The sequence below is a fragment of the Dactylosporangium maewongense genome (genome assembly GCF_039531485.1).
GTDB lineage: Bacteria > Actinomycetota > Actinomycetes > Mycobacteriales > Micromonosporaceae > Dactylosporangium > Dactylosporangium maewongense.
Window position 1 is genome coordinate 1 of the sequence record NZ_BAAAQD010000038.1, and the last position, 57,671, is coordinate 57,671.

General features: G+C 70.3%; 52 protein-coding genes and 1 pseudogene (1 of these 53 running past the window's edge). 16 read left to right on the forward strand and 37 right to left on the reverse strand.

Annotated elements, in window-relative coordinates:
* Positions 1 to 848: 848 nt before the first annotated feature.
* The 16 genes from ABD332_RS52430 to ABD332_RS52505 form a co-directional block, all read right to left on the reverse strand.
* Complete coding sequence (locus tag ABD332_RS52430) at positions 849 to 1,679, reverse strand: carbon-nitrogen hydrolase family protein (protein ID WP_344513332.1); 831 nt, start codon at positions 1,677 to 1,679, stop codon at positions 849 to 851.
* Positions 1,676 to 2,392, reverse strand: a complete 717-nt coding sequence (gene npdG, locus ABD332_RS52435) for an NADPH-dependent F420 reductase (RefSeq protein ID WP_344513334.1) — start codon at positions 2,390 to 2,392, stop codon at positions 1,676 to 1,678. Before npdG ends, ABD332_RS52430 begins: the two co-directional genes overlap by 4 nt.
* Positions 2,389 to 3,396 carry an LLM class flavin-dependent oxidoreductase gene (locus ABD332_RS52440; protein ID WP_344513336.1) on the reverse strand — a complete coding sequence of 336 codons (1,008 nt, stop codon included), beginning with the start codon at positions 3,394 to 3,396 and terminating at the stop codon, positions 2,389 to 2,391. Before ABD332_RS52440 ends, npdG begins: the two co-directional genes overlap by 4 nt.
* A gap of 17 nt (positions 3,397 to 3,413) precedes the next feature.
* Positions 3,414 to 4,832 (reverse strand): dihydropyrimidinase, encoded by a 1,419-nt coding sequence (gene hydA / locus ABD332_RS52445; RefSeq protein ID WP_344513338.1) that lies wholly within the window; start codon positions 4,830 to 4,832, stop codon positions 3,414 to 3,416.
* A 15-nt stretch (positions 4,833 to 4,847) separates the two neighbouring features.
* A complete protein-coding gene (locus ABD332_RS52450) occupies positions 4,848 to 6,215 on the reverse strand; it encodes an aminotransferase class III-fold pyridoxal phosphate-dependent enzyme (protein ID WP_344513340.1) in 1,368 nt (455 codons plus the stop codon).
* Positions 6,212 to 6,775 (reverse strand): amino acid synthesis family protein, encoded by a 564-nt coding sequence (locus ABD332_RS52455; RefSeq protein WP_344513343.1) that lies wholly within the window; start codon positions 6,773 to 6,775, stop codon positions 6,212 to 6,214. The genes ABD332_RS52450 and ABD332_RS52455 overlap by 4 nt, the downstream gene beginning before the upstream one ends.
* Before the next feature lie 90 nt (positions 6,776 to 6,865).
* Positions 6,866 to 7,693 carry a nitrilase family protein gene (locus ABD332_RS52460; RefSeq protein ID WP_344513345.1) on the reverse strand — a complete coding sequence of 276 codons (828 nt, stop codon included), beginning with the start codon at positions 7,691 to 7,693 and terminating at the stop codon, positions 6,866 to 6,868.
* Positions 7,690 to 9,174 (reverse strand): NAD-dependent succinate-semialdehyde dehydrogenase, encoded by a 1,485-nt coding sequence (locus ABD332_RS52465; protein ID WP_344513347.1) that lies wholly within the window; start codon positions 9,172 to 9,174, stop codon positions 7,690 to 7,692. Before ABD332_RS52465 ends, ABD332_RS52460 begins: the two co-directional genes overlap by 4 nt.
* A gap of 50 nt (positions 9,175 to 9,224) precedes the next feature.
* A complete protein-coding gene (locus ABD332_RS52470) occupies positions 9,225 to 10,016 on the reverse strand; it encodes an IclR family transcriptional regulator (protein ID WP_344513349.1) in 792 nt (263 codons plus the stop codon).
* A 123-nt stretch (positions 10,017 to 10,139) separates the two neighbouring features.
* Positions 10,140 to 11,291 (reverse strand): ABC transporter substrate-binding protein, encoded by a 1,152-nt coding sequence (locus ABD332_RS52475; RefSeq protein ID WP_344513351.1) that lies wholly within the window; start codon positions 11,289 to 11,291, stop codon positions 10,140 to 10,142.
* A gap of 51 nt (positions 11,292 to 11,342) precedes the next feature.
* On the reverse strand, positions 11,343 to 12,152 hold the full coding sequence (locus ABD332_RS52480) for an ABC transporter permease (protein WP_344513353.1): 810 nt from the start codon (positions 12,150 to 12,152) through the stop codon (positions 11,343 to 11,345).
* Positions 12,152 to 12,943, reverse strand: coding sequence for an ABC transporter ATP-binding protein (locus ABD332_RS52485; RefSeq protein WP_344513355.1), 792 nt, complete (start codon positions 12,941 to 12,943; stop codon positions 12,152 to 12,154). Before ABD332_RS52485 ends, ABD332_RS52480 begins: the two co-directional genes overlap by 1 nt.
* Before the next feature lie 117 nt (positions 12,944 to 13,060).
* A complete protein-coding gene (locus ABD332_RS52490; protein WP_344513357.1) occupies positions 13,061 to 14,011 on the reverse strand; it encodes an ABC transporter permease in 951 nt (316 codons plus the stop codon).
* 1,710 nt (positions 14,012 to 15,721) lie between these two features.
* On the reverse strand, positions 15,722 to 17,932 hold the full coding sequence (locus ABD332_RS52495; protein WP_344513358.1) for an outer membrane protein assembly factor BamB family protein: 2,211 nt from the start codon (positions 17,930 to 17,932) through the stop codon (positions 15,722 to 15,724).
* 16 nt (positions 17,933 to 17,948) lie between these two features.
* Positions 17,949 to 19,298, reverse strand: a complete 1,350-nt coding sequence (locus tag ABD332_RS52500) for an alkaline phosphatase family protein (protein WP_344513360.1) — start codon at positions 19,296 to 19,298, stop codon at positions 17,949 to 17,951.
* Positions 19,299 to 19,492: 194 nt separating this feature from the next.
* Positions 19,493 to 20,512 (reverse strand): Lrp/AsnC family transcriptional regulator, encoded by a 1,020-nt coding sequence (locus ABD332_RS52505; RefSeq protein WP_344513362.1) that lies wholly within the window; start codon positions 20,510 to 20,512, stop codon positions 19,493 to 19,495.
* A 133-nt stretch (positions 20,513 to 20,645) separates the two neighbouring features.
* Between ABD332_RS52505 and ABD332_RS52510 the strand changes: the two genes are divergently transcribed.
* The 6 genes from ABD332_RS52510 to ABD332_RS52535 are packed head-to-tail and all read left to right on the forward strand — an operon-like array spanning position 20,646 to position 27,582.
* Complete coding sequence (locus ABD332_RS52510) at positions 20,646 to 20,864, forward strand: hypothetical protein (RefSeq protein ID WP_344513364.1); 219 nt, start codon at positions 20,646 to 20,648, stop codon at positions 20,862 to 20,864.
* A 28-nt stretch (positions 20,865 to 20,892) separates the two neighbouring features.
* Positions 20,893 to 22,269, forward strand: coding sequence for an ABC transporter substrate-binding protein (locus ABD332_RS52515; protein WP_344513366.1), 1,377 nt, complete (start codon positions 20,893 to 20,895; stop codon positions 22,267 to 22,269).
* Complete coding sequence (locus ABD332_RS52520; protein WP_344513368.1) at positions 22,266 to 23,222, forward strand: carbohydrate ABC transporter permease; 957 nt, start codon at positions 22,266 to 22,268, stop codon at positions 23,220 to 23,222. The genes ABD332_RS52515 and ABD332_RS52520 overlap by 4 nt, the downstream gene beginning before the upstream one ends.
* Entirely contained in the window at positions 23,219 to 24,079 is an 861-nt protein-coding gene (locus ABD332_RS52525; protein WP_344513370.1) for a carbohydrate ABC transporter permease, read from the forward strand. Before ABD332_RS52520 ends, ABD332_RS52525 begins: the two co-directional genes overlap by 4 nt.
* Before the next feature lie 56 nt (positions 24,080 to 24,135).
* Complete coding sequence (locus ABD332_RS52530) at positions 24,136 to 25,437, forward strand: Gfo/Idh/MocA family protein (RefSeq protein WP_344513372.1); 1,302 nt, start codon at positions 24,136 to 24,138, stop codon at positions 25,435 to 25,437.
* 3 nt (positions 25,438 to 25,440) lie between these two features.
* Entirely contained in the window at positions 25,441 to 27,582 is a 2,142-nt protein-coding gene (locus ABD332_RS52535; protein WP_344513373.1) for an alpha-N-acetylglucosaminidase, read from the forward strand.
* A gap of 108 nt (positions 27,583 to 27,690) precedes the next feature.
* Here ABD332_RS52535 and ABD332_RS52540 read toward each other — a convergent pair whose 3' ends face one another.
* The 4 genes from ABD332_RS52540 to ABD332_RS52555 are packed head-to-tail and all read right to left on the reverse strand — an operon-like array spanning position 27,691 to position 29,813.
* Complete coding sequence (locus ABD332_RS52540; protein WP_344513374.1) at positions 27,691 to 28,110, reverse strand: MFS transporter; 420 nt, start codon at positions 28,108 to 28,110, stop codon at positions 27,691 to 27,693.
* Between the two features lie 6 nt (positions 28,111 to 28,116).
* Positions 28,117 to 28,242, reverse strand: coding sequence for a hypothetical protein (locus tag ABD332_RS52545; RefSeq protein WP_344513375.1), 126 nt, complete (start codon positions 28,240 to 28,242; stop codon positions 28,117 to 28,119).
* Between the two features lie 60 nt (positions 28,243 to 28,302).
* Positions 28,303 to 29,328: a hypothetical protein gene (locus ABD332_RS52550; RefSeq protein ID WP_344513376.1), complete on the reverse strand. Its 1,026-nt coding sequence runs from the start codon at positions 29,326 to 29,328 to the stop codon at positions 28,303 to 28,305.
* Complete coding sequence (locus ABD332_RS52555) at positions 29,325 to 29,813, reverse strand: SigE family RNA polymerase sigma factor (RefSeq protein ID WP_344513377.1); 489 nt, start codon at positions 29,811 to 29,813, stop codon at positions 29,325 to 29,327. Before ABD332_RS52555 ends, ABD332_RS52550 begins: the two co-directional genes overlap by 4 nt.
* 219 nt (positions 29,814 to 30,032) lie before the next feature.
* On the opposite strand from ABD332_RS52555, the pseudogene ABD332_RS52560 reads away from it, so the two are divergent.
* Positions 30,033 to 30,227 (forward strand): annotated as a pseudogene (locus ABD332_RS52560) (glycosyltransferase family 2 protein); the annotation flags it as partial.
* A 399-nt stretch (positions 30,228 to 30,626) separates the two neighbouring features.
* On the opposite strand, the gene ABD332_RS52565 reads toward ABD332_RS52560, so the two are convergent.
* Positions 30,627 to 31,223: a TetR/AcrR family transcriptional regulator gene (locus ABD332_RS52565; RefSeq protein ID WP_344513378.1), complete on the reverse strand. Its 597-nt coding sequence runs from the start codon at positions 31,221 to 31,223 to the stop codon at positions 30,627 to 30,629.
* 56 nt (positions 31,224 to 31,279) lie between these two features.
* Between ABD332_RS52565 and ABD332_RS52570 the strand changes: the two genes are divergently transcribed.
* The 3 genes from ABD332_RS52570 to ABD332_RS60320 all read left to right on the forward strand — a co-directional run bounded on the left by ABD332_RS52570 (position 31,280) and on the right by ABD332_RS60320 (position 33,752).
* Positions 31,280 to 32,887 (forward strand): MFS transporter, encoded by a 1,608-nt coding sequence (locus ABD332_RS52570; RefSeq protein ID WP_344513380.1) that lies wholly within the window; start codon positions 31,280 to 31,282, stop codon positions 32,885 to 32,887.
* A gap of 106 nt (positions 32,888 to 32,993) precedes the next feature.
* The gene (locus ABD332_RS52575; RefSeq protein WP_344513382.1) at positions 32,994 to 33,296 is read left to right on the forward strand and encodes a transposase; all 303 of its coding nucleotides are present in this window, start codon (positions 32,994 to 32,996) and stop codon (positions 33,294 to 33,296) included.
* Between the two features lie 69 nt (positions 33,297 to 33,365).
* Positions 33,366 to 33,752, forward strand: coding sequence for an IS3 family transposase (locus ABD332_RS60320; RefSeq protein ID WP_425552437.1), 387 nt, complete (start codon positions 33,366 to 33,368; stop codon positions 33,750 to 33,752).
* Positions 33,753 to 33,782: 30 nt separating this feature from the next.
* Here ABD332_RS60320 and ABD332_RS52580 read toward each other — a convergent pair whose 3' ends face one another.
* The gene (locus ABD332_RS52580; RefSeq protein WP_344513384.1) at positions 33,783 to 34,319 is read right to left on the reverse strand and encodes a dihydrofolate reductase family protein; all 537 of its coding nucleotides are present in this window, start codon (positions 34,317 to 34,319) and stop codon (positions 33,783 to 33,785) included.
* 107 nt (positions 34,320 to 34,426) lie between these two features.
* Positions 34,427 to 35,194: an alpha/beta fold hydrolase gene (locus ABD332_RS52585; RefSeq protein WP_344513473.1), complete on the reverse strand. Its 768-nt coding sequence runs from the start codon at positions 35,192 to 35,194 to the stop codon at positions 34,427 to 34,429.
* A 126-nt stretch (positions 35,195 to 35,320) separates the two neighbouring features.
* Between ABD332_RS52585 and ABD332_RS52590 the strand changes: the two genes are divergently transcribed.
* From ABD332_RS52590 to ABD332_RS52610, 5 genes are all read left to right on the forward strand, one after another.
* Positions 35,321 to 38,104 (forward strand): ATP-binding protein, encoded by a 2,784-nt coding sequence (locus ABD332_RS52590; RefSeq protein ID WP_344513385.1) that lies wholly within the window; start codon positions 35,321 to 35,323, stop codon positions 38,102 to 38,104.
* Positions 38,105 to 38,131: 27 nt separating this feature from the next.
* Positions 38,132 to 38,743, forward strand: coding sequence for a hypothetical protein (locus ABD332_RS52595; protein WP_344513387.1), 612 nt, complete (start codon positions 38,132 to 38,134; stop codon positions 38,741 to 38,743).
* Positions 38,744 to 39,073: 330 nt separating this feature from the next.
* The gene (locus tag ABD332_RS52600; RefSeq protein ID WP_344513475.1) at positions 39,074 to 39,553 is read left to right on the forward strand and encodes a site-specific integrase; all 480 of its coding nucleotides are present in this window, start codon (positions 39,074 to 39,076) and stop codon (positions 39,551 to 39,553) included.
* 248 nt (positions 39,554 to 39,801) lie between these two features.
* Positions 39,802 to 40,017, forward strand: coding sequence for a hypothetical protein (locus tag ABD332_RS52605; RefSeq protein ID WP_344513388.1), 216 nt, complete (start codon positions 39,802 to 39,804; stop codon positions 40,015 to 40,017).
* A gap of 91 nt (positions 40,018 to 40,108) precedes the next feature.
* A complete protein-coding gene (locus tag ABD332_RS52610) occupies positions 40,109 to 41,050 on the forward strand; it encodes an AraC family transcriptional regulator (RefSeq protein WP_344513389.1) in 942 nt (313 codons plus the stop codon).
* A 41-nt stretch (positions 41,051 to 41,091) separates the two neighbouring features.
* Here ABD332_RS52610 and clpB read toward each other — a convergent pair whose 3' ends face one another.
* The 14 genes from clpB to ABD332_RS52680 form a co-directional block, all read right to left on the reverse strand.
* A complete protein-coding gene (gene clpB / locus ABD332_RS52615; protein WP_344513390.1) occupies positions 41,092 to 43,728 on the reverse strand; it encodes an ATP-dependent chaperone ClpB in 2,637 nt (878 codons plus the stop codon).
* On the reverse strand, positions 43,719 to 44,009 hold the full coding sequence (locus ABD332_RS52620) for a chaperone modulator CbpM (protein WP_344513391.1): 291 nt from the start codon (positions 44,007 to 44,009) through the stop codon (positions 43,719 to 43,721). Before ABD332_RS52620 ends, clpB begins: the two co-directional genes overlap by 10 nt.
* Entirely contained in the window at positions 44,006 to 44,968 is a 963-nt protein-coding gene (locus ABD332_RS52625) for a DnaJ C-terminal domain-containing protein (RefSeq protein WP_344513392.1), read from the reverse strand. Before ABD332_RS52625 ends, ABD332_RS52620 begins: the two co-directional genes overlap by 4 nt.
* Entirely contained in the window at positions 44,958 to 45,530 is a 573-nt protein-coding gene (locus ABD332_RS52630; protein ID WP_344513394.1) for a nucleotide exchange factor GrpE, read from the reverse strand. The genes ABD332_RS52625 and ABD332_RS52630 overlap by 11 nt, the downstream gene beginning before the upstream one ends.
* A 3-nt stretch (positions 45,531 to 45,533) precedes the next feature.
* Positions 45,534 to 47,441, reverse strand: a complete 1,908-nt coding sequence (gene dnaK, locus ABD332_RS52635; RefSeq protein ID WP_344513396.1) for a molecular chaperone DnaK — start codon at positions 47,439 to 47,441, stop codon at positions 45,534 to 45,536.
* A gap of 269 nt (positions 47,442 to 47,710) precedes the next feature.
* On the reverse strand, positions 47,711 to 48,355 hold the full coding sequence (locus ABD332_RS52640) for an Hsp20/alpha crystallin family protein (protein ID WP_344513398.1): 645 nt from the start codon (positions 48,353 to 48,355) through the stop codon (positions 47,711 to 47,713).
* A 198-nt stretch (positions 48,356 to 48,553) separates the two neighbouring features.
* Positions 48,554 to 49,237 (reverse strand): BON domain-containing protein, encoded by a 684-nt coding sequence (locus tag ABD332_RS52645; protein ID WP_344513477.1) that lies wholly within the window; start codon positions 49,235 to 49,237, stop codon positions 48,554 to 48,556.
* A gap of 185 nt (positions 49,238 to 49,422) precedes the next feature.
* A complete protein-coding gene (locus ABD332_RS52650; protein ID WP_344513479.1) occupies positions 49,423 to 51,087 on the reverse strand; it encodes an FAD-dependent oxidoreductase in 1,665 nt (554 codons plus the stop codon).
* Positions 51,088 to 51,245: 158 nt separating this feature from the next.
* Positions 51,246 to 51,689: a DUF1931 family protein gene (locus ABD332_RS52655; protein ID WP_344513400.1), complete on the reverse strand. Its 444-nt coding sequence runs from the start codon at positions 51,687 to 51,689 to the stop codon at positions 51,246 to 51,248.
* A gap of 191 nt (positions 51,690 to 51,880) precedes the next feature.
* Positions 51,881 to 53,284, reverse strand: a complete 1,404-nt coding sequence (gene gad, locus ABD332_RS52660; RefSeq protein ID WP_344513402.1) for a glutamate decarboxylase — start codon at positions 53,282 to 53,284, stop codon at positions 51,881 to 51,883.
* 227 nt (positions 53,285 to 53,511) lie between these two features.
* Entirely contained in the window at positions 53,512 to 54,549 is a 1,038-nt protein-coding gene (locus tag ABD332_RS52665) for a hypothetical protein (protein WP_344513404.1), read from the reverse strand.
* 145 nt (positions 54,550 to 54,694) lie between these two features.
* Positions 54,695 to 55,255, reverse strand: coding sequence for a DsbA family protein (locus tag ABD332_RS52670; RefSeq protein ID WP_344513405.1), 561 nt, complete (start codon positions 55,253 to 55,255; stop codon positions 54,695 to 54,697).
* Between the two features lie 354 nt (positions 55,256 to 55,609).
* Positions 55,610 to 56,044: a thioredoxin gene (gene trxA, locus ABD332_RS52675; RefSeq protein WP_344513407.1), complete on the reverse strand. Its 435-nt coding sequence runs from the start codon at positions 56,042 to 56,044 to the stop codon at positions 55,610 to 55,612.
* Between the two features lie 175 nt (positions 56,045 to 56,219).
* Complete coding sequence (locus ABD332_RS52680) at positions 56,220 to 57,071, reverse strand: aldo/keto reductase (RefSeq protein WP_344513409.1); 852 nt, start codon at positions 57,069 to 57,071, stop codon at positions 56,220 to 56,222.
* Between the two features lie 107 nt (positions 57,072 to 57,178).
* Here ABD332_RS52680 and ABD332_RS52685 point away from each other — a divergent pair, with 107 nt between their 5' ends.
* Positions 57,179 to 57,671, forward strand: partial view of an NAD-dependent succinate-semialdehyde dehydrogenase gene (locus tag ABD332_RS52685; RefSeq protein WP_344513411.1) — the start only. It continues 932 nt past the right edge of the window; only the first 493 of its 1,425 coding nucleotides appear in the window; the start codon lies at positions 57,179 to 57,181; the stop codon falls past the right edge of the window.

Consider the following 57,671-nt stretch of genomic DNA (forward strand, 5'->3'; position numbering starts at 1 on the left):
GAATCAGCGGTTGCGCGACCTGCCACAGGTCGTCCGGCGCCCAGGTATGGATCATGTCCTCGACAACATCCGCCACAAACAGAAGATCATGCCCGAGGCAAGGACCTCACCAAGTGAGACACCCCCTTAGCCGACCTGCCCAAGCCAACCAAACCAACAGGTCAGCGCCACACGAAGGCAGCCACGGCGGCCCGCGCGGCCTGGCATGCTCGGCCACCTCGGCGCGCAGCGCGTCGGGCAGCGCGTCGGGCAGGGAGCGCCTCCCTGGCGGACGCTGCCAGGAGACCGAACCTTTCGCCAGACGCACGAACCAGATGCATGAAGTTAGGTCGAACACCGCGCACCCAGAATTTGGGTCGTCGACCTGGTCAACGACTTCAACCACCACTACCTCACCCCGCGGGGGGAGCGTCTCATCAACGGCCCTGACGGCGTCCGCGCCGCCTCAACTGAAGCCACCACGCTCAGCGACGCCCGCGGGTGTCGACCAGCGATGACCGTCGCGTCGACAGCTGCGTTGAACGAGCACATGCCCGGCTCCTGTCTGGCTCCTGCCGGGCATGACCCCACCGACCGCGTTCAGGGCAGGGGAACGGCCAACGGCCGGGCGCTGGCCACTGGCGGCGGGCCGCTGATCCGCGTGAAACAGCCCACCGCCATCCGGCACCGACATGCACCGATCCGTTGGAGGTTCCGCCCACACCCCAGACGAAGCGAATAATGGCTGATTCCGAGCCAGGCCGCTGCGGTGTCCTGGCGGATCGGTCGGCCGTGGTCGGGGGTGGGTGGGTGGAACGGCACGGCGCATGCAATGAGCACGACATCGCATGCGCCGCACCGGCTTGGGGTCAGGCTGTCGGGCCCATCTTCGTCAGGCGCGAGTACAGCTCGGGCCGCCGATCCCGCAGGAACGGCCGCTTGCGCCGGGTGCGGTCGATCAGGCTCAGGTCCACCTCCGCGACCGCCAGCCCGTCGGCGCCGTCCGCCGCCTCGGCCAGCACGTCGCCGTCCGGGCCGTAGACGGCGCTGAGGCCGAAGTAGTCCTTGACGCCCTCCTTGCCGACCCGGTTCGAGCAGATCACGAACAGGCCGTTGAACACCGCGTGCGCGCGCAGTTCCAGCTGGAAGACCTCACGCATGGGGGCGCTGGCCGAGGCGACCGGCACGCACAGCACCGAGCCACCGCGCAGGGCCACGATTCGGCTGAGCTCCGGGAAGTGGCGCTCGTAGCAGATGATGGTGCCGACGCCGGTTTCGCCGGTGTCGACGACCTCGGGCTCCGAGCCGCCGGGCTGGAAGTAGAACTTCTCCGGGAAACCGTTGGAGAACGGCAGGTGCGACTTGCGGTACACCGACTTGAGCTCGCCGGCCACGTAGGTGCAGGCCGTGTTGTAGTACACGCCCGGCACCTCGGCGGCCTCGAAGATCGACGAGACGATCGTCATGCCGTGCTGCCGCGAGCGCTCGGCGGCCATCTGGTTCGAGGGGCCGTCGAGGCGCTCGGCCAGCTCGAAGTAGTCGAGGTCCGGCTCCGGCTGGACGAACGGCACGGCGAAGAGCTCCGGCAGCAGCAGGATCCGGGCGCCCTGGCCGGCGGCGTCGTCGATCAGGTCGGCGGCGCGGCCGATCGTCTCCGTGCGGTCGTTGGAGGCCTGCAGTTGCAGTGCGGCGAGTTTCACGCGGGGACCCTCTCGTGGGAGGCCTGGGTCAGGCCGGTGATGGACACCCCGGAGCGGGTCTTGTACCGCTTGTTCACCGAGATGAGCACGGCGGTCAGCGGTTCCAGCTGACGGGCCAGCCGCAGCCGGCCCGCGTCGACGCCCCGGCCGCCGGTCACGTCCGCGGCCAGGCCCATGACGAGCTCCTTGGCCTCGCGGTCGTCGCCGCAGACCAGGACGTCCTCGTGGCTCAGGTCCGCGTCCTGGTCGAGCAGCAGCGGGGCCGAGAGGTGATGGAACGCGCCCACCACCGTGGCGCCGCCGGCCAGGGACGCGGCCTCCTCGGCGGCGCTGCCCGCGGGGACGTCGAGGCCGAACGGGCCCTGCTTGTCGAAGCCCAGCGGGTTGACACAACTGATGACGATTTTCCCGGCCAGGGCAGCGGCCAGCGACGACACCAGCTCGGTGTGTCCGTCGTAGGGCACGGCGAGCAGCACGACGGGGGCGGAGGCGGCCGCGTCGAGGTTGGACGCACCGGTGACGTTCCCGGCCACCCGACGCAACTCCACGGAGCCGATCTCGAGCTCATGCCCCAGCTCCACCGCGGCCGCCGAGGCACGCGAAGCGTCTCGGGAGCCGAGCACGATGGAGTGTCCGGCGCGAGCCAGGCGGTAGGCAAGGCCGCGGCCCTGGGGACCGGTCCCGCCGATGACGGCGATCGTGGTGACGCTCATGCCTTGGCCGCCTGGGCGAGCCGGGTGAGGGTCTGCTCCTTGTCGCCCAGCGTCGAGATGATCGGGCTGCGAACGCCGGCCTCGTGGTACGACATGAGCTTCTCGAACGCGTCGTCCGTCGAGCCACAGGCGGTCACGTTCTGGACCAGACTGTTGGGGACGAGCTGCATCGCGCGCTTGATGTCCTCGGGGGTCGCGGGCCAGCCGGCGATCTCCTGGAGCCGGTCGACCAGCTCGCGCTCGACGCCGCAGTGCTCGGCGATGTGGGGCTGCTGGCACAGGTACAGCGTCAGGAAGGCCTTGCAGGCGTCGATGGCCTCCTGCGGGTCGTCGTCGTTGATGCTGCACGAGACGATCTGAGTGAGGTCGATCGACGTCTTGCCGTCGGTGCGCTTGGCCAGGCCGCGCTCGATGGCGGCGTTCGCACCGACGAGGTACGACGGCGGCAGCAGGAAGTCCATGTGCACGCCGTCGCTGATCTCCCCGGCCAGCTCGAGCATCTTCGGGCCCACGGCGCCGATGTAGATGGGGATGTCGACGGGCTTGTTCTCGCGGTACATGCTGTCGAAGCGCACGCCGCGCATCTGCACGAAGTCGCCCTCGAAGTCGACGAGCTCGTTGCGGAAGAACGACTGCAGGACGGTGATGTACTCGCGCATCGACGCGATCGGCTTGACGAGGGGCTGCCCGACCTTGGTCGCGAGGGGCTCCCACCAGGCGCCGATGCCGAGGATCGCGCGGCCGGGCGCGACCTCGTCGAGGGTCTTGAAGGTGACTGCCATGAGCGCGGCGTTGCGGCTCTTGTTGTTGACGACGCCGGTGCCGATCTTCACGTGGCGGGTCCGGCTCGCGATGATCGCGGCGGGCACGATGCCGTCGCGGGCGAGGCGCCCCTCGGCGACCCAGACGGACTCGAAGCCGTTCTGGTCGGCGAACTCGGCCTGCCAGTAGGTCTGCTCGAGGCTGAGCCGCTCGCCGACATGGATGCCAAGAGGAATTTTCATTGCGAAGAACGCTCCGTTCAGAAGAGGTGCGGCGCGCCGCGCTCGGCGAAGACTCCGCGGCCCGCGGCGCCGGAGAAGGAGCCGGCGGCGTCGACCAGGTGCTCGCCGCGGGACAGGACGTGGACCGGCTTGCCGGTCACCCGCATCCCGTCGTAGAGGTTGTAGTCGGTGCGCATGTGGGTGTTCTCGGTGGTGATGACGTGGTCGGCGGCGGGGTCCCACACGACCAGGTCGGCGTCGGCCCCGACGGCGACGATCCCCTTGCGGGGGAACAGGCCGAAGAGCTTGGCCGGCCGGGTCGACACCAGGTCGACGAAGCGGCAGGCGTCGAAGCGCCCGCTCGCCACGCCGCCTTCCCAGAGCACCATGAGCCGGTCCTCGATGCCGGGCACCCCGTTGGGCACCTTGGGGAAGTAGCCGGGGCTGCGCAGCTTCTGCGGGGGCAGGTCGTCGGGCTGGTGCAGGCAGAAGCCTGCGTGGTCGGTCGCGACCGTCGCCATCGCGCCGGTGACGAGCGCCTTCCACAGGCCTTCCTGGTTGCTGCGCTCGCGGATCGGCGGCGAGCACAGGTAGGCGGCGGCTTTCTCGCCGAGGCCCTCGTAGTCCTCGTAGGCGACCTGCAGGTACTGCGGGCAGGTCTCCGCCCACACCCGGCGGCCGTCGGCCCGTGCCCGGCTGATCTCGTCGGCCGCGGCGGCGCTGGAGACGTGCACGACGTACAGCGGCGCCCCGACCGACTCGGCGAGCACGATCGCGCGGTGCACGGCCTCGGCCTCGGAGTCGTGGCCGTGGGCGGTCGCGTGGAAGTGCTCGGCCGTGTCCCCGCGGTCGATGAGCAGCTGAGTCTCGCGGGCCACCATGTGCCCGTTCTCGGCGTGCACCATCGGCAGCACGCCGAGCTCACGGGCGAGGTCGAAGCCCTCCAGCAGCTCGCCGTCGTCGACCATCTGGGTGCCCGGGTAGGCCATGAAGAACTTCCAGCCGGCCGCCCCCTCGCCGGCGAGGCGGCGCAGGTCGTCGAGCACGTCGGGCTGCTGGGCGCGGGGCGGGACGATGGCGTGCAGACCGAAGTCGACGACCGAGCGCTCCAGGGCCGCGTCGCGGCGGCGCAGGTACGTGTCGTACAGCGACCGGTCCGGCTCCTTCTTGACGAAGTCCAGGATCGTCGTGGTGCCGCCGTGCGCGGCGGCGACGGTCCCGGTGTAGAAGTCGTCGGCCGTCCTGGTGGTGAACCCGTCGATCGGGTACTCCAGGTGCGTGTGCGCGTCGATCCCGCCCGGGATGACGAGCATGCCGGTCGCATCGATGACCGTGTCGGCGGTCCAGTCCGAACCGATACCGAGCGCGACGATCCGGCCGTCGCGTACGAGCACGTCGGCGCGGATGGCCGCGTCGGCGTTGACGACCGTACCGCCGCGAATCAGTGTCGATCCCATGGCAATCTCTCCAGTTCAGCCCTGGTAGTGCTCGTCGGCGAGGGCGAGGACCTCGTCGAGCACGCCGAGCGCCAGGTCGATCTCGGCGGCGTTGATGACCAGCGGCGGCGTGAGGCGCAGGACGTTGAAGTTGGCGGTGAGGTACACGCCCCGCTCCATCGCGGCCTTGAGCAGCTTGCCGACCGGGGCGGCCGCGGGTCCCTTGGCGTTGAACGGGACGAGCGGCTCCTTGGTCGCGCGGTTCTTCACCAGCTCGACGCCGTAGAAGAGGCCGCGGCCGCGGATGTCGCCGATGCTCGGGTGCCGCTCGGCCAGCTTGGCCAGGCCGGCGCCGAGGCGCTCGCCCATCGCCCGCGAGTTGTCCACGACGCCCTCGTCCTGCATGATCCGCAGCGAGGCCACGCCGGACGCGCACGCGAGGGGGTGACCGGCGTAGGTCATGCCGCCCCAGAACATGTTCGTCCGCAGCCACTCGGAGATCCGCTCGTTCACCGTCATCGCGCCCAGCGGGACGTAGCCCGAGTTCAGGCCCTTGGCGGTGATGAGGATGTCGGGCGTGACGTTCCAGTGGTTGCAGGCGAACCACTCGCCGGTGCGCCCGAAGCCGGCCATGACCTCGTCGAAGATCAGGATGATGCCGTACCGGTCGCAGACCTCGCGCAGCGACTGTAGGTACCCGTCCGGCGGGTAGAGCAGGCCGTTGGTCCCGGTGACCGGCTCGACGATGACGGCGGCGACGGTCTCGGGGTTCTCGTACTGCAGGAGCTCCTCGAGGTGCGGCCCGCCCGAGCAGACCGGGCACGGGTCGGGGTGCCCGGCCGGGCAGCGGTACGTGTACGGGTCGAGCATCCGCACCACGCCGCTGATGCCCGGCTCCGCGGCCCACCGGCGCGGGTCGCCGGTGAGCGACATCGCACCGGCGGTGGCGCCGTGGTACGAGCGGTACCGCGCGACGATCTTGTGCCGGCCGGTCACATGGCGGGCGAGCCGCACCGCGTTCTCGTTGGCCGCCGCGCCGCCGGTGGTGAAGAAGCTCATCTTCAGGTCGCCGGGGGTCAGGTTCGCGATCATCTCGGCGAGCTCGGCCCGCGAGCGCTCCGCGAAGCCGGGGCCGATGTAGCACAGCTCCTCGGCCTGGGCGCGGATCGCCTCGACGAGGCGGGGGTGCTGGTGGCCCAGGTTCAGGTTGACGAGCTGCGACTGGAAGTCCAGGTACTTGCGGCCGTCGTAGTCCCAGAACCACGAGCCCGAGCCGCCGGCGACGGGGATCGGGTCGAGCGAGCCCTGCACCGACCAGGAGTGGATGACGTACTCCTTGTCGACCGCCTTCACGCGCTCCGCGGTCCAGGCGCCGGCGTCGATCTGGTGCTCGGTGATGGTCATGCGCCGGCCTTGACCTCGGCGCCGAAGGTGGCGAGGCGGGCGAGCGGGCGGCCGGCGTTGGCCGCGGCGACGATCACGAAGATCTCGCGGGGCCGCGGGACGTCGGCGACCTGCAGCGTCACCGTCTGGTGGTGCGAGCGGGTCTTCGAGTCCAGCTTGTGCTTGAGCGGGATGTCGATCGGGCTGCCGGTGAGCCCGACCTTCTCGGCCGCCGGGAGCAGCTCGGTGCCGCCGGCCGCGTTGCGGAACATGTTGCCGAACCGCAGGTTGTGAATGAGCGCCGAGCCGTGCTCGAGCTCCCCGTCGATGCCGACGAGCGCCGCCTTGCCGAATGCCTCGACCTCGTCGCCCAGCAGCTCGACGCAGGCCGGGCCGATGAGGCTGCCGATCTCCTCGCCCAGTTCGTCGGCGAGGGTCACCAGATCCTGCACGTACTCGCTGGGGTAGGGGTTCTCGATGACGACCCCGACGAACGCGACGCGGTGGCGGGGCTGCACGTCCTGACCGTTCTCGAGCCAGGTCTCCTCGAGGTGGCGAACGATCTTCCGGACCCTGATCACGATGACTCCTCTGTGGTTCATTGAACGAACCGTCGGTTCAAATACTGTAGACACTGCGGGGGGCTGTCAAGAGCCGTGAGGACTCGAGGCTCAGCTCGAGTAGAGGTCGGTGCGCCGGTCAGCCAGAGGCTGGTTGAACGGGTTCTCCCGGCGCTCCCGGCGGGTGCCGATGAGGTCGACCTCGGCCAGCACCAGCTCTTCGCGGTCGCGGCTCGCGGGCTCGGCCAGCGGCCAGCCGTCGGGGCCCACGAGCACGGACCGCCCGACGAACTCCTGCCCGCGCTCGACGCCGATCCGGCTGATGCCGGCGACGAAGAACTGGTTGCTGTGTGCGCCCGTCATGCACATCAGGTGCGCCATCGCCGGCCCGGTGTCGGGCTGCCCGGGCACGGGCACCCAGTTCGACGGCAGCACGAGAAGATCCGCACCTTGTACGGCCGCGCTGCGGAACATCTCGGGGAACCAGGCGTCGTAACAGATGCCGACGCCGATGCGCCCCAGCGGGGTGTCGAACACCGGGAAGCCGGCCGTGTTCGGGTCGTAGATGCGTTTCTCGTCGTTCCACAGGTGGGCCTTGCGGTACGTGCCCAGGTGGCCGTCCGGCCCGAGCACCACCGCGGAGTTGTAGACCCGCTCCCCGTCGAGCTCGGTCAGGCCGCCGACGATCCAGATCCCCAGCTCCGCCGCGAGCGCGGCCCAACCGGTGCTCGTGGGGCCGTCGGGTATCGGCTCCGCGTACTTCGCCGCCTCCGCCCGATCCTCGAACACGTAGCCGGCCGAGGACGCCTCGGGCAGGACGACGAGCCGGGCCCCCTCGGCCGCGGCCCGCCGGATCCAGGCCGACGAGGCCGCGAGGTTGCCCTCGACGTCACCGAGGACCGGTTCCCACTGCACGCCGGCCAGGACGAAGCCGGTCACCAGTTCGCCCGGACGGCCGTGTACTTGATGTTCAGGTACTCGTCGATGCCGACCCGGCCGCCCTCGCGGCCGAGGCCGGACTGCTTCACCCCGCCGAACGGCGCCGCCGGGTTGGAGATGACGCCCTGGTTGAGACCGACCATGCCGCTCTCGAGGCGTTCGCTGACGCGCAGCCCGCGGCCCAGGTTCTCGGTGAAGACGTAGGAGGCGAGGCCGTACTCGGAGGCGTTGGCCAGGCCGACCGCCTCGTCCTCGGCGTCGAAGACCACGATCGGGGCCACCGGGCCGAAGATCTCCTCGCGGACCGTCCGGGCGTCGCCGGGCACGTCGGCCAGGACCGTCGGGGCGAAGAAGTAGCCGTCGCCGCCGACGGCCGCTCCCCCGGTCACGACCCGGGCGCCGGCCGCGGTCGCGTCGGAGACCAGCTCGCCGACCGATTTCACGGCGTTGCCGTCGATGAGCGGGCCCACCTCGGTCGCGGGGTCGAGCCCGTGGCCGACGCGCAGGCGGCCCAGGCGCTCGGCCAGGCCGCTGACGAACTGCTCCGCGACGGAGCGCTGGACATAGAAGCGGTTGGCGGCGGTACAGGCCTCGCCGACGTTGCGCATCTTGGCCTGGACGGCCCCCTCGATGGCGAGGTCGAGATCGGCGTCGTCGAAGACCAGGAACGGCGCGTTGCCACCGAGCTCCATGGACGTGCGCAGCACCCGCCGGGCGGCCTGGCCCAGCAGGGTCCGGCCCACCTCGGTCGAGCCGGTGAACGACACCTTGCGCAGCCGCGGATCGTCGAGCAGCGCCGAGCTGGCCTCGCCCGAGCGGGCCGTGGTGAACACGTTGACCACGCCCCGCGGGACGCCGGCCTCCTCGAGGATCGCCACCAGCGCCAGCATCGACAGCGGGGTCTGCTTGGCCGGCTTCACCACGACCGTGCAGCCGGCCGCGAGCGCGGGGCCGATCTTGCGGGTGCCCATCGCCATCGGGAAGTTCCACGGGGTGATGAGCAGGCACGGGCCGACCGGCTGACGCATGAGCAGCACCCGGGAGCCACCGGCCGGGGCCGGCAGGTAGCCGCCGTCGATGCGGACGGCCTCCTCGGCGAACCAGCGGAAGAACTCCGCCGCGTAGCTGACCTCGGCCTGCGACTCGGCGAAGGCCTTGCCCATCTCCAGGGTCATCAGCCCGGCCAGGTCGTCGCGGCGCTCGACCATCAGCTCGAACGCCCGGCGCAGCACCTCGCCGCGCTCGCGCGGTGCCGTGGCGGCCCAGGCGTGCTGGGCCCGGTCGGCGGCGGCCAGGGCGTCGAGCGCGTCGGCGACGGATGCGTCGGCGACCTCCGCGATCACCGAGCCGGTCGCCGGGTCCTCGACCGCCAGAGCCTTGCCGCCCTGGGCCGTCCGCCACTCGCCGTCGATGTACAGGCCCTTCGGCACCCGGCCGGCCGCCGCCGTCGCCGCGGCCAGCGCCTCGTCAAATGAGGCCATTGCTTCCTCCTCCACCGGCCGGTCGTCCCCGGTCCGGTCCATCGCCGGCGTTACAGCCGGCCTAGCCCACTGGGCAGCTCGATGTCGGTATTGCTGAGCAGCTCGCTGAGTTGCCGGGCGGCCTTCATGACCGACTCCGCCACCTCGTCGATCCGTTCGCGGGTGAGCCGGTAGGTGGGGCCGCCGATCCAGACCGCGTACGGCGTGGTGCCCCGGATTCGCACCGGCGCCGCCACGGAGGCCGCGCCGACCTCGAGCTCGTCGTAGGCGAACGCGAACCCGCGGGCGCCGACCGCCGCCAGCGAGCCCATGAACGAGTCCAGGTCGCCGACCTCCGGCGGCGCGGACGCGGCGAACTCCTCGGCGAAGTCGGCGCGGACCTCGGCCGGGTCGAGCGCGGCCAGCAGCACCTTGCCGGTGGACGTGGCCCACACGGGCTGCGTCCGCGGCACGGGCTTGAGGGTCTGGCCGATGAGCGAGGGTCCCGGCACCTGGGCCACGACCATCACCTTCGGGGCGAGCAGGACGTCGAAGCCCGCCGTCTCCCGGGTCTCCTCCGCCAGGCCGCGCAGGACGTCACGCATGTGGCCATAGGCACCGCCGCCGTCGAGCAGGCCGCCCACGATGGACAGCAGGCCGAGGGAGACGCGGTAGCGCCGCGTCACCGGGTCGAGGGTCAGCCAGCTCTCCCGCTCCAGCACGGTCAGCACCCGGTAGCAGGTCGCCTTCGGAATGCCCGCCTCGCGCGCGACCTCGCTGAGGCCGACGCCCTCGGGGTGGGCGGCCACCGCGCGCAGCAGCCAGATGGTGCGCCGGACCAGGCCGGCTTCACCAGATGCCATCGAGTTCCTCCCGTTATCCGCATGCCATCGTCAGCGGCAATTCTTTTCGATGCCATCCTGGCAGGCGCGGCGGGCCGCCAGGATGCCGGACGAGGCCGCAACCCCGTCCGGCACCCTGCGCGGCTACTTGCCGCCCTCGGTGATCGTCGGCGTCTCGGGCTTGTAGGAACTGCCCACGACGTCCGCACCGGCCGCCTTGAGCTCCTCGCGGGCCTTGTCGGACAGGTCGGTGCGGAACGCGCTGCTGTCCGGCTTGTTCTTGAGCACGCCGCCCTTGATCGCGATGTCGATGGTGGAGTCCCACGACTTCTGGTCCATCGCCCCGATGCCGTTCGGCGACGGCCAGACCAGCTTGTTGACCTCGGTGAGCATCCAGGTCTGGTGACCGGCGCCAAGCGCGCTGCCGTGGTTGAGCACGATGTCGACGCAGCCCTTGAGGTCATCGCGGCAGGCGGCCCAGCCCTGGTACGACGCCTTGAGGAACTTCACCGCGGTGTCCTGGTTGGCCTGGTCCTTGAGCCAGTCCCCGCGGCTGTAGATGCCGTCCTCGAGGCTGGTGTAGCCGGCGTCCTGCAGGCTGATCGCGGTGAAGTCCGACTGCTGGTACAGCTTGCCGGTCTTCGGGTTCTTGGTCTCCAGCAGCTGGGCGTACTCGTTGTACGTCTTCGCCTGTGCGCTGTCGACCTCGCGCTTGAGCAGCAGCGACATGTCGAACGGCTGCTGGATGATCTGGGTGTCCTTGGTCGGCTCGACGCCCGCGCCGCGCATCGCCGCGTACTGCACCAGCTCGTTGCCGTAGCCCCAGCTGCCGGTCTTCTTGCCCTTGAGGTCGGCGAGGGTCTTGATGCCCGAGTCGGCCCAGGCGACCTGCAGGTACGCGCCGCGCTGGAAGACCTGGCCGATGTTGACGAGGTCGGCGCCCTGCTCGCGGGTCGCCATCGTCTTGGTGACGTGGCTGACCGCGAACTCGGCATTGCCGGAGGAGAGGACCTGCTGGGGGACGATGTTGACGCCGCCCTCCTGGATGGTCACGTCCAGGCACGCCGCGTCGTAGAAGCCCTTGTCCTTCGCCGCGTAGTAGCCGGCGAACTGGGCCTGGGCGACCCACTGGAGCACGACGCGGACCTTGGTCTTCGACTGGCAGTCCTTGCCGGCGTCGGACGCGGCCTGCGTGCCGCTGTCGGACATGCCGCCACAGCCGGTCGCGAGCAGCGCGGTGGCGGTGAGAGCGCTCAGACCGGCTGCCAACCGGCCCGGCCGTCTACGAAGGAACATGGTGACTCCAAAGCAGAGAAGAGTTTGGGGGCTTCTGAGGGGGTGTGGCGCCTACGGGTTCTCGTCGTGCAGCGAGGAGTGCCAGGGCATGAGGAGGCGCTCCAGCAGCGAGACGACGCCGAACATGGCCAGGCCGAGCACGCTCGCCACGAGGATTCCGGCCCAGGCGTAGTCGAACCGGGGCAGCGACGCCTGCGAGGCGATGTAGACGCCGAGTGCGTTGCTCGGGCCGCCGAAGTACTCGGTCACGATCACGCCGATGACGGCGAGGGTGGAGCCGAGCTTCAACGCGTTGAACAGGAAGGGCAGCGCGTTGGGCAGTCGCAGCATCAGCGCCACGTGCCGGGGCTTGGCCGCCAGCGACTGCATGAGCTCCAGGTGCAGGGGTGAGACCTGGAGCAGGCCCCGGGTCGTGTTGACCAGAACGGGGAAGAACACCATCACGGCGGCGACGCCGGCCTTGGAGACCAGGCTGGTGACGCCGAACCAGTTGTTGAAGATCGGGGCCAGGGCCACGATCGGAGCGCAGTTGATGATGACGGCCACGGTGAGCACGGGCCCGGACATGCTCGGGAACCGGCTCAGCACCAGCGCCAGCACGACGCCCCAGACCACGCCCATGAGCAGGCCGAGCAGGACCGCCTCGACGGTGATCCGGGAGGCCGACATGATCGTGCCGAACTGGCCGGCGAACGCGGACAGGATCGCGGTCGGCGTCGGGAGGATGAACGACGGGACGTCGAACACGATGACGGCGAGCTGCCACGCGCCGAGAATCACCAGGGCGGTGACGACGACCGGTAGGACGCGGCCGAGCTGGGCCCGCAGCCGGGACGGCTGGACGGCCTGGGTGACGGCCATCAGGCAGCCTGCTCAGCGAGCTCGCTGTGCAGGGCCGTGCGGGCCTCGGTCACCTTGGCGAAGAACGCTTCGGTGCTACGGGTGGCCGAGGTCCTCGGGTACGGCAGGTCCACGTCGATGCTCGCGGCGATCCGGCCCGGGCGGGCCGACATGACGACGATCCGCGAGGAGAGGAAGACCGCCTCGGAGATGCTGTGCGTGACGAACACGACCGTGGTCCGGGTGTCGGCCCAGATCCGCAGCAGCTCGCCCTGCAGCCGCTCCCGGTTCATCTCGTCCAGCGCGCCCAGCGGCTCGTCCATGAACAGGATCGCGGGGTCGGCGGAGAGCGCGCGGGCGATCGCCACCCGCTGCTGCATGCCGCCGGAGAGCTGCCACGGGAAGTGCTTGGCGAACTCGGAGAGCCGGACGAGCTCCAGCATCTCCTGCGCCTTCGCCCGGCGGGCCTGCTTGCCGGCCCCGGCGACCTGTAGCGGCAGCTCCACGTTGCGCTGGACGCTGCGCCAGTCGAACAGGCCGGCCTGCTGGAAGACCATCCCGTAGTCACGGTCGGTCCGCGCGGCGCGGGGCGTCTTGCCGTTGAGCGTCACCGTGCCGCTGGTCGGCTCGGTGAGGTCGGCCAGCACGCGCAGCAGGGTGCTCTTGCCGCAGCCGCTCGGGCCGAGCAGCGACACGAACTCGCCGCGCTCGATCGTCAGGTCGATGTTCTGAAGCGCGGTCACCGAGCGCTTGCCGCCGCTGTTGAACTCTTTGTTGACTCCGCGGACGGAGATGATGGCGGGCTCAGTCATCAGCTACTCCAGGCAATTGTGAGGTTCGGTGCGGTCTTGCCCCACGGGCGTCGGGATGTCTGGCGGGAGAAACGATCCGCAGGTGAGGCGGTCCGAGCCAAAGGCTTCTGCTTGTGCTCACGCATGGCGGTGTCGCAGCGCGAAGCGCTCGATCAGGCCCAGCAGCTGCACGAAGACGATGCCGGCGACCGCCGAGACGAGGACAGCGGCGTAGAGCTTCTCGGGGCCGTTCGAGTAGTAGTAGGCGAAGGTCAGGATCGACCGGCCGATGCCGCGGCCGGTGCCGGCGGACAGCTCGCCGACGATGGCGCCCACGACGCTCGCCGTGGCTGCCAGCCGGAGCCCGGAGAACACGAACGGCAGCGACGCTGGGATGCGCAGCCACCACAGCACCTGGCGGCGCTTGGCCCCGACGCTGTGCATGAGCTCCAGGTGCACCTTCTGCGGCGACTTCAGCCCGCGCAGGGTGTTGATGGTGACCGGGAAGAAGGCCAGGTAGGCGGCGATGCCGGTGACGGCGATCCATGGCGGGGCGCCGGCCTTGCCGCCCCAGATCACGATCATCGGGGCGATGGCCACCAGCGGCACCGTCTGGGAGGCCACCAGCCACGGCATCAGGCCCTTGCTGACCGGGACGACGTTGAGGAACACGATCGCCAGCAGCAGGCCGAGCGCGGAGCCGGCGACGAGGCCGTAGAGGGCCTCGCGCAGCGTCACCGTCGTCTCGCCGATCAGGTATGCGGCCAGGGTCGTCGGGTCGCCGCGGCGGGCCGGCTCGACCAGCGAGCCCACGATCGCCGAGAGGTGGGGCATCGACAGGTCGTCGGTGGCCACCGGGAAGCCGATCCGGGTGCCGGGAATGACGTCGTCGAACGCCTGGCCCAGCGCCTTGTAACCCTCCCAGAGCCCGGCCAGCACCGCGAGGACGCCGATCGAGCCGACGATGTTGATGACGTGCTTCTTCACGTTAGGTCCGCGAAGGGACCGGCCCTGCGCCAGCTGCTGCCGCCCGCGCTGGGCGCGCCCCGTCTCGGCCGACGGCGGCGGAACGATCTTTGTCGCGGTCATGTGCAGGCACTCTCCGAAACCTCTCGGGAGCCGTCGTCCGGCGGTAGTGTTTCACTCAGTGAACCGTTGGATCGGATCACTGAGTGAACTGGTGGTTCACGATAGAGCCGTGACTCAGGCCACGTCAATGCATCCGGCAACGCGGATCTCACGCGCTTCGGCGGACCTTCCTACCGTGGGTGACCTGCGAGTTTCCGCCTGGTGCGGACGTGTTTCGCGTCGGCCGTTCGGCTGGGCCGGGGATCGGCCGAGGGGGTGCCGTTCTTCGGCCGGGGCACCTTTGGGGCCACCGAGGTCAGTGCGACGGGGTCGCGGGCCGGCCGGTGTGGGGGCGCCGCGGGCCGGCCGGTGGGGCGATGGGGCGATGGGGCCACGTCCTCCCCCGGGCTGCCGGTTGGATGACCGTGGCGACGCGCCCGGTGCTGTCGTAGCAGATCTGCGTGTCGACTGGGGTCACCGACAGTCCGGTGCTGCCGGCCGGGCAGGCGACGGCCGTGCCGGCCGGGGTGCCGGCGGCGACAGCGGCGTCTGCGAGCGCGTCGCGGATGTCGGCGAGGCGGTTGTCACGCCGGCGGCGCCTGGTAGTAGCCCGGCGCCGTGCGGGTGAACATCGCCGTCTGCCCGGAGGCCCCCTGGAGCACGACCTCGCTGCCTTCGTCGTCAGCGTGCACCCATTGCGCGGTGGCCGGGTTGGCCAGCAGGCTCCAGCCCGGCGGCACACCGGTCCAGGTCGGCGTGAGCCCCGCTGGACACCACCCATTCGGAGGTCGTGCCCGGGTCGGTGATGGGGTCGAACCCCCCAACCTTCCGATTACAAGTCGGTGGACTACGCGTTACTCGAGACCATCGACTTCGTGTGGGCAGACACGCATGAGGCAGTCGCAACAATCGCGGTGCTCGCCATGAAGCCGACTCGACCGTCCAGGTAACCCTGAGTGCTCGCGGTGAAGCGCCCGAGCGGCGGAGCACTACCTCCGGTTCAGGGGACTCGAACCCCTGAAACCTCGATGCGAACAAAGCCAGTCGGTGGAGATCCGCCCCCCGCTGCAGGTGTCACGCCAGTTCAGCGGCATCCCGCAGCGGCGTCTGACATCGGCGAACCGCACCCGACAGGGGGCGTCCCCGGCAGAACCGTCAACCAGCCGGACACGCCGTGCGACACCCATCTCAAGCGCCTTCTCAGGGACTCGACGTCCGGGGAAGCCCAGCCACTGGGCCTCCCCGGAGCAATCCTTCATCGGTGGATGTATTCCTACTCCCACCAGACATCGAAACCGCCGGGAAGCCGTTCTTTCAAGCACGCCGAATGGGTGTACATCTCCTGCTTGGGGCGCAGGTCCGACAGTCTGGCCAGTCGCACTCGCATCGCATTTTCATCTTCTTCAAGAGGGATGATTTTATAACAGAAGAACCGTCCCGGCTAAGGCACTGCTCGGGCCTGGCGGCCCTCCCAGCGCGGGCCTTCACCCCCGGCCTGAAGGCCGGAGCACTGGCCCGCATTCCGGTAGCACCGCGCGCCGTCCGTCCACCGGGCGGCCTGCACGATGCTGTCGCCCGCGAACACCCAGGTCACCGGGGCGTCCCCGGCCAGCAGGTCCCTGATCGCCACATCGTCCATCGCACGTCCTCGCCAGCGGTTGTCCCGGCTCCAGGTACCTGACGGAGCGAGCGGCTCCCCGCGCCTGGATGCGGGGAGCCACTCGGGTCGTTTCAGTCCACGGCGACGCCGTACAACTGGCCGTCCTGGTCACCGACGAGCAGCGTTCCGTCGACCACCACCGGCGGGCTGTAGCAGTACGCCGTGGTGGTCAGTTGCAGGCGGGCCCGGATCGCCCCGTTGGCCACGTCGACGCCGACCAGCAGTCCCGTCGTGCCGGGCACCCAGGCGACGCCGTTGTGCACCGCCGCGCCGGTGTTGACCGGGCGGGCGACCAGGTCCGCGGTCCACCGCGCCTGGCCGGTGGACGGGTCCACCCGGGCGGCGGTGCGCGCCCCGTCGTCGAACATCAGCAGGTCACCGCCGGCGAGTTGCGCCTTCGGGGCATAGATGAACGAGCCGGCCCGCGACCAGCGCTGTTCGCCGGTGGCGGGGTCCAGCGCGAACGCGTTGGCCACTGTGGACACCAGGACCAGGCCGTTGGGCAGGACCATCAGGGTGTCTGCCCAGGGGCCGTAGATGAGGCGGCTGTAGGCGGTGGTGCGGGTGTTGGTGGAGGACTCCCACAGCACCGCACCGGTGCGGGCGTCGTGCGCGTACGCGTAGCCGAGGCCGCCACCCGCGTACACCCGGGTGCCGTCGCTCGCCGCGCGCCCCGTGAACATGCCCTGTCCGGACACGGTCCACACCGGGGCGCCTGTCGCCGCGTCGATGGCGTGCCGTGCCTCGCCCGCGCCGAAGATCACCACGTCGCGGCCGCCGATCGTGGTCACGAGCGGACTGCCGAGCACCGGGGCTCCCGCGTCGTACATGAACCGCGTTCTGCCGCTGGCCGGGTCGAGCGCGTACAAGTGGTGATCATCCGACGGCAGGTAGACGGTTCGGCCGTCGGGTGCGAACGCCGGCCGGCCGTGCACTGGCCCGATCCGGGTCTGCCAGCGGCGCCCCAGCTTGGCACGGCTGGGCCGCGCCCCGATCACGGTGCCGTCGACCGTCGCGGCGACCAGCAGGCCGTCGCCGGCCGCCAGCCCGGCCTGCACCGGGGCGCCAAGCTGTTCGCGCCAGCGCAGCCTCCGGTCGGCGTCGGGCAGGGTGAAGGTGCGGTTCTGCTCGTACCAGGCGCCCTCCGGGTTGGTGACCCGGACCGTCATCCGGTGCTCGCCGGGTGGTAGCGCGGCGATGTCCAGGGTGCCGGCATAGCCGCGGCCGGAGGCGTCCCCGGGCAGGTCACGCCACTGGCCGGCGTCCTTCAGCCCGTACGTGTGCTGGGGAAACAGCTGTGCCTGCACGCTGGCCGCGCGGGCATGAGGGTTGAGGCGCACCGACACCGCCAGCGCGGCACCGGACTGGGCGAGCCGCACCGACTGCGGTCGCTCCTCGACCGCCGTGCGGGGGCCGGCGAGCGGGATCTCCAGCACCGGCCGCGACACCGGGGCGCCGTCGGTGCCTCGCTGCACGGCGGTCACCGTCAGCATCGGGCCCGCCGTGCTGACCACCCGCTCCACCCAGTAGTAGATCGGCGTACCACGGGTGTCGTCGACGGCCAGCTGGGTCAGGCCGTTGAACCGCTGCACCTCCTCGGTGTGGATGTGCCCGGCGAAGATCGCCCGCACGTTGTAGCGGTCCAGCAGCTCCAGCAGTCGTTCCTGGTCGCTGACGTAGTAGTTGTCGCCGCCGAACGGGAAGTGGCAGAGCAGAATGATCGGCACACCCGGCCGCACCCGGTCCAGGTCCCGGGTGAGCCAGCTGATGCCCGACTCGCCGAACCCGCCCGGTTCCTGCAGCAGGTGGCTGGGGTCCAGGGCGACGAAGTGCATTCCGGCGAAGTCGAAGGAGTAGCGGCGGGGTCCGAAGAGCGCGCCGTAGCGCTCGCCGGCGGTACTGTCCCACCGCCAGTCGTGGTTGCCCGGCACGTACCGGATTCGCGGCCGCAGGGCGACCGGGACGGTCGACAGGTACGTGTCGTACTCCTCCGCCGAACCGTGCTCGACGATGTCCCCGACGTGGCAGACGAGCTGGGGGTCCGCTGCGGCGATCTGCTGGTACACCCAGCCCACCCACTCGGTGCGCTCAGGCAGGGAGACGTCGATCTGGGTGTCGCCGAGGAGCGCGAAACCCGACGGTGCCGGCGGTGCCGCGGTGCCCGGCGAGCCGCTCGCGATGACGCCGGTGGCCGCTCCGACGAGCGCACCGGCACCGAGGGTGAGCAGGCGGCGCCGATCCACCGGGAACTGTACGTGCGGGAAGGCCGGCTGGGACGTCACGGCGTGGTCCTTCCGCTCACTTGACACGGATCGACTCTGTCAGGACGCGCCCCTGGCTGCCGGACGGCGGTTCGATACCGAGCAGGGCCGCCATCGTCGGGGCGAGGTCGACGTGCCGGGGCGACTGGGGCGGCGTGTTCGGCCGCACGCCGGCGCCGGCGAGCACCAGTGGCACGGAGAGCGTCTCGGTCAGGCCGTGCACTCCGCGCGGCCCGGCCGGTGTCGCGCCCAGCGACCATCCGGACTCCGGCTCGATGACCAGCTCGCCGAACTTGGGGCTCATGTGCATGGCGCGCTGCGCGTCCTTGCCGTACACCGCGCGCACGTGCGGGAGGGTGAGGAGCGCGGCCTTGATCCGCTCGGCGGCGGCCGGGTCGTTGGCGGCGTCCCCGACCAGGTGGAGGCTGCCGACGCCACCGATGACGATCACCGCATCCGTGTCAGCGGCCGGCGACTGGCCGGCGTTGAGGATCTGTGCCTTGTAGCCCGCGCCGGCGATGGCGGCGAGCATCGCGGTGTCGGTGCCCTGGGTGAACGTGGACATGCCGTGGTCACCGGTGATGACGAACGTCGTACGACCGTAGATGTCGGCGTCCTTGACGGCATCCACCAGCCGGCCGATCTGCGCGTCGATCTGCCGCAGGGCGTCCGGGATGCCGGGGGCGATGTCGCCGTCGGCGTGCCCGAGCGCGTCGAGCACGTCGCAGTAGACCGCGATCAGGTCGGGAATCTTCGGTGCGGTGACCAGCTTTCCGCCGCTGCTCACCGGCTTGCCGCCGAGCACCGCGACGGCGTCGTCGACCCGACGGGGGCAGTCCCCGCCCGGCTGGGTGTAAATGCCGTCGGGGTCGCCGAACGCCGTGCCGTAGTTCTGGACGACGAACCACTGCGAGGACAGCACCGTGCCGCCCTGCGCACGGATCGCCTGCGCGATGGTCGGCACGGCCAGGTCCCGCTGCTGGCCGACGGCCACCCCCGTCGCGGGGTTGTACCAGTAGGCCGTGTTCTGGTGCGCCTCCGGCCAGGCGCCGGTCGCGATGGACGACCACGACGGGTTGGTGATGGAGGGCATCACGCCGGTGGAGGTGGTGAGGGTGCCCCGGGTCAGCAGGTGCTGGAGGTTCGGCATCGGGACTTTGTCGAGGTATTCGACGTCGAAGCCGTCCAACGCGAGCAGCACGATGTGGTCGGACGGCGCCGGTCGGTGGGCTCCGGCCGCCGGGCCGGCGGCGAAGGCCGGCGACGGGCTGAGGCTGCCGGCGAGCGCAAGGCAGAGGCTGGACGCGAGCAGGCCGACGGCACGCGACCGGGCTCGAACTCTATGTAGGGCGGCGGTCGCAAACAGTGGTTTGGTCCGGTGGATCATGATGCCCTCTCCTCGGTGACGAGACTGTCGAGAATTGCCAGGAGTCTCGACACGGGCGATGCAGACTGTCAACGATTGGCAATGCAGCGCAAGAATCCCACGACCGAGAGCGCTCTCATGCTGGTTATCGGCCATCCCGCGGACACTCCGCCCCCCGTCACGCGCGTGATGCCACCGGCTCCATTCCTGACGGCCTAGAGGTCCGCATCCGCCGGATCGCGCCCGAGCGCACCGTCGATCGAGATCGGCGGCAGGACCTTCCCCGCCCGCTTGACGGAACGCAGTGCGATCGCCACGTCGGCGTGCTGGAGGCCGGGCAGCTGACCGATGGTGGCGGACAGGAAGTCGTACAGCGCCCGGTCGCTCTCCAGCGCGACCTCGCCGCAGAGGTTCCGGTCGCCGGTGGTCGCGGCGATCATGAGCACGGCGGGATGGGCGGCGAGCAGTGCACCCGCCTGGCCGAGTTGCGTCGGGTTGACGTTGAGTGAGATGAACGCGTTCACCGGAAGCCCGACAACGCTGGGCTCGACGACGGTCCGCATTCGCAGCAGGCCGGCCGCCATCATCGCCTCGGTGCGCCGCCGGACGGTGGCCGGCGTCGCGCCGCACCGATCGGCCAGCGGCTGCCAACCCAGGCGGCCGTCCACCGCGAGGCTGGCGATGATCATCTCGTCGAGCGGGCTCAGCCGCGGCGGAGCGTCGACGGGCGCCTGCTCGTCCCACCGGTCGATCCGTTGCGACCGCAGCCGGTCGACCACGTCCGCCGGCAGGAGGCTCGGGTTCCAGTTGTGCGGCGTGGAGAACCTGCGGATCACCTGGTTGCTCCAGACGGCGAGGACGCCGTCGAGGCCGGGCAACTGCTCGAACATCACCTGGAGCAGGTGCTCGTTGGAGGCATAGGACACCTCGGCCACGCAGTCGACGCTGCCGGTGACCAGCTTGACCGACCCGCTCTCCTGCCACCGGGCCAGATGATCGGCCGACCGGTTGGCGGCGTCCGGGCGGCAGCGCAGCCGGACGAAGAGCGATCGTGCCCGGCGGGTCGTCTCGTTGTCCATGACCCCGATGACCCGCACCGCGCCGCTGCGCAGCAGCCGGGGAACCCGCCGGGAGACGGTCGCCTCGGAGGTGAAGACCGCCTCGCTGATCTGCGCGTGAGTGGCGCGGGGATGGGCGAGCAGCGCGCCGATGACCCGCCGGTCGAGTTCGTCCAAGGATCCGCTGTTCCCATCAGACAGGTGGCGTTGCATGCTGGATTCTTGCACTTCAGCCCTCGTTGTTGACAGTCTTCCTCGTAGATTCGCAGACTGTCGCTCACGATCCCGCTATATGGAGGGAGGCGGAACGATGGGCCGGGTCCGTGACGACGTCCCGAGTGCCGCACCCGGCGGGCCGGCCGAGGCGCAGGTCCCGCCGGTGCCCTCCGGCGCCGGGATCCGGGCTGGTGCCCCGCTGTGCGACGCCGGCCTCGTGGACGTGGCCGCCACCATCAGCCCCCTGCTCGGCGCGCAGCCGCCGTCGACCTCGGTCGGCAACGTCATGCGCGGCGTCATCGAGCGGCACTGAGTACGAACAGATCGAGGAGATATCGAACATGGCCCACGCGATCAGGCGCTGGACCGTGGCGGCAGCTGCCGCTACGGCCGCGCTCACCTTACTCGCCGCCTGCGGCGGGTCCGCTGATCCAGAGTCGAAGAAGGCCGACGAGATCACCTTCTGGACGCCGCAGACGACCCCGGACCGGGTCGCGGCGCAGGAGGCGATCGCGGCCAAGTTCAAGGAGAAGACCGGCATCGCCGTGAAGGTCGTCCCGCTGAGCGAGGCCGACCAGCGGCAGGCGCTGGTGACGGGCGCGGCGTCCGGGAAGGTACCCGACGTCATGCTGCACAGCGCCGCGACGACGGCCAACTGGCGGTCGCAGGGGCTGCTGGACACGAAGGCCGCCAAGCAGGTCGTCGACGACCTCGGTGCCGGCACGTTCAACAAGAACGCCCTGCAGTCGTTCAGCCAGGACGGCGAGCTCGGCGCGGTGCCGAGCGACGGCTGGGTGCACCTGCTGGTCTACCGCAAGGATCTGTTCCAGGCCGCCGGGGTCGCGGCGCCCACCAATCTCGAGGAACTGGCGAAGGCCGCCACCGAGATGAAGAAGACCGGGGTGACCGGCATCGCCCTCGGCACGCAGTCCAGCACCCCCTCGGGCACCGAGGCCGTCTACTCGATCTGGCAGAGCGCCGGGTGTGAACTCGTGAAGGACGGCAAGGTCGCGATCGACTCGCCGGAGTGCACCCGGGCGGCCGAACTGTTCAAGGTGCTGCGCGACTCGAGCGTGCAGGGAGACTTCGACGTGACCAGCGCGCGAGCGGCCTACCTCGCCGGGAAGTCCTCGATGCTGCTCTTCTCCACCCACATCCTCGACGAGCTGGCCGGCCTGGACAAGGCGAACCCGGCGACCTGCCCGCAGTGCAAGGACGACCCGGCGTTCCTCGCGAAGAACTCCGGCTTCATCACTGTGCTGGACCGCGACCACCCGGCGCAGTACGGCGCGACGCTCGGCTACGGCATCCCGCGGGGTGCCCACACCAACGAGGCGAAGTCGTTCATCAAGTACGTGCTGGACGAGGGCTACAAGGACACGCTCGCCTCGGCGACCGAGGGGCGGATCCCGCTGCGCAACGGGACGTCGAGCGAGCCGAACGCCTACATCGAGGCGTGGGCCAAGCTCGGCATCGGGCCCGAGCGGAAGAGCTCCGTCACCGAGCTGTACGGCCCGGAGATGGTCACCGCGATCCGTGACGGCATCAACGCCGTGCACCTGTGGGGCATGGGGACGAAAGACTCGGCCCTCGCGGGCGCGGTCACCTCGCAGGGGGCGCTCGCGGAATTCCTCGACCGTCTCTACAACGGCACGCCGCCCGCGCAGGTGACCAAGGACATGGCCGAGCGGGTCAAGAAGATCCAAGCGGAACTGTGAGTACTCCGACGACCCGGGTCTCCCGCTGGGAACGGCTCAGCCGTGCCCAGCGGGAGAACCTCAACGGCCAGTTACTCACCGGCCCGTCGCTGGTGCTGATCACCCTGGTCATCCTGATCCCGTTCGTCCTGTCCGTGGTCTTCTCGTTCTCCGACATACGGCTGATCGACATCCCGCGGTTGTCGCCATCCTCCGTCGAGTGGACCCTCGACAACTACCGGGACGCCATGGGGTCGGACGCGTTCTGGGGCGCGCTGTGGACCACCATCGCCTACTCGGCGCTGACCACGATCGGGGCCGTCGGCGTCGGCCTCGCCCTCGCCTTTGCCCTGCGCCGCCCCTTCCGGGGTCGGGGCCTGGTCCGGGTACTGCTGCTGATCCCGTACGTGCTGCCGGTCATCGCTTCGGCGATGATCTGGCGGACGATGCTCAACCCGCAGTACGGCATCGTCAACGCGTTCGGTCAGGAGTACCTCGGCTGGGACACTCCGATCGGCTTTCTCAGCACCACCTCGATGGACCTGGCGGGCCTGCCGGTGCCGGTGTCCCTGCTGGTCGTCGTCTGCTTCGAGGTCTGGAAGTCGTTCCCGCTCGCCTTCCTCTTCGTCACCGCCCGCCTGCAGAGCGTTCCCGGTGCGATCGAGGAGGCGGGGGCGCTGGACGGCGCGTCCGGCTGGCAGAGCCTGCGCCACATCGTCCTTCCGCAACTGCGGGGAGTGGTCCTGCTCCTGGTACTGCTGCGGTTCATCTGGTCGTTCCAGAGCTTCAACGACATCTACCTGCTGACCGGGGGCGCGGGGGGCACTCAGGTCATGGCGATCAAGGTCTACACCCAGCTGATCAACCGGGCCGACATCGGTGGCGCCGCCGCCTACGGAATGTTGATGTCGGTGATCCTCTGCGTGCTGCTCGCCGGATACGTGCTGCTCTCCAGGCGGAAGGAGACGATGTGAGTTCACCGATGCGCTCCTCCCGCCCGGTCGCCGCCCTGCGGTGGGCGTTCATCATCGTCGCGCTCATGTGCAGCGTCGGGCCGGTGCTCTACGGCGTGCTGCTCTCACTGCGCCCGTACTCCGCCGTGCTGCTGGACCCGCTCGACGTCGTGCCCGGGCTGTCCGAGATCGACCTGTCCAGCTACACCACAGCCATGAAGGACCCGTCGGCGGGAGGCTTCGGGCTCGGCCGGTTCGTGATCAACTCGTTGCTGGTCGCCGTCGCCGCCGTCGTACTGTCGATCATCGGGTGCGTCTTCGGGGCGTACGCGGTGGCGCGCCTGCGGTACCGGGGGCGCCGGTTCACGAGCGCGATCATCCTCGCCGTGTACCTGTTCCCAGGCATCGTGATCGCGGTGCCGGAGTTCGTCATCCTGAGCCGGATGGGCCTGACCGGATCGCTGTACGGACTGCTCATCATCTACGTCGCCGCCACGATCCCGGTCGCGCTGTACATGATGCGCAACTACTTCCTCGCCCTGCCGGAGAGCGTCGAGGAGGCGGCCCTGCTCGACGGGTGCTCGTTGCCGACGATGCTGCGCAAGGTCGTCCTGCCGATCGCGCTGCCCGGTGTCATGGCGACCGCCATCTACGTCTTCATGATCGCGTGGAACGAGTACTTCTACGCGTTGCTCTTCCTGGTCCAGGACCGTTCGCTGTGGACGGCACCGCTCGGTCTCGCCCAGCTCACCGACCAACAGGTGCCGGTGACCGTGCTCCTGGCCGGTTCCATCGCGGTGACCGCACCGGTCATCGCCATCTTCTTCCTCGCTCAGCGCTACATCGTCGCCGGCCTGACCTCGGGAGCGGACCGATGAACCCAGAAAGGTTGATGATCGACGTGACGGCCCCCGTGTCATCGGGAACAGGTCCAGTGCGACTCCTCGTGCTCGGTGCGGGAGGTCGCGGCGCGCACGCGTACGCCCAGTGGTGCCTGGAGCACCCGGACGAGGGCCGGGTCGTCGCGGTCGCCGACCCCGACGCGGAGCGCCGCGACCGCGTGGGCGACGCCCATGCCGTTCCGGCCACCCAGCGGTACACCGACTGGCGCCAGGCGCTGGCGACACCCGGCCCATGGGACGCGGTCATCGTCGCGACCCCGGACCGCGATCACGTCGATCCCACCCTGCGGGCCCTCGAACTGGGCTACCACGTCCTGCTCGAGAAGCCCATCGCGCCGACGCCCGAGGAGTTGCGGAGACTGACGGCCGCCGCCGACGGCAGCCCCGGCACGGTCACCGTCGCCCACGTGCTCCGCTACACCCCGTTCTTCCGCACCCTGCGCCGCCTGCTCGACGAAGGCCGGATCGGCGAACTCCAGGGCATCTCCCACGTCGAGAACATCGCCTACTGGCACTTCGCGCACAGCTACGTCCGCGGCAACTGGCACCGCGCGGACAGGTCGAGCCCGATGCTGCTAGCCAAGGCGTGCCACGACATCGACATCCTCCGGTGGCTGGTCGGGGCGCCGATCACCGCGGTCGCCTCGTTCGGCGAACGCCGTCACTTCCGGGTCGAACGCGCGCCGAAGGGGTCGACGGAGCGCTGCGTCGACGGCTGCGCCGTCGCCGACACCTGCCCGTACAACGCCGAACGCCTCTACGTCGAGCAACTCGCCGGCATCAACGGCCCGCCGGTCACCGTCATCACGAACGACACGAGTCCGGCAGGCCGCCAGCGTGCCCTGCGACTGACCGACTACGGACGGTGCGTCTACCGGATGGACAACGACGTCGTCGACCACCAGACGACCGCACTGCGGTTCGGTAACGGCGTCACCGCGTCGCTGGTGGTCTCCGCGTTCACCGCCGAGAACACCCGGACGCTCGTCATGATGGGCAGCCACGGGCAGATCAGCGCCGACATGCGCTCCGGGCGGATCACGGTCACGCCCTTCCTGGAGGCGCCACCCCACGTGGACGGGCAACGACCCGACTCGACGCTGGAGGTCGGTGCCGGATCGCCCGGCATCGTCGACGAGGTCATCGAGGCCTTCACCGGACACGGCGGCGGGGACGCCGGGCTGATGAGCGACTTCACCGGACGGGTCCGGGGACGGCTCGCCGGTGCGGACGTCGGGGCGGCCCCGACCTCGCTGGAGGAGAGCATGGAGAGCCACTTCGTCGCCTTCGCCGCCGAGCGGTCCCGGCTGAACCGCACCCTCGAGGAGGTGTGAGCGTTGGATACGGTTCGAGCCCTTGCGGCCCGCGTGGCCGGCGGCGACGTGCGGGTCGAGACGATTCCGGCGGGCGCTGACGCCGCCGCCGGCGAGTACGAGTGCCGTGACGGCGTACTGACCCTGCGCGGCTCGGACCCCGTCGCCGCGGCGTCCGCGTTCGCCCAGTACCTGAAGGCGGTCACCGGCCGCCAGGTGACCTGGGACCAGCCGAGGCTCCAGCCGCCGCTGGAGTCATGGCCCGCGGCCCCGCGGACCCGGCTGGCGAGCCCGTTCCCGATCCGCTACTACCTCAACGCGGTGACCTACGGCTACTCCTCGGCGTTCTGGGACTGGGACCGCTGGGAGCGGGAGATCGACTGGATGGCGCTGCACGGTGTCACCCACCCGCTCATGCAGGTGGGGCACGAGGCGGTGCTGGCGGAGATGTTCCGGCGGGCCGGGCTCGACCAGGCCCGGATCGACGAGTGGATCGGCAGCGCGGCGCACTTCCCGTGGACGTGGATGGGCAACACCAACTCGTTCGGCGGGCCGCTGCCGTCGACCTGGGTCAGCCGGCACGTCGAGCTGGCGCAGCGGATCCTCGAACGGCAGCGCTCGCTGGGCATGACGCCGGTCCTGCCGATGTTCGGCGGACATGTACCGCCGGAACTGGCCGGCCCGTCGGACGGCGAGCTCGAGTGGCAGGGCTGGCGCACCCGGATCCTCGGCCCCGGCAGCGAGCGGTACCGCTCGCTGGCCGCGCAGTTCATGAGCGTCCAACGGGAGCTGTTCGGCACCGACCACCACTACGCCGTCGATCCGTACATCGAGTCGGTGCCGCCGTCCGGTGACCCCGACTACCTGGAGTCCGCGGGCCGGGCCGTCTACCGGGCGATGGCCGACAACGACCCGGCGGCGACCTGGGTGCTCGCCGGCTGGCCGTTCCACTACCACCGCGACTTCTGGCGCCCGGAGCGGGTCCGCGCGTACCTCGCCGGCGTGCCGGAGGAGCGGCTCGTCCTGCTCGACCTGTGGGGTGAGCACGCACCCATGTGGCGCCGAGACGGCATGTTCGAGCGGCGTTGGGTGTGGTGCGCGGTGCACAACTTCGGCGGTCGCTTCGCGCTCTTCGGCGACCTGCGTGGCCTGCGCCGCGATGTCGAGGAACTGCGGCGCACCCGGCCGGCCCGGCTCACCGGGATCGGCCTCGCGCCGGAGGCGATCGAGAACAACACCGTCTTCTACGAGCTGGCCACCGACCTCGCCTGGGGCACCGCGGAGGTCGACGAGTGGCTGGACTCGTTCGCGCGGCAGCGCTACGTTTCCGGGCACGACGATGTCGTCGAGGCCTGGCGGCTGCTGGCGGACACGCTCTACGGGCCGGGCCGCACCCGGTCGATCCCGTCGCCGGTCATCGCCCGGCCGTGGTCGACCGGAACGCCCTTCGCCGCGCAGCGTCTGGCCGGGGAGTTCGTCCCGCGGGAAGCGGAGCCGCAGCGGCAGTCGGCGAACATCGACGCCGAGAACGACCCGATGGTGCTCGGCGCCCTGCCGCGGATCGCCGCCGCCACGCGGCTGCTCCTGCGGCGGGCGGCGGACGCGGGGGCTCGGGAACCGCTGGAGCGGGACGTCGCCGATCTGGTCGGTCATGTGGTGGCGCAGGGGTGCCGGGTGCACATCCGCGGCATGATGGCGGCCTTCGCGAAGGGCGACCGGGGCGGGATCCTCGAGCACCTGGCCCGGTTCCGGGTGGACCTGCTCGACCTCGACGAACTCGCCGGCACCCGCTCGGACTCGCGCGTCGGCCGGTGGATCGCCGACGCCCGCGCGTGGGGCGGGTCGCCGGCCGAGGCCGACGTCATGGAGCGGGACGCTCGAAGCCTCGTCTCCGTCTGGGGGCACCAGACGAGCGGGCTGCACGACTACTCCGGACGCCACTGGGCCGGGCTGATCCGGGACTACTACCTGCCTCGGTGGGAGTTGTGGGCGACCTGGTTGGCGCGGGCGGCGACGGCGGGGGAATCGCCGGACGTCGACGACCTGCGGGCCCGCGTCGTCGCGCACGAGGAGGCCTGGCGCAGGGCGGTCGGGGGCTATTCCGCCGTACCGGAGGGGGACACCCTCGATGTGGCGGCCCGGATCCTCGACCGGCTCGGTTACTGACCCGCGACGGTGCTCGAGGGAGCACATCGTGGCTGTGCACGGCGTGTCGCGCGGCCACGATGTGTCTCCCCGGCAGCGTCAGGAACGGGCTCGGCCGGGCGGCCGGCGTCACCGCGCGGCGAGCGCCGGCTCGGGTGCCGCGTGCATCCGCCGGTCGACGATCAGCACCAGCGCCGCGGCGGCCACCGCGGCCGTCGCCAGTACGAGCCAGAACGGCACGTCGCCGCCGACCAGGAACACCGCGATCGGCGGGCCGATGGTGTTGCCGACCTGGAACACCGCCCACGCCGCGCCGGACGAGCGGCCGAGCGTGCCCTTCGGTGCGATCCGCTCGACGATGGTGTAGAACGCCGGGCTGTACGCGCACTCGCCCAGCGCGAACGTGACCATCATGACCACCAGGAGCGCGACCCGGGGGCCGCCGGTGAGCGCTCCGGCGGTGTAGCCCACCAGCCAGGCCACCGCCCGCACCTTCCCCATGGCGATCAGGGCCCGCGTCTTGTGCGCCCGCTCCACCCAGCGCGACACCGGCAACTACCCGATCAGGACCACGGCCGTGGCGACGGCGTAGAGACGTCCGACCAGCGCGGTCGAGCCGGCCAGTTCGGTGCGGAGCATCAGCGGTACGCCGCTCTCCACCTGGGCCAAGGCCGCGGCCATGCGGTTCGCGGACGTGTTTCCGGCAGGGCCACGTGCCCGCCGGGTGGTCGGGCCTGAACCTCAACGTCCACCGATCCAGCTCATGTCCGGCCATGGTCCGAACTCAAACTCCTCGATGATCCGGATCAGGGTAGGCATGACCTGTTCGCCGCCGGGTCCATCGTCGAGTTGGGCGGACACCTCGACGCCGTCGGGCAGCACCAGGAAGAGCTGTCCCATCGCCGGCACCTGCCAGCCGCTCCAGTCGCGGATGCGGACCGGTTCGCTGGTGAACGTGTTCGCCAGGCGCATCTCGGCGCTGGTCCCCATGCCGATGATGAGCTGCCGTCCGCCGGTGCCGCTCATCCTCACATCCTGGACCCAGTCGGTGCCTGCAAATCCGTGTGCCAGCCGCCAGGGCGCGGCAGCAAGGTCGAGCGGCAGCCAGCCGAAGCGCGGGCCGACCGAGGTGACTCCCGGATCCGGCCGCAGTGAGCGCGCGACCCGGACGGCCAGGTTCTGTTGGGCGTCCGCGCCATCATCGGTGTGTACGCTGATCAACAGCTGCGGCTGGCCAGGCGGCTGCCAGGTGAGGAACGTGCCGAGAGTCTGATCGCCGACCTGGACGAGCCGACCCGGCACTCCATTGACGTCAATCGTTGTCAGTGGACCGTTCGGCCGGTCGGGATCGAGCGATGAGTGCCAGCCGACCATCAACGAGATCCCCTGGCTCATGTCGCCTGTCTGCCAGCCCCGCGAGACCACGGGTGCCTGCGTCCCATCCACGACGACACCACGTTGCCCTTCGCCGTACCCACGGGGCAGCCATGTCGGACGGAAGCGCAGGGGAACCTCCAGCCAGCCGCCGCCGGGACCGGCGTACAGCACCGGAAACCTCGACTCCGGCGGCCGGGTGAAGCGCCACACTCCAGCCGCCGCGACGCCGGTGGCGGCCGCGACCGTACCGGCGCCGGCGAGCCGCAGGACCAGCCGGCGCTGGCGGTGCCGGCGCGCGCGGACGGCCAGCGAAGCGTGGATCCGCTCCGGTGGTGGGGCCTCGTCGGCGAGGGCGGCGAAGGCGCTTCGGATGGCATCGGCGTCGATCATTGGTCCTCCAGTACTGGTTGCGTCGCCGCCATCTCACGCAGTTTGGCCAGCGCACGCGACGCTTGACTACGCACCGTCCCCTCGGTGCAGTCCAGTAACGCGGCAATGTCGGCGTCGGACATGTCCTCGTAGAAGCGCAGCGCGATCACGAGGCGCTGACGGACCGGGAGGGTACGGATCACCTGCAGGATCGCCTCACGCAGCACGATCACGTCGACGTCATTCTGGGCCGGTGCCGGCCATTGGGCCCGTTCCCGGCGGAGGGCGGCAGCTACCCGCCGCCGGGCGGACAGCAGCTCATTCACGATCATCTTGCGCAGGTACGCGTCCGGTGCGTCCAACTCGCAGATCCGCGCCCACTTCGGCTGCGCCTTGATGAGGACGTCCTGGACGACATCCTCAGCCACGTGCGGATCGCCGGCCAGCACCGTCGCCTGCCGCAGCAGCGCCGGCAACCGCGCCGCCACGTACTCCTCGAATGTCAACTCGCCTCCCTGCTCACCCCTAACACGAAGCTGCGCGCCACCCGTGTTGCACGACAAGGCGGAATCATCGCGGCCTACGGCCGACCGGAACTCTGCTCGCCCGTCAGCGTCAACGGTCCAACTTGAGGCAGGACCAAGGAGGAGGTTCCGATGCTCTACGAGAGCCCTGCTGACTTTTGCGCCAAGTACGCCAAAGCGCACAGCCACGACAAGACCGATGGATTCGGCATGGAGGCCGAGGTCACCGGCAAGCTGCTGCGCAACCGGCACCGCCCCTACGGGGTGCCGATCAGCTACCGCGCCCGCACCCGCGAAGAAGGCAAGAAGATCACCTGGAAGGACGGCGTCGAAGCGCTGTGGATCCTCACCCGCAAGCGCGTCCGCAAGCCGTCACACAAGCGCTGGGCCGCATAGCTGAGCCGCCTGTCATCGGCGGACGGCCCGCTGAACCGACGCCACCAACCACGCCCCGGGCCTCTCCCGCACCCCGGCTCCTTCCCGGCGCTCCTCCCCGATGATGGCGGCCAGGTCCTGGACCGGCCCGATCAACGCGCCGCACCCGGCCGCGTCAGCGCGCCGGGACTGCAGGTCGCCGAGCCACACCTCAAGCCCGGGCAGCTGTTCACCAGGACAGCGGCGCTGCACCAACCATGGTCAGGCGACCCGTTCCCGGTCACCGACACCGAACGCAACTGGAACCTTCACGGACGACACGGAGCCAGACTCCACGCACCTCAGCGACGCCGACATGCTGCACCTGGACGATCTCGGACTCCCGGAACTCCTCGCGCTATTGGACAAGTAGGATTTCGCTCAACCGTCACGGCGGGCGACGAAAGCGTGCGTCAGGGTGCGGGAGAGCAACCGACCGGCTTCATCGGCGGTTCTGCGCCCGACCAGGACTTCCTCGTTGGCGGCGCGACCGAGCCCATGGATCATCGCGTACATCCACTCGGGGGGCAGATCGGTGCGGAGTTCGCCCCTCCCGGCGGCTTCGGTCAGCCATATCAGCAGCGGCTCATTGGCGTCGGGGCGGCGCAGCGGCGCCTCGGCGCCCCGGTCGGGACGGTTATCGAGAAACCGGTAGCGTTCGCCGACCCGGATGATCCCGGGGCCGAGGCGATTGAAGACCGCCGCGGCGGTGGCGTCCGGCGTGATCGCGGTCGCGACAACGGCTCTCTCCTCCTCGACGACGAGGTCGATGAGCACCTGGATGAGGTGTTCGCGCGTCGGAAAATGTCGATAGACGGTAATGCGCGCCACGCCGGACTCCTCGGCGATCCGGCGCATGCTCGCCTCCGGGTCGGTCGCAAGGATCCGGATCGCCGCGGCGATCACCGCGTCCCGGTTGCGCCGGGCGTCCAACCGCCGGTCGGGTTCAGTCACGTTGAGGTCACTAGCGTCGCCCACTCGATAAATGGTACAACGTGTTCCAACTGATACAGCTTGTTTCACTTGGAGGACGTGTGAGTGGGATCGACGCAGCAGACACCAGCCGGTCCAGGCGCAAGCAACGGATGACACTCGTCGCGGTGGCGTTGGGCGTGGTGATGGTCAGTCTGGACGGAACCGTCGTGCATATCGCCAACCCGACGATCGCCCGCGACCTCGGCGCGTCGATGACCGGTCTGCAGTGGGTGACCAACGGCTACCTTCTCGCACTGGCCGTGACGTTGATCGTCGGTGGCAAGCTCGGCGACAGGTTCGGCCGGCGCCGCATCTTCGTGCTCGGAGTCGCCGGTTTCGCGCTCGCGTCCCTCGGGTGCGCCCTGTCACCGTCGACCTCGGCACTGATCGCCTTCCGTGTGCTGCAAGGACTCGCCGGGGCATGCCTGGTGCCGAACACCCTCGCGATCCTGCGATCGACGTTCCCGCCGGCCGAGTTGAACCGGGCCATCGGGACGTGGGGTGCGGCATCTGCGTTCGCCGCTGCCGCCGGCCCGATTGTCGGTGGAACGTTGGTGGAGTACCTGTCCTGGCCGGCGATCTTCGTGCTCAACGCCCCAATCGGACTGGCCGCCGGCGCGCTGGCCCACCGGTGGGTCGACGAGAGTCGTGCCCCGGGCCGCGCCGATCGGTTCGACCTGGTCGGCGCAGGTACGCTGGCCGGGGCGTTGTTCGTGTCGGTTTGGGCGCTGACCAGCACCGGCCGTGCGTGGTGGTACTTGGCGACGGGTGTGGTCGTGGCGTCAGTCCTCTTCGCAGGGTTTGTGATTCGACAGCGCCGTTTCCCCGCGCCACTCCTTCCGCTGTCACTGTTTCGTTCCCGGGCCTTGTCGGTGGGTGTCCTCCTGATCGTGACCGGGAACATCGCGCTGTACGGAGTGCTGTTCTCCATCGGCCTGTACATGCAGAACGTGAACGGCTACTCGCCGCTGGAGACGGGTGTTCGCCTGCTGCCGCTGATGGCGGTGTTCATGGTCAGCTCGCCGCTGGGCGGTCGCCTGACCGAGCGGCTGGGTTCGCGTTGGCCGCTGGCCCTCGGGATGGCGCTGCTCGCGGCCAGCTTCTTCGGGCTGGCCGGCCTGTCCACGAACTCCCCGTACAGCCGGCAGTGGCCCTGGTTGATCCTGCTTGGGGCGGGCATGGGGATCATTGTGGTCGCCGGGACCGAGGCTATCGTCGGGACGGCTCCCGTACAGCACAGCGGGGTCGCGGGAGGCCTGCAGACCACCGCGAACCAACTCGGTGGCGTGCTCGGCACGACCGTGTTCGGGACGGTGATCGCCACGATCGTCGCACGGACACTGCCGGCGCAACTCCACCGCGCAGGCGTCCCCGATGCCGTCGCGGATCAAGTCCTCGCCCACAAGGGCCTGGCCGAACAGGGAATTGCTCCTCTCGACGCGCACCTGAACCACTCCGCGCAGACGGACGATCTCGCCACGGCCGCGATCACACGCGCAACCGAACACGCGTTCATGTCCGGCGTGCATACAGTCATGTGGGTCGGAGCCGGCATCGCGCTTCTCAGCGCGCTACTGGCGCTGCTGATCCCGGCCCGGCGTCGGGAAAGCGCCGGGACGCAGGAGGCGCACACACGTCAGCAGCGTCAGTCGCATGAGCGAGCCTGACCGCAGGTCCTTCTGGTTGCCCATGGCGCGACGCCGGCGCACCGAAGGGTCGGTCCGATGACGCTCAGTTGGCCGCGCATGTGCGCTCGTAGGGCAGCGACGGCAAGTGCAGGTTCCACTCCTGCTGGCTGAGGTCGCGGTGGCGTTGTACCGGTCTCGGCCGGGCGTGACGATCGCGCAGATCGCCGATGATCTGGGCGTCAGTCGAGAGACGTTGCGGAGCTGGGTTCGACTCGATGAGCAGCTGCGCGGCGGGGCTGTCGGTCCGGCCGCACCGGGAAGGTCGCAGCCGGCCGGTTCGGTCGAGGAAGAGAATGCCGACCTGCGTCGCCGGATCCGCGAGTTGGAGGAGGAGCGCGACATCCTGCGCAAGGCGGCCCGGTATTTCGCCGGGGAGACGCGCTGGTGAACCGCTCCCCGGTTCGTCGCCGACCACCAGCAGCGCTACGGCGTGAAGCGGTTGTGTCAGCTGCTGGGCGTGGCCTGGTCGAGTTTCTACTACTGGAGGTCCACCGCCGCGGCCCGGGCCGCGCGTGAGGCTGCCGACGCGGTCCTGGCCGTGAGGATCCGGGCTGTGCAAGCCGCGCACGACGGCACCTACGGCGCGCCGCGGATCACCGCCGAACTCCGCGATGACGGTGTGGTGGTCAACCACAATCGGCCCGTTTCGTCCGGGCTGCGCCGCCCGTACCGCCGGCTGCTGCTGGCGACCCCGGCGCTTACCGCCGCCGCCACGGCGCGGAGATCCGCACCACGCTCATGGAAGCCGCCGGGCCCGGACGCGAGCGGCCCACTGCTGCCGAGGTGCGCGACGTCGTCGCCGGCCGGTTGCGGTAGCGCTTCCGGTTGCCGGTCGGCAAGTTGATGATGCTCGCGCCTGTCGTGCCTCCTGAAGTCAGATGGGTTCGTAGACGAGGTGGAGCACGCCGGTGTCGAAGGTGGTGGATCGGACCAGGTTCAACGGCCGGTGCTTGCCGCCCTTGTCGAACAGGCGCGCGCCATGACCCACTACCAGCGGGTGTACGAGCAGCTCCAACTCGTCGAGCAAATCGTGGTCCAGTAGCGAACGCACCAGGGTGGCGCTGCCGCTGACCGTGATGTGCCTGTCGGGGGCAATCGTGACCGCCGCGAGCTGCCCGAGGTCGCGGATCAGGGTCGAGTTCTGCCATTCGACGGTGTTCAAGGTGGTGGAAACGACCAGCTTCGGCATGCTGTTGAGGCGCTTCGCGAACAGCACATCGTTGCCCTGGTGGGGCCAGTGGTCGGCGAACACCTCGTAGGTCGCACGCCCGAGCAGCAACATGTCCGCCTGGTGCAGTTGCGCGGCGACCGCCGACTCCATGGCGGTGTCATAGTAGGGAAAATGCCATTGCTCGGGCGACTCGACGACGCCGTCCACGGATATGAAGCACTGAGCGACGATCTTGGTCAAGAGAGCTCCTCGGAGGTGATGGGTGCGGATGGTGCCGATGCCCGCGACAGCGGCGTTGGCGGGCGGGCGGGCGCCGATGCTCCGTAGACCGGCGCCCGCCCGGACGGCTACGCGCCGAAGAACTCGGCGAGTGCGGGTGCGATGGCGGCCGCGTCCACGTTGTGCGGCTGGCCGGGCAAGGTGCGGCGGCGCGCGTTCGGCAGGGCCGCCGCGAGGGCCTCGGCGGTGCTACTGAGCCACGGCGTGGTGCCACCGTCGACGACGAGGGTCGGCATCGTGACGGCGGCCATCTGATCGATCGGCAGGGAGAAGTCACCGGTGACGGTCGCGTCGTAGACGAGTGTGTGGGCGGTCTTCTCCATCGCCGGCCAGAACGGCGACTGCCGCATCGGGGCGACGAATTCGACAGGAAGGTTGACGGCCTTGACGAAAAACAGCTCGAGCATGTCGCCGCGGCGTCCCTCGGACAACAGCTTGATCAGTTGCTCGCGGTAGTCGGCGGGCACGGCCGGGCGGCTGTCGTCGACGATGTAGGGGGTTTCCCACACGGCCAGTCTGGTGATGGCGAGGCCGTGTGCGGCCGCCCTCAGAGCCAGGATCCCGCCGCCGGAAGTGCCGTAGACGTGTGCGGATCCGCCGGCCTCGACGATGACCGCGTCCAGGTCCTCGTACTCGCGGACGACGGCGTACGGGGCCGTGTCCGCGCTGTCACCACGGCCACGCCGGTCGTAGTTGTAGACGGTGAAGAACGGTGCGAGCGCATCGACCACCGATGCATTGCTCGATCGGTCGGTCGGCCCGCCGCCGACCAGGATGACCGCCGGACCCGCACCGGCCCGGTCGTACGCGATGGCGGTGCCGTCGCGGGAGATCACGGTGTTCAAGGTGAGTCGCCTCCTCAGTAAGTCTGTCGGACTCGGCGAGCAGCATCCACCGACGACGGGCGTCCTGGCATCCGTGCAACCACGGACCCGACCACGGAGTCCGTCACGGAGAAGGCTTTGGACAAGATCCGTGACGACGGCAACGGCGGGGTGGCGATGATCGGAATCAACGAGATCTCGAAGCGGGAAGCCGAGGTTCTCGACGCGTTGGCCGCACGGATGTCGAACGCTGAGATCGCGGACAAGCTCTACATCTCGGTCCGCACCGTGGAAAGCCACGTGTCGTCGTTGCTGCGGAAGCTCGGGGCCACCGACCGCAGAGCGCTCGCCGACCGCGTCATTCCGTCGCAGGCCGGCGCGTCGCAGGCCGGCCGGATCGTAGGTCTGCCGGCGGCCTGGACGACGTTCATCGGTCGGGACCGCGAGCACGACGCCGTCATCGCGGCCCTGGCCAGCACCCGGCTGGTGACGCTGCTGGGACCGGGCGGCGTCGGCAAGACGCGACTCGCGGTGGTGCTGGCCGATGCCTCCGCGTCGATGTTCCCCAATGGTGGCGCGTTCGTCGATCTGGTCCCGGTGCGTGACGCCTTCGTGGCCCAAGCCGTGGCGTCGGTACTCGGTGTGGCGGAGAGCCCTCAACGCCAGCTGGAGGAGGTCATCGCCGACCGTCTGAGTACGAGCCGGTCGATGTTGATCCTGGACAACTGTGAGCACGTCCTCGACGCCGCGGCCGGGTTCGTCGAACGACTGCTGGCCACCTGTCCCGGGATACGGGTGCTGGTGACCAGCCGAGCCCGCCTCGGCCTGCCGGGCGAACGGTTGGTCGTCGTGGAGCCGTTGCCGCTGGCCTCCGACGCGGAGGCACTCTTCCGTGACCGCGCGACCGCGGCCGATCCGGAGTTCACGGCCGACCCGGATGTGATCGCCGACCTCTGCGCCCGGCTCGACGGCATGCCGTTGGCGATCGAGCTGGCCGCGGCCCGGGCCGCTTCACTGGGTGCACACGGTCTGCTGGCCGCCCTTGACGACGCACTCCGCCTGCTGGTCGGCGGTCGCCGACAGGACGTGCGGCACCGTTCACTGCGCACGGTCATCAGGTGGAGCTACGACCTCCTCGACGAGGAGGAGCGCACGTTGTTCCGTCACCTCGCCGTGTTCGCCGGCAGCTTCGACCTGGACGCCGTGCTGGCGGTGACCCACATCGGTGACCGGGCCGCCGTCGCCGACGTGCTCGGCCGTCTGGTCGACAAGAGCCTGGTCGTCCACCAGCGGACCACGGGCAGGTGGCGGCTGTTCGAAACCGTCCGGGCCTTCGCCCTGGACCAACTGAAGGCGGACGACGACCGCACCGACATCCAGGACCGGTACCTGTGTTGGGCCGCGACGCGCGCGGCAGCGTTGGAGGCTCGGCTCGACGGCCCATGGCACGAGGCGTTCGACGCGGTCGTCGACGACCTCCGGGCGGCACTCACGAACGCCACGCCCGGACCGGGCCGGGTGCCTCACCAACTGGCCCGCTCGCTGGGCCACCTCACCTTCGCCCGGCGCTTCCTGAAAGAGTCACTCGGTCACTTCCAGCAGGCGGCGACGCGCGCCACCGAGCCGGCGGCGGCGGCACACGACCTGCACACCGCGGCGGACTGTGCCCATGCGAGCAACATGTCCGGTCTCCACGTGTATGAGCTGCTGCTGTCCGCCGCGCAGGAGGCGCGGGCCGCGGGCGACGGCAACGCTCAGGCAGAGGCCCTGTCCCACGCTGCGGAGCTGGCCTGCCGGTTCCCGGCCAGGTTTCCTGTCGAGATCCCGTACGAGCGGCTGCGTCGGTTGGTCGACGAGGCCGTCGCGGTTGGCGACTCCACCGACACCGTCGTCGCGGCACGCCTGGCCGTCGCTGCGGCGTGGACCGCCAACCCCGCCAAGTACGACCCGGATCCCGTGCTGTCCGAGGCCGCGATGCTCGCCGCACGCGACACCACCGATCCCGTCCTTGTCAGCGCCGCCATCGATGCGACGGGTGTGGCGGCGATGAGGCAGGGCCGGCTGCGGGAGGCACACCGTCTGACCCGGCAGCGATTCGACCTGGTTTCCGCCATGCGGCGCGACGATCCACGCGCGGCTCCCGAGATCATGGACATTTTCGGCGCAGCGGTGGCCGACGCCATCATGACCGGAGACCTGCCCGCCGCAATCTCCGTCGCCCAGCAGGCGTTGGCGGACGAACTACTCGGCGACCAGTCACAGATCGCGGCGAGTCGGATGATCCCCGGCCTGGTCCTCTCCGGCGATGTCGACCGCGCGCTGCGATACTCGGTCCTGTTGTGGGACGACTGGACGCAGGCCGGCCGTCCCCACGCAGGGTGGATGTGGCCGGCGGTGTGGGCGATCGCGCTCGCTCACGGCCTACGTCGCGACGCCGGCAAGCACGCCCTGTGGCGCGCCAGGGTGGCGGAGGTCGCCGGGGCCGCGAACGTCGGCACCGGCCGGCTTTCGCCGATCGCCGCCTTCATCGACGCGCGACTCGCCATCCAGAACGGCGACCTGGCCGGCGCCGCCACCCTGGTCGAGAACGCCATGGCCGGCGCACCGGTCGGGCTGAGCCGCTACGAAACGTACGCTCGCGCCACCGGCGCTGAACTCGCTGTCGTCGCCGGGCTGCCCGACGCCACGGCATGGCTGGCCGCCGCTACCCCGGCCGCGGCGGAGAACGACTGGGCGGCCGCCTGCCTCGCACGCGCCGCCGGCCGGCTGCACCGCGACAGGTCCGCTCTCGCCGCCGCGATCGAGAGCTGGGAGCGTATCGGCGCACGGTTCGAACGGGCCTGCACCCTTCTGCTCCTACCCGAGCGCGCCGACGAGGGCCGCACCGAACTGTCCGCGCTGAACCTCCCAGAGCCGGGCTGAGGCCGGATGCCGGCAGGTTCGACGCAGATGATCGCGGCACTCATCCCCGCGCCGCTCCCCCGTGCCCACCCGCCACGACCGCCGCTCCCCCACCTGCCCGCCCCGCCCGCAGGACCTGACCAGGTCGAGCCGCACCTCAACCTCGGCCGGCTCGACCCGTCCGGCCGGATCTCGGCCCGCCTGCTGCTGCACCTGCTGGGCTGGCCACCCGGGCACCGCGTCACGTTCGACACCACGCGCAGCGTCATCACGGCGACCTCCGGCCCGGCGGAGCGCCACACCATCGGCGCGACTGGCCTCCTCGCCATCCCTTCAGCGATCCAGCAGCTGTGTCACCTCACCGCCGGCGACGCGGTCGTCCTGCTCGCCGACCCCGGCCGTGACCTGCTACCCATCCACCCGGCCCGAACCGTCGCACAGTTCCTAATTAGCCGAGCGGTTCGCCGCGGACGATGGCACCTGACCGCGAACGGCTCGACGCCGCCTGGACCGCTCTCGACGAGCTCGGCGTCACCCTCGCCGACCTACAGCGCGACGCCCGACCAGCGCTGCCGACCTTCGACGACTACCTCCCGCAGGTGCTCGCCGCGGCCGGCCCCGGCGCGCTGCGCGCCTACCGCAGCTACTGGGCGCGCATGACGACATCCAAGCGCTCCAGCGCCAGGTCGTTGGCAGCGCCCGGACCCGCCGCAACAGCCGCGGCGGCCGCCACGCCGGCGAGCTGCTCATCGCCGCCGCCCGCGCCTTCTACAACCAGGCCATCGCCGACGCCCTCATCCCGGCCGCGGACAGCCCAGCCCACCGAGTCCGCGAACCCCGACGGCTGCCCAGCACTCGGCGGGCGCTGACGCCGGCCGAACTGACCGAGATCAACCTGGTCGCCCGCACCACCGGCAACGACACCATCCTCGACGCGCTCCTGCTACGCCTGCACACCGAACCGCTTGCCGACGAGGCGGCGCCCTGCGGCTGCGACTCCAAGACCTCGACGTCGAACGCGGCCTCCTGCAACTGCGCGAGAAGGGCGGCACGGTCCGCTGGCAGCCCATCAGCGCCCAGCTCGCCACCAGTCTCGCCCAGCACGCCGCCGTCCGCGGCGCGGTCCTGCCCACCGATCCGCTGCTGCGATACCGCAACGGCACCGCCCTCACCGGCCGCCGCTACGACGAGCTGTGGCGCCGCATCGACGCCCATCTGCCCTGGGTCGCTGCCCAGGGCATCACCGCCCACTGGCTGCGCCACACCACCCTGACCTGGGTCGAACGCCACTTCGGCTACGGCACCGCCCGCGCCTACGCCGGCCACACCGACACCACCGGACCAGCCACCACCACCTACATCCGCGCCGACCTGCGGGCGGTCGCCGCTGCCCTGGCCGCGATGACCGGCCAGCCACACCCGCTCGCGCAACCCGCCGGCGGCCACCCCCGTGGTCTAGCGAAGCCTTGAACACGTCCGCAGTGCAGCGGTGCGTGCATGTCGGGTCGGATGCGATTGCCCACCTGGCGATGCGGCTGCGGGCGATCAGCAGGAACCGGTCCGTGGTGACGTCCGCCAGTCGACCCGTCGTCGGACCGGATCGACCTGCCCGCAACCACGCCAACCGGCTCACGTCTGCGTAAACCGGCTCGCAGCGCATGCGCCGCCAAGCGATCGTTGACTGCGCGACGACCGCCCGAACAGATTGGATCCGGCCCGTGCCCATCGTCGATACCCAGACGCTGATCCTCGCCGAACGCGACTACATGTTCGGCGCCGGGATCTTGCGGCTCCGCGTCGAGCGCGTGTCCACCCGCCGGTTCGTCCACGACAATGACACGTGGGTAATGGTCGAAGCGGTCGAGATCGGATGGGACGGGGCACCGCGCGACCTACGCCAGGTGGCCGTCCGTGCGTCCGAACTGAGCCGTTGATGCAACACTGCCCGGCATCCATCAGTACCAGGTACCCTGCTCAACAATGTATGTCGTAGATCGTGCGGAGCGGCCGATCAGCACGCGCTCAATGACCACCGCCGACGTCGACGAGGCGCGGGTCACCATCAGCACATATTTCTACCCGACCTTCCTCGACGTGCTCGGGCCCGCCACCGATCTGTCGGCCCGGTTCGACCTGGTGGCGTCTGGGCCGGTAACGATCGGCGACATGCACTTCGGCGTCGACGTGGGTATGCGGTTCGGCGAACTGGGCGCATACCACGTCGACCTGCCGCTGACCGGCGAGCTGTGGTGGCGGCAGGGCCGGCGGCCGGCGGTCGCCACGCCGTCCACCGCAGCGGTATTCCAGCCCGTGGGTGACACCATTCTCGAGCGGTGGCACGCGGACTGCCGACTGCTGGCCGTCAAGATCGACCGATGGGTCCTGCAAACGCAGCTAGCGAGCCTGCTCGACGCCCCCGTCCGAACCCCGGTCGCCCTGGACACCGAGTTCGACGTATCGTCCGGCCCTGGCCGCACCTGGGCGGGGCTGGTGCGGGTCCTCGCAACGGAGTCCCGCAGCTCCGACAATCTGCTCGGTCATGCCGGGCCGGCCGAACACCTCCAGCAGAGCGTGATCGCCGGCCTGCTGGCGCTGGCGTCGCCGCAATACCGGGAAGCGGCTGGGCCGGCCATCCGCGGCTGGGCGCCCCGCACCGTCAAACGCGTCATCGAGGCGATGCACGCCCGTCCCGCGTACCCGTTCACGATGGCCGCGCTCGCCGAGATCGCCGGCGTCGGCGCCCGCGCGCTTCAGGACGCGTTCCACCGTCACGTCGGGGCACCACCGATGACGTACCTGCGCGAGCTGCGGCTGGCCAACGCACACCGGGAGCTGCACCGCGCCGGGCCGGAGGAGACCACCGTCGCGCAGGTCGCCTACGCCGCCGGTTTCGCTCACCTGGGCCGGTTCGCCGCCGCCTACCGCGCCCGGTACGGCGTCCCGCCGTCACAGACCTTGCGCGGCTGAAGCTCGCGAAGGCTGCTCATCGGGGCCGTCAAGCTGAGCGGCTATGCGGCTGCCGTGACGGTCGCCGGCTCGTTGCTCCAGTCGATGGCGATCCCGTCGGGCGCCCGGTCGACGGTGATGGTGGCTCCGTCGAGGACGTCGCCGGTCAGGAGCGTGCGGGCGATGCGGGTCTCGATCTCGCGCTGCAGGAAGCGGCGCAGTGGCCGGGCGCCGAAGACCGGGTCGAACCCCGCTTCGGCGATGAAGCGTCGGGCTGCTTCGGTGACCTCGACGGTGATCCGCCGGTCGGCGAGGCGGGCGCGGAGGTCGTCGAGGAGCAGGTCGACGATCCGCTCGATCTCCGGCAGGGTCAGCGGCTTGAACAGCACCGTCTCGTCGATGCGGTTGAGGAACTCCGGGCGGAAGTATTCGCGCAGTGCCGTCATGACCGCGGTGCGGGCCTGGTCGGTGAGCTGTCCGTCCGGGGTGACGCCCTGCAGGAGGTGCTGCGATCCGAGGTTGCTGGTCATGATGACGACGGTGTTGCGGAAGTCGACGGTGCGCCCTTGGGCGTCGGTGAGTCGTCCGTCGTCGAGCAGCTGCAGCAGGGTGTTGAACACGTCGGGGTGGGCCTTCTCGATCTCGTCGAGCAGGACGACCGAGTAGGGCTTGCGGCGCACCGCCTCGGTCAGCTGTCCGCCCTCCTCGTAGCCGACGTAGCCGGGCGGCGCGCCGACGAGCCGGGAGACGGTGTGCCGTTCCTGGTATTCGCTCATGTCGAGCCGGACCATGTTGTCTTCGGTGTCGAACAGTGCTGCGGCGAGGGTCTTGGCCAGTTCGGTCTTGCCGACGCCGGTGGGGCCCAGGAACAGGAACGAGCCGATCGGGCGGCGCGGGTCCTTGATACCGGAGCGGGCGCGGATGACAGCGTCGGCGACGACCTGGACGGCCTCGTCCTGGCCGACGACCCGCTCGTGCAGGATGTCCTCCAGGCGCAGCAGCTTGTCCCGTTCGCCCTCCAGCAGCCGGTTGACGGGGATGCCGGTCCAGCGGGCCACGATCCCGGCGATCTCGTCGGGCGTGACGACCTCGCGCAGCAGCCGGTGCCCGCTCTGCTTGGCGGTGAGCCGCTCCTCCTCGGCGCGCAGCCGCCGCTCCAGCTCCGGCAGCCTGCCCAGGCGCAGCTCCGCGGCGCGGTCCAGGTCGTAGCCGCGTTCGGCCGCCTCCGCCTCCCGCCGGATCCGCTCGATCTCCTCGCGCAGGCTCTGCACCTTGCGGATCGCCTGGCGTTCGGCGTTCCACTGGGCGCGCATCGCATCGACCTCGCCGCGCAGGTCGGTGATCTCCCGCCGGATCTGGTCCAGCCGGGCGGTGCTGGCCGGGTCGTCCTCCTTGGACAGTGCGGCATCCTCCATCTCCAGCCGCAGCAGGCGCCGGGCGGCCTCGTCGAGCTCGGCCGGCTGTGAGTCGATCTCGGTGCGCAGCATCGCGCAGGCCTCGTCGACGAGGTCGATGGCCTTGTCCGGCAGGAACCGGTCGGCGATGTACCGGTGGGCCAGCTGGACCGCGGCGATGAGGGCGCCGTCCTGGATGCGCACGCCGTGGAACACCTCGAGGCGTTCCCGCAGCCCGCGCAGGATGGTGACCGCGTCGTCCGGGCTGGGTTCCGGCACCAGGATGGGCTGGACCCGGCGTTCGAACGCGGCGTCCTTCTCGATGTGCTTGCGGTACTCGTCGAGGGTGGTCGCCCCGATCATGCGCAGCTCGCCGCGGGCGAGCATCGGCTTGAGCATGTTCCCGGCGTCCATCGACCCCTCGGCGGCCCCGGCGCCCAGCACGGTGTGCAGCTCGTCGACGAACACCAGGATCCGGCCCTGCGCGGCGGTCACCTCGGCGAGCACGGCCTTGAGCCGCTCCTCGAACTCGCCGCGGTACTTCGCCCCGGCCACCAGGGAGCCCATGTCCAGCGCGAAGACCGTCTTGTCGCGCAGCCCTTCCGGCACGTCGTTGTTGACGATCCGCTGGGCGAGGCCCTCGACGATCGCGGTCTTGCCCACACCCGGGTCGCCGATGAGGACGGGGTTGTTCTTCGTCTTGCGCGACACGATCTGCACGACGCGGCGGATCTCCTCGTCGCGCCCGATGACGGGGTCGAGCCGGCCGGCGCGGGCGTCGGCGACGAGGTCCCGGCCGTACTTGGTGAGGGCCTCGTAGGCGGCCTCCGGGTTCGCGGAGGTGACCCGCTGCGCCCCGCGCACCTGCGTGAGCTGGTTGAGCAGCCGTTCCCGGGTGACGCCGAGGTCGTGCAGGGCCCGGCCGGCGTCGGTGGAGGCGCCCTCGTCGACGAGCGCCAGGAGCAGGTGCTCGACGGAGATGTACTCGTCCTTGAGCCGGCCGGCCTCACGTTCGGCGGCGTCGAGGTCCGCGGCGAGCCGGCGGGTGACCGTCACCTGGCCGGGCTGCGCGCCGGGCCCGGTCACGCTCGGCCGGCGCTGCAGGTCGCGTTCGACGCGATCGCGCAGCTGTTCGATGTCGACGCCCAGGCCGGTGAGCAGCCGCACCGTGACACCGTCAGGCTGGTCGAGCAGGCCGAGCAGCAGGTGCTCGCCGTCGACTTCGGTGTGGCCGTGCCGCATCGCCTTCGTCTGGGCGTCGTGCAGCGCCTGCTGGGACTTCTCGGTGAGTCGGTTCAGGTCCATGTCCGCCTCCTGAGTTGCGCCTCAAGTTCGTCGATGCGGGTGAGCAGGTCGAGCACGATGCCGACTGCCGCGTAGTTCAGCGGCAGTCCAGCGTGCAGCCGGCGGATCCGGGCGAGCCGGATGAGTTGCGCCCGGGCGAACCAGCGGTTGCCGAGCTCGTCGATGTGCGGCTCCAGCAGGCCGAGCGCGACCAGCCGGGAGATCAGGTCCGGGTGCAGGCCGGCGGCGGCGGCGAACGCCTCCGTGGACAGGTAGGGGCGGCGCATCAGGGCGTAGGTCATCGGTCACCTCGCGGGTTGTACGACGACACCGTCGCAAGTTCCTCGAACAGTCGCCGTTCGGCGTCGCTCAACTGCGCCGGCACCATGATCCTGATCTCGGCGTAGAAGTCGCCGGGGGCGCCGCGCGGGTTCGGCAGGCCCCGGCCGCGCAGCCGCAGCCGCCGCCCTGACGGTGTGCCTGCTGGGACGTCGACCCGCAGGGTGCCACCGGGCGTCTCGACCGGCACTGTGGCGCCCAGGGCCGCCTCCCACGGCGCCACCGGGGTCTCCACCGTGATGTCGCGGCCGCTGAGCTTGTATCGGGGGTGCGGCGCGATGTGCACCACCAGGTACAGGTCGCCGGGCGGGCCGCCGCGGGCGCCGCCGGAGCCTTGGCCCGCGAGCCGGATCCGCTGCCCCTCGGTGACCCCGGCCGGGACGTTGACCTCGTACTCGCGGGTGCGGCCGCCGGGGGCGCCGGGCAGCGTGATCTGGCGCCGGCCGCCGTGGTAGGCGTCCTCGACACTGATGGTGATCTCGGCCTCGGTGTCGGCGCCGGGCACCGGCCCACGTCCGAAACGGTCGCCGGCACCGCTCGGTCGCCCGCCGAAGATGCTGCCGAGCAGGTCCTCGAGGTCGACTTCCTCGCCGATGCCGCCCCGGCCGCCGAAGCCGGCGCCCTGACCGGGGAACCCGGCGCCGGCCGACGCACGCTGCCGGGCCCCGGCCCGCTGCTCGACGTCGTCGGGCACCTGCCGCCACTGGGCGCCGAACCGGTCGTACTTGCGGCGGCTCTTCGGATCCGAGAGCACATCGTAGGCCTCGGTGATGTCTTTGAACCGGTCCTCGGCGCCCGGCTCCTTGTTGACGTCCGGATGGTTGCGGCGGGCCAGCGTGCGGTACGCGCGCTGGATCTCCTCCGCCGTCGCAGTCCGCGGGACGCCGAGGACCGCGTAGAAGTCGCGCCGGTCAGCCGCCATCGGATCCCCGCTCCGCGTCCGCCCCCTCGGCACGCCCGCCGCCTGCGCGGGCCACGGCTACGACGGCCGGGCGCAGCAGGAGCGTGTCGCCGCCGTAGCCCGGGCGGATGACCCGCACGATCGTGCCGGCCGGTACGTCCGGCTCCTCGACCGCTTCGGCCGCCTCGTGCCGGGCCGGGTCGAACGGCTCGCCGACCGCACCGACCGGGCCGAAGCCGAGCCGGGCCAGGATGTCCGCGGCCTGTTCCCTGACCTGTGCCACTCCCTGCACGATCGCCTCGGGGTCCGCACCGGCGTGGCGCAGCGCGAGGTCGAGGTTGTCCAGCACGGGAAGCCACGCCGCGGCGACCCGCTGCCGCTCGGCGGTGACCCGGTCGGCGGCCGTCCGCTCGGCCCGCTTGCGGGCGTTGTCGGCGTCGGCGATCGCCCGCTGCGCCCGCTCCCGCACCTCGGCGAGCGCCGGGTCCTCCGGCCGGGCCGCCGACTCGGTCTCGGGCCGGTTCGCCTGTCGGGCCGGGTCATCGGTGGCGGCGTGGATCCTCTCGCCGTTCGGCTCAGCCATGGCTCACCCTCCGCTGAAGTCGGCGTCGATGACGTCATCGGCCGGAGCCGACCCGCCGGGCCGCCCAGCGGCCTGCCCTGCTTCCCGGCCCGTGGGCTGTCCCCCACCGGCCGGCTGCTGCTCGGCGGACTGCAGCGCGAACAGGACCTGCCGGAGGTCGTTGGTGAGGTTCTGCACCCGATCCATCGGTGCCTGCCCGTCGACGGCCTGCCGGGCTTCCTGCACGAGCATGTCGGCGCGGGCCCGCTCATGTTCGGGGACCTGATCGCCGAGTTCGTCGAGGCGACGCTGCACCTGGTGGGCGACGCTGTCGAGCTCGTTGCGGGCGTCGATCTCCTGACGCGCCCGCTGGTCCGCGGCGCGGTGCTGCTCGGCTTCGCGGACCATCCGCTCGACCTCGCCCTTGTCCAGCGTGCCGCTCTCGGTGACGGTGATCTTCTGCTCGGCGCCGGTGTCCTTGTCGCGTGCGGACACGTTGAGGATGCCGTTGGCGTCGATGTCGTAGGTGACCTCGATCTGTGGTTCGCCGCGCGGCGCCGGGCGGATGTTCTCCAGCCGCATGCGGCCCAGGACCCGGTTGTCGGCGGCGCGTTCCCGCTCGCCCTGCAGCACCACCACGTCGACGGCGGGCTGGTTGTCCTGCGCCGTGGAGAACGTCTCGGTGCGGCGGGTCGGGATCGTCGTGTTCCGGTCGATGACCTTCGTCATGAGCCCGCCGAGGGTCTCCACGCCCAGCGACAGCGGAGTGACGTCGAGCAGCACGACGTCGCGGACGTCGCCCTTGAGCACGCCGGCCTGGATCGCGGCGCCGAGCGCGACGACCTCGTCCGGGTTCACCGTCATGTTGGGGTCCTTGCCGCCGGTGAGCCGGCGGACCAGTGCCTGCACCGCCGGCATCCGGGTCGCGCCGCCGACGAGGATCACCTCGTCGAGGTCGTCGGCCTTGACGCCGGCGTCGCTCATGGCCTGCCGCACCGGGCCGTTGGTGCGCTCCAGCAGGTCGTGGGTGAGCCCCTCGAACGTCGAGCGGGTGACGGTCGCCGTGAGGTGCTTCGGGCCGGACGCGTCGGCGGTGATGAACGGCAGGTTCACCTGGGTCTGCGTCACCGACGACAGCTCGATCTTCGCCCGTTCGGCGGCCTCGGTGAGCCGCTGCAGCGCCTGCGGGTCCTGACGCAGGTCGATGCCCTGCTCCTTGCGGAACGTATCGGCGAGGTGGTCGACCAGGCGGTGGTCGAAGTTGTCGCCGCCGAGGTGCGTGTCGCCGGCCGTGGCCCGGACCTCGACCACGCCGTCGCCGACGTCGAGGATGCTCACGTCGAACGTGCCGCCACCCAGGTCGAAGACGAGGACCGTCTCGTGGCCCTTCTTGTCCAGGCCGTAGGCGAGGGCGGCCGCGGTGGGCTCGTTGATGATCCGCAGGACTTCGAGGCCGGCGATCCGGCCGGCGTCCTTGGTCGCCTGCCGTTGAGCGTCGTTGAAGTAGGCCGGGACGGTGATGACGGCTTCGGTGACCTTCTCGCCGAGGTACTTCGCGGCGTCGTCGGCAAGCTTGCGCAGGATCTGTGCGGAGACCTCCTCCGGCGAGACCTGCTTGCCGCGGATGTCGAACCGGACCGCCCCGTCGGGCCCGGGCACGACGTCGTACGTGACCGTCCTGGCCTCTTCGGTGATCTCGTCGAACTTCCGGCCGATGAACCGCTTCGCGGAGTACACGGTGCCCTTGGGGTTCAGCACCGACTGCCGTCTGGCGAGCTGACCGACGAGCCGCTCACCGGTGTCGGTGTACGCGACGACCGACGGCGTGGTCCGGCTGCCCTCCGCATTCGGCATGACGGTCGGCTGGCCACCCTCGAACGCGGCGATCACCGAATTGGTCGTGCCGAGATCGATACCTACAGCTCTGGCCATGACCGGCTCCTCTCGGAATGGGGCTGGTGCGTCGCCGAAAGCCTGTCGTTCTCGCAGTCGGGGCGACTTCCTCCGACGCAGATGACTGATGCTCTGACCCATCCGCCGCGCGGGCACGGCTCGCTGCGCGGGTCTGAGGTCGCCGACGGGCGCCTCGGCCCGGCTGCGGCCCGTGAGCACCCCGGCTGCGTGACGTCGCGCCACGTTGGCCAGGGCGCCCTCGCGCCGTGCCTTACACCATGTCGATGCACGTCGGCGGCACGGCCCGGTCAGCTCCGCTGGCCTGGGTTCTGACCGCTTCGCTGCGGGCCGCCGGACTGCTGCGATCCGGACCGCTGGGTGCCCTGCTGCTGTCCCGTGGCGGACTGGCCTGTCTGCTGCTGGCCCGTCTGCTGCTGGCTCAGTCGCTGGCGGCCCTGCTGGTCGCCCTGCGCCTGGATCTCGATCCGGCGTGGCTGCGCGTTCCTGGCCTTCGGAACCGTCACCGTGAGCACGCCGTTGCTGTAGGCGGCCTGCACCTGGTCGCTGTCGATGTCGCTGGGCAGGTCGATCATGTACTCGAACTCACCGGTCCGACGCCCCTGGCGGCGCACGACGCCACCGCGGCTGCGCTCCTGGAACGCGCCGGAGATCCGCAGCTCCTCGCCGCGCATCTCGAGATTGACGTCCTCCGGGTTCACGTTTGGCAGGTCGACGTCGACGACAAAGGCGTCCTCGGTCTCCTCCACGTCGACCGGCGGCGACCAGTCGGCCGATCCGCCGATCCCGGCTTCACCGCTGATGAGCGACTGGATGAGTTGACCGAACCTGCTGTTGAGCTCGTCCACCTCGCGGCGCGGGTCCCAGCGGTACGCCGGCGTGCCAACCAGCAGCCCGCCGCGGCGCTGCCGGGACGAGAAGGGTGCGAGTGTCATCGTGATCGGTTTCCTTTCCGAGCGCGAACTCTGGCATTTCCCCAACCGTTGTCCGGACTCAGGTGAATCCACTTCCCTGCCCCCGGACGACCGCCGGGTCGGTGCTTCGACGAGTGTCGTCAGGCATCACCGACCTTGCTGGACTCGATGAGTCGCGGTCTGCATCGCGAGCCACGACCGCGGCTGCGGCGATCCACCTCACGGGGCGATGACGATGCGGTTCTCGACGGCGGTCACGCCCGGCGCCGACCAGGCGACGCGTTCGGCTTCCTCCCGCTCGGCCCACGAACGGACTTGACCGGTGAGCACGACCTTGTCGTTCTGCACGTCGACGTTCACGTGCTCGGCGTCGGTCTCGGCGCTGCGTACCAGTGCCTCCTCGATCCGCGTGCGCAGGTCTTTCGGTGACGGCTGCACCCGCGGACGCGGACGCACCGAGAGCAGATTGGTCACTCCGCGCACACCGGGCAGCTTGTCCACCGCGCGTTGCGCGGCCCTGCGCTGATGCTCCCACTCGACCTCACCACGCAGCGTGACCCAGCCTTTCGACACCGTCACCTCGACGCGCTCGATCGGGATGAACGCGTCCCACTCCAACGCGCGGACGGCTGACGCGGCGATCTCGGAGTCCGGCAGTTGCGCCGCGATCGGCAACCGGACCTCGATGTCGTCGGCGACCGCCTTCACCCCGCGGATCCGGTGCACCGCACGCTCGGCGGCCAACTTCTTCTGGTAGCTGTCGACCCATCCGGCCAACGTCACCACGCCGTGGTGCACCCCGACCGCTATGGCGTTGGGCTGCAGGCGGGAATCCCACCGCAGTTCCTCGATCACGTCCCGCTCGATGTCGGCGTCTGCGCGCGTGAAGGTTGCGGTACTCATGCCTGCTCCTTCCGTGCTGCTCCTCGGGTGCTGCTCCTTCCGTCGGACCACGTTCAACGGTTCGTCGACCCGACCAACGCCGTACCACCCGCACAGAATGAGGTGGGCGGTAATCCCAATTGGCATCACGACAGCGGGAAGCGCGATCCGCGACCCTGCGAGGGGGTCGGCACGGGCCCCGGCGACTACCGGAGGATGGCGGCGCTGTCGTCGGCCGCGCGGCCGGTGCTTTGCAGGTACTTCCAGACCAGTTGCACTGCCGTGGCGCCTTCGCCCACGGCGGAGGTGACCCGCTTGATCGACCCGCTGCGCACGTCACCGGCGGCGAACACGCCGGGCAGGCTGGTCTGCAGCAGCGGCCGGCGCTGCGTGTCCGGCTCGTCGCTGTCCGGGCCGGTGAGGATGAAGCCGTCCTCGTCGGTGGTGACCTCGCCGGCCAGCCAGTCGGTGCACGGCCGCGCACCGATGAAGACGAACAGCGCACGGGCGGGAAGTTCGCGGCGCTGGCCGGTGCCCTTGTCCTCCACCACGAGCCTTTCGAGGCAGTCGCCGCCCAGCAGTTCGCGCACCTCGGTGCCGAGGTGCGTCTCAATGCCCGGTGTCGTCCCGATCCGGTCAACCAGGTAGCGCGACATGGTCTCATCGAGGTCCCTGCGGGCAAGCAGGTGCACGACCCGCGTGTACCTCGACAGGAACAGCGCCGCCTGGCCCGCCGAGTTTCCACCACCCACGACCGCGACCGGGTCGTCGCGGCAGAACAAGGCCTCGGACAGGGTGGCCGCGTAGTAGATGCTGCTCGCTTCGAACTCCTCGAACCGCGGAACGTCGAGTTTGCGATACCGGACGCCGGTGGCGATCAGGACGGTCCGGGCCGTGACCTCACCGCCGGTGTCGAGCTCGATGACAAGGTTGCCTTCCCGTTCCCGGAGCCCGCACGCCCGAGCAGGCACACTGAACGTGGCTCCGAACTTCTCCGCCTGCACGACCGCCCGTTCGGCCAGCTCGCCGCCGGAGATCCCGGTGGGAAAGCCGGGATAGTTCTCGATCCGCGACGTTCGGCCGGCCTGGCCGCCGGTGGCGAACTCGTCGAGGGCGACCGTCACCAGCCCTTCCGAGGCGCCGTAGACGGCGGCGGCGAGGCCGGCCGGACCGGACCCGACGACGGCAAGGTCGCACACCGTGACGCCCGGTCCGGGCGCGGGCAGGCCCACCGCGTGTGCCAGATCCGCGTTGCTGGGGTTCCGCAGCACCTGCCCGGCCGGGCAGATCACCACCGGGGTCTGCTCCGGTCGCACGTGCAGCTCGCGCAGCAGCGTCTCGGCGTCCTGATCCTTCTCCAGATTGACCCACTGGTAGGGAATGCGGTTGCGAGCCGCGAACTCGCGCAGCCGCCGGTTGTCGGACGAGAACTGGGATCCGATGATCCGCAGCCCGGTGCCGCGGCCGATGAGCAGGGAACGGCGGCTCAGGTACGCCTTCAGGATCAGGTCACCCAGGGTGGGGTCCTGTGCGACAACGGCCTTGAGACGGTCGACCGGCACCCTGAGGACCTCGCCGGGCTCGCGCACCTGCGAGGTGCAGAAGGCCGCCTCACCGGTGATCAAGCTCAGCTCACCAAGAAACCGCTTGGGGCCGTGCACGCTGATGACGCGTTCGTCGCCGCCGAACCCGTCGACATCGGCCACCTTGCCGGCGAGCACCACGAAGAAGTCGTAGTGTTCCTCGCCCTCCCGGATGAGTACCTCGCCCATCTGCGTCTGATGACGCTGCCCCTCCGCGGACAGGGCCTCGATGTGGGTGTCATCCAGGGACGGGTAGCCGCCATAGTTGTCCGGGGTCTCGACCAGCATGTTCACATCCACCACCCCCAAAGCAGGGATGCGAGCTACCCGGAGCCTTGCCCGCGAACCCCTCGTCCCGCGTCAGAGGTCCGGGTGCATGATCACCTTGGTCCTGCCGCGCTCGCGCTTGTCGAAGCGCTCGTAGCTCCGGGGCCCGGTGCGGTAGTTCAGAGCAGTAGGTTGAATATCCGCAGCGCCCGCTCCCACTGTGCGGTCTGCGGGTTCTTCAGATCCGGCTCCATGATCTTGAAGGTACGCGCGAGCGCGACGCTCAGGCCACCGACGATGTCCGGCAGCCGGCGCTCGGCGTCCTCGCCGAGTGCCAGGTCCAGCGGCGGCCGGGCGGTGAGCGTGTCCAGGATGGGGCGCAGCTCGATCTCCTCGTCCAGGTGCCGGAACTCGTGGATGCACTCCTGCAGGCCCTTCGTCACCGGTATGTCGTGGGCCGCGATGACGTCACGACCGTTCGCCTTCGCCTTCGCCTGTGCGATCAGCAGCAGGTCGTAGACCTTCTCATCGACGAAGTCTCCGTAGCGTTTGAGGTCGCTCTTGTCCACGTCCAGGCTCGCCGCCGCCCGGAAGAAGCGCTCAAACCGATCAATGGCTACCACCGGCATCGCGGTACCTCCTGTCCTGTCGGGTTCTCCGGTGCTACCCGCAATCGGGCCGCGCATGCCGGCAGGTCATCGGCTCAAGACGCCCTCACCTGCCTCGAGCAGAGCTGGTCAGCCCCTACCGGCTTCTGTTCACGTCCTGAACGCCCGCAACCCGATCGAGGCCTACCGGAAGCTCCCATCCGTGATCAATGGGGGCCGGCGCCGTGCGCGAACGACACCGACTCCGGGCCGTGGACCGGGGCGGCCTGCCGCTCCAGCCGGCGCAGCGCCCGACGCAGGTCGCTCAGCAGCAGGCCGGCCAGATCGTGGCTGAATCCGTTGCGCACCACGATGCGCAGCACTGCCAGGTCGGTGCGGTGCTCGGGGAACGTGTACGCCGGCACGATCCAGCCGCTCTCACGCAGCGCCAATGAGACGTCGAACACGCTGTACGCGGTGATGTCCTTGCGCAGCGTGACCGCCAGCACCGGCAGCTCGTCACCCCTGGTGAGCACCCGGAACGGCCCCAGCCCGGCAATCCGGTCCGCCAGGGTCGTCGCGATGTCCCGGCTGTAGAGCTGCACTCTGCGATACCCCTCGAAGCCGAGGCGCAGGAAGTTGTAGTACTGCGCGACGACCTGCGAGCCAGGACGGGAGAACGTGAGCGCGAACGTCGGCGTCTCGCCACCCAGATAGTTGACCCGGTACACCAGATCCTCCGGCAGTGCGGCGGCGGCGCGCCAGACCACCCAGCCGAGGCCCGGACAGACGAGGCCGTACTTGTGCCCGGACACGTTGATCGAGGCGACCCTGGGCAGCCGGAAGTCCCAGTCCAGGTCCGGGTCGCAGAACGGCGCGATCATCCCGCCGGACGCGGCGTCGACGTGCACCGGGATGTCCCATCCGGTGCGCCCGTGCAACTCGTCCAAGGCGGCGCAGATTTCCGCGACCGGCTCGTAGCTGCCGTCGAATGTGGAGCCCAGGATCACCACCACGCCGATGGTGTTCTCGTCGCAGTGCTCCACCGCAGCGGGCCCCGACAGATGGAACCGATCCCCCTCCATCGGTACCAGCCGAGCGTCCACGTCCCAGTAGTTGGCGAACTTCTGCCAGCAGACCTGGGTGTTGATGCCCATCACGATGTTCGGCCGCTCGGTCGGCAGTCCGGCGGCCTGGCGCGTACGCTGCCAGCGGCGTTTGAGGGCCAGTCCACCGAGCATGCACGCCTCGCTCGAACCGGACGTCGAACAGCCGGGCGCCTGCCCTGCGTCGGGGGCGTGCCAGAGCCGGGCCAGCATCCGTACGCAACGGGTCTCGAGATCGGCGGTGCGCGGGTACTCGTCGCGGTCGATCATGTTCTTGGTGAGGCTTTCGGTCGCCAGCCGAGTGGCCTCAGGCTCCATCCAGGTGGTGACGAACGTGGCGAGGTTGAGCCGCGGGTTGCCGTCGAGCAGCAGCTCGTCGTGGACCACCTGGTAGGCGACCTGTGGGTCGAGCTCGGTGTGCGGCAGCCGGTCCCGCGGGATCCGGACCGGCTCCCGGGTGAACAGCGGGTTCACCGAGAGCTCCGGTCGCGGGGCCTTCCGTTCGTACTCGGGGCGTGACGACATGTCCTGGCCTCCTGTTCGCTTCTGCGCTCTCGCTTCAGCGCTGCAGTGCCACGTCGATCGCAAGCAGTCCGTTGGTCACTGCGGAAATATGGAGTGGCTGTGCCTGCCGCGGCTCGACTCGCCGAGCAGCACACCGCATCGGTGGACTGCGGTGATTCCCCGGAGGGGAACCGGTAGGAGGGTGCTCTACCCGGCCGGTACACGGCCATGCGGTCGGCACGGCCCGCTCAGCTCTGGCGCTCATCGATGACCTCGTCCGGCTGGTAGAGGTACGCCGCCTCCCGGACCGACTCGTCGCTCTCCAGGCCTGCGCCGAGTGCGCCGCCGATCGTGGCCACCGAGCACGCCAACCAGGCGATGGCCAGGAAATCACCAGTGCCGGCCGGACGGCCGAGCGCGTCGGTCAAGCCGGCCTCGGGGACCAGCAGCAGGACGCCGCCGAGCGCCAGTACGAACAGCGCCAGATACAGTGCGAGCACACCGATCACCACGGTCAGCACGGTGACGATGTTGAACAGGATCACCTGCTCACCTGCGGGCGACCTGCCCGTCGCACCCGACGGTGTGCGCTCCCACAGCGAGGCGCCCACGATGATGGTCACCACGACCGCGAGCACCGCACCGGCGCTGAGCAGGAGCAGCCGCACCCGGCTGTACTCCACCGCGAGCCGCCAGATGTCGCTGGTGACCAGTGCGAAAACCCCGGCGGTGATCGCCGCGACGAGCGCCCTCGACAGCCCGATCGTCAGCCGCCACGGCCGATTGGCGCGCAGCATGCCGAGCAGGAGGCGCAGGTTTCCGGTCACCACACCGGCGACCAGACCGATGCCGCCGTGGTCGGCCCGTGGCGGCCCGCCGAACTGGCGGGCGGTGCGTTCGTCGTCACCGGCGAGCAGGGCGGTGACGAGCCGGACGATCGTCTCGCGCGCACGGCCGGCGACCGCGATCGGACCGAGCGCCGGAACGGACAGTACCGCGACCGAATGGGTTGCGCTGGCGTGCGCGACAACCGGCCTCCGGGACGTCTGCAACGGCAGATCGGTCAAGCACACCGTGAGCTGCCAACCCTCCTGCAACATGCGACGGCGGGCGGCGTCGATCAGCTGTGACAGCTCCGCCGGGCGATCGACCAGCCGATCGATGATGACGCGAACGGTCCACGCAACGCCCGGCGAACTCCTGGCGAGCATGTCCGGCAGCTGGTCGACGACCTGGCCGGCCAGGTTCGCGGCCGGTCCGGGTGACGCGACCAGCCCGACGATCACCGGGTCAGCCTCGCGTTGTCGCGGCGGGCCTGCCCGTGCCGGGCATACCGATACCCGCGTTCATCCAGCATGGCCGCCATCTGACCTCGCACTCCGGACCGGTGACTCCACGGTGGGTTCCGCTCCGTGGCTGGCGCAGCCGGCGTCAGCGTTCGGCGTCAGCGGCGGCCTCGTCGACGGCGAATTCCAGTTCCTCCAGTGAGTAGCCGCCGTCGTGCCGGTCGCCGTTGATGAAGAACGTCGGCGTGCCGTTGACCCCGCTGTGGACCCCGCCGACGAAGTCCGAACGGATCTTGTCCAGGTACTGGTGGCTGCGGATCGCCCCGGCGATCGCCTCGTCGTCGAGCCCTATGGCCGCGGCGCCCGCGAGGATGGTCATCGTGTCGAGCTCGTCCTGGTGTTCGAAGAGCCAGTCGTGCATCTGCCAGAAGCGGCGCTTGCTGCCGGCCGCCTCGGCGGCTTCCGCCGCCATCTCCGCGGACGGGTGGACGTTCGTCAGTGGGAAGTGCCGATACACGAACCGGACCGCGCCCTGGCGCCGGTGCAGCAGCTCACCGACGATCGGATGCGCCATCGCGCAGTACGGGCACTGGTAGTCGCCGTACTCGACGAGCGTGACCGGCGCGTCGACGGGGCCGAGCGTGTGATCGCGTTCGCTGACCGGCACGACGAGCCGGGCACTCGCGCTCTGCAGTGGCGTTGTCATGGCGTCTCGTCCTCCTGCTCATCTCGGCGCGCCTGGTTCGCCTCGCGGCGCCCCGCAGCCCTCGTCCCCTCGACATGGCAACAATCGTCGGCGCGCTTCGGGGCCACCGAATCACCCTCTCGAGGTGGGCGGCCCGCCGCCACACCAGCGGTACACGAACGTGCGGCAACGAGCGTCCGCCCAGGGCGACCGACCCGCACCGTGGACGACGGCGAGCTCTCGTCCGAACCTGCCGGGTAAGCCAGCCTGACCCGATGCCAGTAAAGGAACGACCAGGACGCGCGGCCCGTTCACTGGTCAGCGCTCGAAACCGACGTCCATCGCGTCCTGCAGGGCACCTGGCCACCCGAGTGATCAGCGGATGCCCGCAAGGGCCGTGTCGGCCCATTGCCGCAACACCGGCGCGGGCGCGGCGCCCGACTTGCGCGCCAGGACCTTGCCGTCGTGCATGATCAGCAGCGTCGGCACTGCCTTCACGTCGAAGCGTCGGGACAGCGTCGGAGCGGCGTCCACGTCGACCTTGACGAGCTTCAGGTTGCCTGCGAGGTCCCGGGCGACCTGCTCCAGGGCGGGCGTCACCATGCGGCAAGGCCCGCACCAGGTCGCCCACAGGTCGACCACCACCGGGAGGGCCGACTGCTCGGCCACTGTGGCGAACGTGGTGTCGGTCGCGTCGGCGATCCACGGCAGGGGCTGATGGCAGTTGCCGCACCGCGGGACTCCGGGGGACGCCGCGGGGACGCGGTTGCGGCGCCCGCAGTGCGAGCAGACAACGATCTCACCGCTCATGCGCGGGGCCTACCCGGAGTTGTGGCGGTCATGCAGGTATGCGCCAACGTCAGATCCCCGGCACGGCGACACGTTTCGCCTGGTCACGCGTCGGCACGATCTGCCAGTCACGGCTCCTGGGGAAACGAGGACCGGCCGGGTGCTCGTCACGGGAAGCCCGGCGCGGTGGTCGAGGTCAGAGCACCTCGAGCGGAGTGGGGCCGTCCGGCGGCGGGAACGCGCGGTCCAGATCGGCGAAGTCGTCGGCGGTGAGTCGCACATCCAGGGCGGCACGGTTCTCCGCGGTGTGTTCCGGATGGGCGGCCTTCGGGATCGTGGTGATCCCGTCCTGGCGGATCACCCAGGCCAGCGCCACCTGTCCCGGGGTGACGCCGTGCCGCTCGGCGACGGCGATGACCGCCGGATGGCGCAGGACGGTTCCCCGGTGGTCGAACGGCGCGTAGGCCATGACGGTCAGCCCGGACCGCTGGCACGCCGGCAGCAGATCCCACTCGATGCCGCGGCGGGCCAGGTTGTACAGCACCTGGTCCGTCTGCGCCGCGTGGCCGTCAGGCACCGCGGTGGCCTCTCGCAGGTCGGTGGTGTCGAAGTTGCTGACACCCCAGAACCGGATCTTGCCCTGCTGCTGCAGGGTCGTGAACGCCTCGACGGTCTCCTCGACGGGTACCGGGCCGGGCCAGTGCAGCAGGTACAGGTCGATGTGATCGGTCCGCAGCCGGTGCAGGCTGCGGTCGCACGCCTCGATCGCGCCCGCCCGGTCGGCGTGCTCCGGCAGCACCTTCGTCACCAGGAACACCTCGTCGCGGCGGTCGAAGACCACGTCACCGACGAGGCGTTCGGCGGCGCCGTCGCCGTACATCTCGGCGGTGTCGATGAGGGTCATCTCCAGGTCGAGGCCCAGCCGCAGCGCGGTGAGCTCCTCGTCGCGGCGCATCGGGTCCTCACCGAGGCCCCACGTCCCCTGTCCCAGCACGGGAATCTGTTCGCCGGCCGGCAGGTCCACCATCCGCGTGCTCAACGTCTTCATTGCGGCGCACTACCTCGGCCCCGGGCAGGCAAACCCCAAGCCGGTTCAGACGGTGCTCGCAGGGTAGCAGTCATGGTCCCCCGACCCGTTGCGCGAGGGAGTACCCCATGTCTACGTCCTCGGCTGTCCGGCACAGCCCGATCGCCACCGTCAACCCCTACAACAACCAGCTCGTCCGTGAGTTCCCGCCCATGAGCCGGGAGGCCGTCGACAACGCGGCGCAGCGCGCCCACCACGCGTTCCAGTCCTGGCGCCGGGTCGGCGTCGACGAACGGGCCGCGTTGGTCGGCCGGGCCGCACGGCTGCTCCGCGAGCGCGGCGAGGAGCTGGCCCAACTGGTGACGCTGGAGATGGGCAAGCTCATCGGGCACAGCCGCGCCGAGATGGACCTGTCCGCGAGGATCCTGCAGTACTGCGCCGATGAAGGGCCCGGGCTGCTCGCCGACGAGCCGTTGGAGCTCGACGGCGGGTCGGCCGCCGTCGTCAACGATCCCCTGGGTGTGATCGTGGGCGCCCAGCCGTGGAACTTCCCGGTGTACCAGGTGGTGCGGTTCGCCGGACCGAATCTGGTGCTGGGCAACACGATCCTGCTCAAGCACG

Coding starts and splice junctions, on each gene's coding strand:
- npdG (WP_344513334.1), bottom strand. CDS start 2,392: ATGAGCGTCACCACGATCGCCGTCATCGGCGGGACCGGTCCCCAGGGC.
- ABD332_RS52440 (WP_344513336.1), bottom strand. CDS start 3,396: ATGAAAATTCCTCTTGGCATCCATGTCGGCGAGCGGCTCAGCCTCGAG.
- hydA (WP_344513338.1), bottom strand. CDS start 4,832: ATGGGATCGACACTGATTCGCGGCGGTACGGTCGTCAACGCCGACGCG.
- ABD332_RS52450 (WP_344513340.1), bottom strand. CDS start 6,215: ATGACCATCACCGAGCACCAGATCGACGCCGGCGCCTGGACCGCGGAG.
- ABD332_RS52465 (WP_344513347.1), bottom strand. CDS start 9,174: ATGGCCTCATTTGACGAGGCGCTGGCCGCGGCGACGGCGGCGGCCGGC.
- ABD332_RS52470 (WP_344513349.1), bottom strand. CDS start 10,016: ATGGCATCTGGTGAAGCCGGCCTGGTCCGGCGCACCATCTGGCTGCTG.
- ABD332_RS52475 (WP_344513351.1), bottom strand. CDS start 11,291: ATGTTCCTTCGTAGACGGCCGGGCCGGTTGGCAGCCGGTCTGAGCGCT.
- ABD332_RS52480 (WP_344513353.1), bottom strand. CDS start 12,152: ATGGCCGTCACCCAGGCCGTCCAGCCGTCCCGGCTGCGGGCCCAGCTC.
- ABD332_RS52485 (WP_344513355.1), bottom strand. CDS start 12,943: ATGACTGAGCCCGCCATCATCTCCGTCCGCGGAGTCAACAAAGAGTTC.
- ABD332_RS52490 (WP_344513357.1), bottom strand. CDS start 14,011: ATGACCGCGACAAAGATCGTTCCGCCGCCGTCGGCCGAGACGGGGCGC.
- ABD332_RS52500 (WP_344513360.1), bottom strand. CDS start 19,298: ATGATCCACCGGACCAAACCACTGTTTGCGACCGCCGCCCTACATAGA.
- ABD332_RS52510 (WP_344513364.1), top strand. CDS start 20,646: ATGGGCCGGGTCCGTGACGACGTCCCGAGTGCCGCACCCGGCGGGCCG.
- ABD332_RS52515 (WP_344513366.1), top strand. CDS start 20,893: ATGGCCCACGCGATCAGGCGCTGGACCGTGGCGGCAGCTGCCGCTACG.
- ABD332_RS52545 (WP_344513375.1), bottom strand. CDS start 28,242: ATGGCCGCGGCCTTGGCCCAGGTGGAGAGCGGCGTACCGCTGATGCTC.
- ABD332_RS52550 (WP_344513376.1), bottom strand. CDS start 29,328: ATGATCGACGCCGATGCCATCCGAAGCGCCTTCGCCGCCCTCGCCGAC.
- ABD332_RS52595 (WP_344513387.1), top strand. CDS start 38,132: ATGATCGCGGCACTCATCCCCGCGCCGCTCCCCCGTGCCCACCCGCCA.
- ABD332_RS52610 (WP_344513389.1), top strand. CDS start 40,109: ATGACCACCGCCGACGTCGACGAGGCGCGGGTCACCATCAGCACATAT.
- clpB (WP_344513390.1), bottom strand. CDS start 43,728: ATGGACCTGAACCGACTCACCGAGAAGTCCCAGCAGGCGCTGCACGAC.
- ABD332_RS52620 (WP_344513391.1), bottom strand. CDS start 44,009: ATGACCTACGCCCTGATGCGCCGCCCCTACCTGTCCACGGAGGCGTTC.
- ABD332_RS52625 (WP_344513392.1), bottom strand. CDS start 44,968: ATGGCGGCTGACCGGCGCGACTTCTACGCGGTCCTCGGCGTCCCGCGG.
- ABD332_RS52630 (WP_344513394.1), bottom strand. CDS start 45,530: ATGGCTGAGCCGAACGGCGAGAGGATCCACGCCGCCACCGATGACCCG.
- dnaK (WP_344513396.1), bottom strand. CDS start 47,441: ATGGCCAGAGCTGTAGGTATCGATCTCGGCACGACCAATTCGGTGATC.
- ABD332_RS52640 (WP_344513398.1), bottom strand. CDS start 48,355: ATGACACTCGCACCCTTCTCGTCCCGGCAGCGCCGCGGCGGGCTGCTG.
- ABD332_RS52645 (WP_344513477.1), bottom strand. CDS start 49,237: ATGAGTACCGCAACCTTCACGCGCGCAGACGCCGACATCGAGCGGGAC.
- ABD332_RS52650 (WP_344513479.1), bottom strand. CDS start 51,087: ATGCTGGTCGAGACCCCGGACAACTATGGCGGCTACCCGTCCCTGGAT.
- gad (WP_344513402.1), bottom strand. CDS start 53,284: ATGTCGTCACGCCCCGAGTACGAACGGAAGGCCCCGCGACCGGAGCTC.
- ABD332_RS52670 (WP_344513405.1), bottom strand. CDS start 55,255: ATGACAACGCCACTGCAGAGCGCGAGTGCCCGGCTCGTCGTGCCGGTC.
- trxA (WP_344513407.1), bottom strand. CDS start 56,044: ATGAGCGGTGAGATCGTTGTCTGCTCGCACTGCGGGCGCCGCAACCGC.
- ABD332_RS52680 (WP_344513409.1), bottom strand. CDS start 57,071: ATGAAGACGTTGAGCACGCGGATGGTGGACCTGCCGGCCGGCGAACAG.